The organism is Catenuloplanes japonicus (assembly GCF_000717135.1).
Taxonomy (GTDB): Bacteria; Actinomycetota; Actinomycetes; order Mycobacteriales; family Micromonosporaceae; genus Catenuloplanes; species Catenuloplanes japonicus.
This window is the reverse complement of record NZ_JNXY01000025.1, coordinates 227,929-280,138: the sequence shown is the minus strand read 5'-3', so window position 1 is coordinate 280,138 and position 52,210 is coordinate 227,929. Positions and strand designations below refer to the sequence as shown.

The following is a 52,210-nucleotide window of genomic DNA, read 5'->3' as shown; positions in this document are numbered from 1 at the left end:
CTCGACCACGGCGGTCTTGCCCACGCCGGGCTCACCGATGAGCACCGGGTTGTTCTTGGTGCGGCGGGACAGCACCTGCATGACCCGCTCGATCTCCTTGTCCCGGCCGATGACCGGGTCGAGCTTGCCCTCGCGGGCGGCCTGGGTGAGGTTCCGCCCGAACTGGTCGAGCACCAGGCTGGTGGACGGGGCAGCCTCGCCGGTGGCCGTGGTGGCCGCGGCGGCGCCCTTGTCCTGATATCCGGAGAGAAGCTGAATGACCTGCTGGCGGACCCGGTTGAGGTCGGCGCCCAGCTTGACCAGCACCTGCGCGGCCACACCCTCGCCCTCACGGATCAGGCCGAGCAGGATGTGCTCCGTGCCGATGTAGTTGTGGCCGAGCTGCAGCGCCTCGCGCAGGGACAACTCCAGGACCTTCTTGGCCCTGGGGGTGAAGGGGATGTGTCCGCTGGGGGCTTGCTGGCCCTGGCCGATGATCTCCTCAACCTGCTGGCGCACGCCTTCGAGCGAGATGCCCAGGCTTTCCAGGGCCTTGGCGGCGACGCCCTCACCCTCGTGGATGAGACCCAGCAGGATGTGCTCGGTGCCGATGTAGTTGTGGTTGAGCATCCGGGCTTCTTCCTGAGCCAGGACGACAACCCGACGCGCTCGGTCGGTGAATCGCTCGAACATATCCCTTGTGCTCCTCACGTGCCGTGCGCACTCGATCTTGTGAGTCGAGCAACGTGGCGGCGCCACGTCCGGACCAACACGAGGAGGGTCCGTGCCATCACTCTATCGCCGCCGACCGACTTCTCCGCTCCTCGAAGCAGCCCCATCGTTCCCGGAAGTACCTGAGTAACAGCGGTCGGCGACGTATTTACCAACCTGCCACGGAGAACCGCTGTTCCCCGGGTGGCGGCAGTACGCGGAGAGCGAAATCCACAGGCTCGCCGAGTTATCCACAAGCCCTGCGGTTATCAACAGGGGGCTGTGGATAACCCTGTGAGCTGGCAATACACGCACGAAGGCCCGCGACGCGGTGTGCGTCGCGGGCCTTCGACCGTAAGACAGTGAAGCGCTACGGGACGGTCAGCGCCCGGGGCCCTTCGCGTGAAACTCGTCCACGATCTCCTGCGGGATGCGCCCGCGGTCGGAGATCTCCTTGCCCGAGTTCTTGGCCCAAAGGCGAATCGCCTTGTTCTGCTCCCGGTCCGCCGCCGCGCCGCCACGGCCCCGCGCGGCGCGACCGCCGACAACGACACCGCCCCGGCCGACCTTAGTGCCGGCGCCCAGGTACGGCTCGAAAAGCGTCCGCAATTTCTCGGCGTTCTTCTTCGAGAGGTCGATCTCGTACTGCACACCGTCGAGGGCGAACTTGACCGTCTCGTCCGCGTCGCCGCCGTCGATGTCGTCGACCAGCTTGTGAATGATCTGCTTGGCCACGGGCCGTTATCCTTCCGAGCAAGTTTCTCCCGCAATACCTGAACAATAACTCAAAAGATGCGTCGCCCGTCAATAGGATGGGCAAGGGTCTTGTGGCGTGCCGTGCGGGGAACCGTCCAGCGGCTTTCCACAATGCCGAAGTCGAACGGATTACCTGGTCAAGCCGGTTCCATGGAACCGAAGCGACATTCTCGACTGCCCGCTTGGAAGGCATTCACCCTCGATACGAGGCCGGATCGTGACCGGAAATCCGCGAGGCGCTCAAGTGCTACCTGGCGACCTGCTAGGTGGATGTTGTGTCCGCAGTCACGCCCCGTCACACCAAGACCCGAAGAACGGAGCATTTCGGACTCTACTCCGAAGAGATGCGGACGACCCGGCGGGTACCGTTCCCCGCGTCGTGGCAAGGATAAAGGCCGCCACCGATTCACCCCGCTTGCGTGTCCAGCGGATTGCTGTCCGTCACGGAATGCGGCCGAATATCAACTGGGCGCGCGGCGTCTTTGGAACTCCGCGGCATTAAGCGTTCCGCTCGAAGACCATGCGAAGGCCGATCAACGTGATCATGGGTTCATGGTGAGTGATCGAGCGGCACTCCGCGATCACGAGCGACGCCAGCCCGCCGGTCGCGATCACGGCCTTGACCTCACCGATCTCCTCGACCATCCGTTCCACGATCCGGTCGACCTGACCCGCGAAACCGAAGTAGAGACCGGATTGCAGACACTCCACGGTGTTCTTTCCGATCACCGAGCGCGGTTTGGTGGCCTCCACCTTCCGCAACTGCGCCGCACGGGCCGCGAGCGCGTCGAACGAGATCTCGATGCCGGGCGCGAACGCGCCGCCCAGGAACTCGCCCCGCGCGCTGATCACGTCGAAGTTCGTGGTGGTGCCGAAGTCGACCACGATCGACGGGCCGCCGTACAGGCTGTGCGCGGCCAGCGTGTTGACCACGCGGTCCGCGCCGACCTCCTTCGGATTGTCGATCGCGAGCTGCACCCCGGTCCGCACGCCCGGCTCCACGACCACGTGCGGAACCGCGTCGTAGTACTTCGCCAGCATCGTGCGCAGGTTGCGGAGCGCGGCCGGCACGGTCGAGCAGGCCGCCACCCCGGTGATCTCCACGTTGTCGCCGGCCAGCAGGCCGCGGAACATCAGCCCCAGCTCGTCGGCGGTGGACCGCGCGTCGGTCTTCACCCGCCAGGAGTGCCGGAGCTGGTCCCCGTCGAACGTGGCCAGCACGGTGTTCGTGTTTCCGATGTCGATGCAGAGCAGCACGGTGGAAGCCTAACGATCAGGCGTTCCTCTCCGGCCGCAGGTCCATGGCGATGTCCAGGATCGGCGACGAGTGGGTCAGCCCGCCGACCGAGAGGTAGTCCACGCCGGTCGCGCCGTACTCGGCCGCCACCGCCAGCGTCAGCCCGCCGGTCGCCTCCAGCTCGGCCCGGTCGCCGACCGCGGCCACCACCTCACGCAGCAGCTCCGGCGTCATGTTGTCGCAGAGCAGGAAGTCCGCGCCGGCCTCGACCGACTCGACCGCCTCCGCGACCGTGGTCACCTCCACCTGCACCGCCACGTCCGGGAACGTCTCCCGCACCCGCCGGTACGCCGCGGTCAACCCGCCGGCCGCCAGCTTGTGGTTGTCCTTGATCATGGCGACGTCGTAGAGGCCCATCCGCTTGTTCGTGCCGCCGCCGGCCCGCACCGCGTACTTCTCCAGCACCCGCAGGCCCGGCGTGGTCTTGCGGGTGTCCAGCACGGTCGCCTTCGTCCCGGCCAGCTCGTCCGCCCAGGCGCGCGTGTGCGTCGCCACGCCGGACGCCCGGCAGAGCAGGTTGAGCGCGGTCCGCTCCGCGGTCAGCAGCGCCCGGGTCGGTCCGGTCACGGTGGCCAGCACGTCGCCCCGGCGCACCCGCGTGCCGTCCTTCGAGGTCAGGACCACATCGACGGTACGGCCGGAGGCCAGCTCGAACACCGCGGCCGCGACGGCCAGCCCGGCCACCACGCCGTCCGCGCGCGCCACCAGATCGGCCGTGTCGGTCTGATCCGCCGGGATGGTGGACTCACTGGTCACGTCCCGGTGTTCCGGCCCGAGATCCTCCTCCAGTGCGGTGCGCACGATCCGCTCGATCTCCGCGACCGGCAGGCCCGCCTCGTCCAGCGCGGCTTTCGTACCCTCGGAAACGCTCATGATCTCGGCTCCCAGCTGTTCACAGGCTTACCGTCCTCGGCGATCGCGGTGACCAGGTGGCCGCGCCACGCGTCCTCCGCCACGCCGAAATCCTCCCGCCAGTGGCAGCCGCGGGTCTCCTGCCGGGCGTAGGCCGCGCCGGTCAGCGCGGTCGCCACGGTCAGCAGGTTCGTCGCCTCCCAGCTCGCGGTGCGCGGCGTGCCCCGGCGGCCGGCCGTGGCGGTGAGCGCGGCGGCGGTGCCGACCAGCGAGCCGGCCGAGCGCAGCACGCCCGCGCCGCGGCTCATCGCGCGCTGCAGGTCGGGTCGCGCGTTCTCGTCCACCACCCAGCCCGGCGTCGCGTCCGGGATCACCGGCTCGGACTGCTCCGGGAGGTCCCGCCGGATGTCGTCCGCGATCCGGCGGGAGAAGACCAGGCCCTCCAGCAGCGAGTTGCTGGCCAGCCGGTTCGCGCCGTGCACGCCGGTGCAGGCGACCTCGCCGCACGCGTACAGGCCGGGGATGCTCGTGCGGCCGTGCAGGTCGGTCCGGACGCCGCCGGAGGCGTAGTGCGCGGCCGGCGCGACCGGGATCAGGTCCGTCACCGGGTCCACACCGGCCGCGCGGCAGGACGCCAGGATCGTCGGGAAGCGGTGCTCCAGGAACTCGCGCCCGAGGTGCCGCGCGTCCAGGTAGACGTGGTCCGAGCCCTCGGCCAGCAGCACCCGGTGGATGCCCTTCGCCACCACGTCGCGCGGGGCCAGCTCGGCCAGCTCGTGCTGGCCGACCATGAACCGCTTGCCGTCGCCGTCGACCAGGTGCGCGCCCTCGCCGCGCAGCGCCTCGCTGATCAGCGGACGCTGGACCGAGCTGACCGCGCCGCTCACGAACGACGTGGGGTGGAACTGCACGAACTCGACGTCCGTGACCGCGGCGCCGGCCCGCAGCGCGAGCGCCACGCCGTCGCCGGTGGACACGGACGGGTTCGTGGTGGACGCGAAGATCTGGCCCATGCCGCCGGTGGCCAGCACCACGGCCCGGCCCAGGATCGCGCCGACGCCGTCCTCCGCGCCCTCGCCCAGCACGTGCAGCGTGATGCCGCAGGCCCGGCCGTTCGCGTCGGTGAGCAGGTCCAGCACCAGCGCGTGCTCGACCATCCGGATCCACGGGTCACGGCCGACCGCGGCGTGCAGTGCACGCTGGACCTCCGCGCCGGTCGCGTCGCCGCCGGCGTGGATGATCCGGTTGGCGCGGTGGCCGCCCTCGCGGGTCAGCAGCAGCGCGCCCTCGTCGTCGCGGTCGAACTCGGCGCCGATCCGGATCAGCTCGCGGACCCGGGCCGGGCCCTCCTCCACCAGCACCCGGACCGCTTCCGCGTCGCAGAGGCCGACGCCGGCGACCTCGGTGTCGTACGCGTGCGCCTCCGGCGTGTCCAGCGGATCCAGCACCGCGGCGATGCCGCCCTGCGCCCACCGGGTCGACCCGTCATCTATGTTGACCTTGGTGACCACGGTGACGTGCAGCCCGCCTTCGCGAAGATGCAACGCGGCGGTAAGCCCGGCGATACCGGAACCCACCACGATGACGTCGGTGGTCTCCGTCCAGCCCGGCGCCGGGGCGGCGAGACGCGTCGGCAGAGCCGGAAGATCGAGTGGACGCATCCCACCAGTCAACTCGACGCGCCCGCGCTTGGGGAGCGCCGCCGACGAAAAGTGGGCCTAATCGCTAGCCCGCCTGCCGTCGGGGCGCCTCGATCCGCGACACACTACGCCCGAAATTTCGGCTTATACAGGCCGATAGGCGCACAGTCGTAAAAGCACCGGAATGGTCAGTCGGTCACCGGGAGCGCATTCGGGCCGGCCGCCCGCAGCGACTTGTTGATTTTGATGTCCTGCAGCCAGATGTAGCAGCGTGCGCCGCGGTCGCCGGTCTTCCAGTCGGCCTCGTTGGCCAGGACCGGGGCGACGCCGCTGCGGGCCGCGAGGTCGTCGTCCTTCGGGACCTTCACGTAGTCCGCGATGCGCTGGCGGCAGTTGTTGTAGAACGTCTGCCACGCCGCCACGTCGGTGACCTGCGGGTATTTCGTGTTGGCCGGCGCCTGCCAGACGCCGACGAACTCACCGTTGTGCTCCGTGGCGCAGTCGATCGCGGCCATCTTGGTGATCTCGAGCGTGCTCTGCACGTCCATCGTGTAGCAACCGAGGCGCAGCGGCGCGTCCTCCGCCTTCAGGCCGTCCTTGGCCGTGCCCTTGCGGACCACGGTGGTGCCGTTCTCCTCGACGTTGGACCGCTCGGTCACGTCGCAGCGGTACCACCGCGCGCCACCGGCCCAGGCCTGATCGGACGGGACCGCGAGCCCGAGCGCTAGCCGGCCCAGCCGCCAGTCCGCCCCGAGATAGGTCGCGGACTGCTTGTCGCACTCCGCGAACGCGGCCTGCGCGCCACCGGAGTCACGGGCCGGCGGCTTGTCCGCGGCCGCGGTCTCGCCGGTGAACGTGCCGACGAACGCGGTCTCCAGGCGGTGGTCCGCCGCGCAGTCCACCGGCGTGGACACCGCACGCAACGCCACCGGCGCGAAGTCCGTCGAGTAACAGACGCCGGCGACCGGCACGAAGGGCTTCGGCTCCGGAAGCCCGCCCCAGTCGTCGGTCAGGTCTCCGTCGACGCCCTCCGGCATGCCGCAACCGGCCAGCACGGCCGTCATCAGGGCGCCGAGCGCCAGCGCCGCCACCGAGCGTCGCATCCGTGGAACCTCCCCTGTCGCCGGCCCGCAAACGGACCCGGATGCCTAACGTAACGTCCGGAGCGAAACCCGGCATGCCGCGTGCCCCGATCGGGCGCGCGGCATCACCGCGTTTATACAGGTCAGAGCAGTTCTATCGGAATGTTGTCGATCAGCCGGGTGGTGCCGGTCCGCGCGGCGACCAACAGGCGCGCCGGTCCGTGCTCGGGCGCGGGGCCGAGATCCGGGGCGAGCAGGACCAGGTAGTCGAGTCGTACCCCCGGCTCATTTGTGATCTTGGCATGTGCGACCGCGAGCGCGTCGGACGCGGAGCTGCCCGCGGCGGCGGCCTCCGAGGCGGCACGCAGGCCGGCGGAGAGCGCGAGCGCGGCCACCCGCTCGTCCGCGGAGAGGTAGCGGTTGCGGCTGGACAGGGCCAGGCCGTCCGGCTCTCGGACGGTCGGGACGCCGACCACCTCGACCGGCACGTTCAGGTCGCGGACCATCCGGGTGACCAGCGTGAGCTGCTGGTAGTCCTTCTCGCCGAAGAACGTCAGGTCCGGGCGGGTCAGCTGGAGCAGCTTGAGCACCACGGTGAGCACGCCGTGGAAGAAGCCGGGCCGGCTCGCGCCCTCCAGCTCCTCGCCGAGCGGGCCCGGGTTGAGCCGGACCTGCGGCGGGCCGTCCGGGTACATCTCCCGGGCGGACGGCGCGAAGACCAGGTCGGCGCCGGCCCGCGCGCAGATCTCCAGGTCGGACTCGAGCGTGCGCGGGTAACGGTCCAGATCCTCGGCCGGGCCGAACTGCAGCGGGTTCACGAAGATCGTGGTGATCACGTGGTCCGCGCGCTCCCGGGCCGCGCGCAGCAGCGCCTCGTGGCCGTCGTGCAGCGCGCCCATGGTCATCACCACCGCGACGCGGCCGGTCAGCTTCGCCCGCGCGTCGGCGAGGTCGGCAACCGTCTTGACCAGCTCAGAGGTCGTCATGCGGGGTGCCCTCCCGGGCGTCGGCGAGGACGCCGAGCAGCGGCTCGGCGTCGACGGGTCGGAGCCGGCCGGCGGAGATCGCCCGGTCGGCGGTGCGGCGGGCCAGCGCCCGATAGACCGCGACCGAATCCGGCGCGGCCTCGGTCAGCTCCGCGAGGTGGCGGGCCACGGTGCCGGCGTCGCCGCGCGAGACCGGGCCGGTCAGCGCCGCGTCGCCGAGGAGCAGCGTGTTCTCCAGCGAGGCACGGAGCAGCGGCGCCAGCACCCGTTCCGGATGCCGCACGCCGGCGTCGCGCAGCCGGTCCAGCGCGTCGTTGACCAGCGTGACCAGGTGGTTCGCGCCGTGGGCGAGCGCGGCGTGGTAGAGCGCGCGGTCGCGGTCGCGGATCCACTCGACCGCGCCGCCGAGCTGCGCGACCAGGCACTCGGCGAACGGCCGGACGTCAGCGCGCGTGGTGACGCCGTAGGAGATGCCGCGCAGCCGGGCCAGATCCTCCGGCCGGCCGGTGAACGTCATCGCCGGGTGCAGCGCGAGCGGCCGTGCGCCGCGCGCGACCGCGGGGTCGAGCTGCGCGAGCCCGTGCGCGCCGGACGTGTGCGCGACGACCTGGCCGGGGCGCAGCGCGCCGTCGTCCGCGAGACCGCGCGTCACGGCCGCGGTCGCGTCGTCCGGCACGGCGATGATCAGCAGGTCCGTGGCCGCGCGGGCGACCTGGTTGGGTGGCAGGTGGGCGGTGTCCGGCAGCAGCCGGTCTATCCGCTCGGTGGTGGCGTCGGAGGTTCCGGAGGCGGCGATCACGCGGTGGCCGGCGGCGGCCAGCGCGGCGCCGAGCGTGGCGCCCACCCGGCCCGCGCCGATGATCCCGACGGTCAGCGTGGCGGCCTCGGTCTTCACGGGCCTGGCGATGGAAGGGCGGCGCATCGATGCGGCCATGTCAGCGATCCAGTCCTCGAAAGGTGGGTACCGGTCGGGGCCAGTATGCGCCAGTGTTTCAGAGCTGATACAAGCGTGTGTGAAAACCTTCACCACGACCGTCCGGGCGGGCCCGGACGGTCGTGGCAGCGTACTCAGCGCAGGAAGCCCGCATCGACGAACTTGAAGTTCGTGCCGCCGTCCGGCGCGTTCCGCCCGTCGTGCACCACCAGCAGGCCGCCGGGGAATCCGGGCAGCGGCGTCCCGGTCACGGCCGCGCCGTCGCACTCCTCCGAGCCGTCGGCGTACGGGCCGTCTGTCACGGCGAAGTGCCCGATCGGCCGGTTCGTGCGCCGGTCGTACGTGTAGAACGTGTTGTCGCCCTGGCTGGACACCACGAGCGTGTGCCGGGCGATGGTCAGTCCCTCCACGTCCGCCGCGATCCTGCCCCCGAAGCCCGGGTCCGCGTCGTAGTCGACCACGCACTCCTCGGTCGCCTCGTCGTAGCTCGCCGGGATGCCGAACTCGCGCACCTTCTCCACCGTGACCGGGCGGCCGGTAAAGCGGCCGTCGCGGATCGGCACCCGCCAGAGCGCCACGTCCTCCTGCGCCAGATAGGCGACGCCGTTCTCCGGGTCCGCCACCACGCCCTCGACCTGCGGGCCGTCACCCGGGTCCGCGCACGGCGCCCAGTGGCTGCCGTCCGGCAGCGTGAACGTGGACGGCAGCGTCAGCCGGTCCACCGCGCGATAGCCGATCCTGCCGTTGCGGACCTCCAGCGTGAAGGTGCCGACCTCGGGCGTGCTGCGGCGGCTGACCAGCAGATATCCGCCCGCGATCACGTCCAGGCCGTAGGCGGTGCGCTGCGCGTTCACCTCCGCCTGGGTGGCGTTGAACGCGAACGGCACGTCCGCCGCGGTCACGTCCGTGAGCAGGCCGGTGCGCACGTCGATCGCGTAGAAACGCAGCTGGTCACGGCCCCGGTCGCTGACCGCGGCCACGTCCACCAGCCTGCCGCCGAGCCGGACGCCCTCGACGATGTCCACGTTGTTGAACCGGCCGGCCTCGTCGTCCGGGCCGGGCGCGGGTGGCGTCTCGATCGATTGCAGCTCACGTCCGCGCAGGTCGTAGACGCGCAGGCCGCCGTTCTTCGCCGTGGCGATGACGCGGCTCCTGGTCCTGTCGACCGGATTGACCCAGATCGCGGGGTCGTCCGCGTCCGCGTTGCCGCCGGCCTCGTCGTCGTGCAGCGCCGGCGTCTCCACGGACGCGGCCGGTGTCGCGATGGGTCGCGGCCCGTGCGCCGCCGCCGGATTCGCGGTCGTCGTCAGGAGCATCAGGGGTACGACGAGAGCCGCGCCCGCCGCCGGAAGAGAAGAGGATCGCATGTGTCGCGACCGTAGGGTGTCCACGATGACGCCTCCTGAACTCGATATGAACAGGCTTCGATGGTCGGTTGCGATGGAGTCCGCGCTCTACGGGCCGGACGGATTCTTCACGCGGCCGGGCGCGAGCGGCCCGCGCGGGCACTTCCGGACCAGCGTGCACGCGTCACCCGCGTTCGCCGGCCTGATGCGGCGGCTGCTGGTCCGGGTGGACGAGGCGCTCGGGCACCCCGATCCCTTCCCGGTGGTCGACGTCGGCGCCGGGCGGGGTGAACTGCTGGCCGCGATCGCCCCGCATCGGGCGGACTTCGGCGGGCGGCTGCGGCTGACCGGCGTCGACCTGGCCGGGCGGCCGGACGGCCTGCCACCGGAGATCGCGTGGACGGACAGCGTGCCGGACGGGATCGTGGGCGCGCTGATCGCGACGGAGTGGCTGGACAACGTGCCGTGCGACGTGGCCGAGGCCGGGTCGTCCGGGTTCCGGTACGTGCTGACCGACGACTCGCTCGGGCCGGCGGTCTCCGCGGAGGACGCGGCATGGCTGGCGCGCTGGTACCCGCCGCTGCCGCCGGGCGCGCGGGCCGAGGCCGGGCGCGCGCGGGATCTGGCGTGGGCGTCGGCCGTGCGTGCGGTGTCCCGAGGCGTCGCGGTCGCCGTCGACTATGGACATGTGCGGGACGGGCGGCCGCGCGACGGCACGCTCACCGGGTACCGCGACGGGCGTCAGGTGCCACCGCGCGCGGACGGCAGCACGGACATCACGGCACACGTCGCCATGGACGCCGTGGCCGAGGCCGGGATCGCATCCCTCGTGAGGGAGAAGAGGGACGGGGATCCGTACCGGCTGATGGTCCAGAGAAGAGCGCTGCAAGCGCTCGGGGCCGACGGGACGCGACCACCGATCGGCCTGGCCTCGACCGACCCCGGTGGGTACGTTCGCGCGCTGGCAAACGCCTCTGAGCTGGGCGAACTGCTCGACCCGGCCGGGCTGGGCGGCCACTGGTGGCTGGTGCAGGCGATCGGCGTGGCGCACCCGTTCGGGGCCGGGGATGGCAGCATGGGCACATGACGTCGCAGCTGCGCGAGATGACCGTCGGAACGCAGGCCGGGCTCGACACCGCGGACATGGTGCTCAACATCGGGCCGCAGCATCCCTCCACGCACGGCGTGCTGCGACTCAAGCTGGTGCTGGACGGCGAGCGCGTGGTCGCCTGCGAGCCGATCGTCGGCTACATGCACCGCGGCGCGGAGAAGCTGTTCGAGGTGCGCGACTACCGGCAGATCATCGTGCTGGCGAACCGGCACGACTGGCTCTCCGCGTTCTCCAACGAGCTGGGCGTGGTGCTCGCGGTCGAGCGGCTGATGGGCCTGGAGGTGCCGGAGCGCGCGATCTGGCTGCGCACCGCGCTCGCGGAGCTGAACCGGGTGCTCAACCACCTGATGTTCCTGGGGTCGTACCCGTTGGAGATCGGCGCGATCACGCCGATGTTCTACGCGTTCCGGGAGCGGGAGGTGCTGCAGGCCGTGATGGAGGAGGTCTCCGGCGGGCGCATGCACTTCATGTTCAACCGGGTCGGCGGCCTGAAGGAGGAGGTGCCGTACGGCTGGACCGGGCGCGCGCGGGCCGCGATCGACGCGGTGCGCACACGCATGCCGGACCTGGACCACCTGATCCGGTGCAACGAGATCTTCCTGGCCAGGACCGTGGGCGTGGGCGTGCTCAGCGCGGAGGACGCGGCCGCGTTCGGCGCGTCCGGGCCGGTCGCGCGCGCCTCCGGGCTGGACCTGGACCTGCGGCGCGACGAGCCGTACCTGGCCTACGGCGAGCTCTCCGTGCCGGTGGTGACACGGGAGACCGGCGACTGCCACGCGCGCTTCGAGGTGCTGCTCGACCAGGTGTACGCGTCGCTGGACCTCGCGCAGCAGTGCCTGGACCGGGTCGACCGGATCACCGGGCCGGTCAACGTGCGACTGCCGAAGGTGGTGAAGGCGCCGGAGGGGCACACGTACGCGTGGACGGAGAATCCGCTCGGGATCAACGGGTACTACCTGGTGTCGCGCGGGGAGAAGACCCCGTGGCGGCTGAAGCTGCGGACGGCGTCCTACGCGAACGTGCAGGCGCTGTCGACGCTGCTCCCGGGCTGCCTGGTCCCGGACCTGATCGCGATTCTCGGGTCGATGTTCTTCGTGGTGGGGGACATCGACAAGTAGCCTTCTCTACCTCCGGCGGTAGTCCTCGCGGTCCCATTCGATGGCGGAGATCGCGCGCTGGTCGCCGGTGAACTGGCTGACCTCGCCGTAGAGGCTGGACGGGTCGAGGCGCTGCGGCGGGGGCTGCTGCTGGCGGCCACGGTCGTCCTGCGGCGGCTCGCGGTAGTCGCCCCGGCCGGCACGCCAGTCGTCGTCGTACCGGCCACGCGGCTCCTCGTAACGGCCCCGCGGCTCCTCGTAGCGTCCGCGGGGCTCGTCGTACCGGCCGTCGTCGTAACGGTTGTCCTGCACGGGCTCGGCCGGGCCGACGCGCCACGGCTCCTCCCGCCGGCCGCCGCGCTGCTGGGTGCGCCACGGCTGCGGGTCCTCGCCGGGGATGCGCGGGATCTGGCCGGTCCGCGGGCCCTGATCGATAACGCGCGGGATCTGCCCGGTGCGCGGGCCCTGGTCGACGACCCGGCGCATCTGACCGGTCTGACCGCGTTCGCCCCGGTCGTACGGGTTCGGGTTCGGGTTCGGCGCACGGTCGTCGCGGCGGACCGAGGCCCAGCGGTCCTCGACGCGCATCTCCGTGCCGTCCTCGTCGGAGCGCACGCTGGACCGTCGCTCGCCGATGCGCAGCTCCTGGCCGCGCTCGTCCTGCCGGACCGCGGCGTAGCGGTCGCCCTCCTGGCGCACCTGCGACCAGCTCGGCTCCGCGGATGCCTCCAGCGCGGGCCGCTCGTACGGATTGGGCTGTTCACGGCGCTCGTACGGATTCGGCTCCACGCGCTCGGGCTGCTCGCCCCAGCTGGGCTGGCCGGGCCGTGCGGCACGCCGGCCCACGTCCGCCGTGTTCTCCTCGCGGTCCTGGTCGTCGCCGTAGCCACCGCCGCGAAGCTCGCGGAACGCCGGGTCGAAGTCGCGCGCGCCCGGGTCGAAGTTGCGGGCCCGGCGGCCGCGGTCGGGCGTGGCGTCCCGGCCGTAGTCGTCGCCGTAGTCGCCGCGCGGGCCGTTGAACTCGCCGGTGCCGTAGAGCGAGCCGCTGTCGCCGCGCGGGTCCACGATCGTCGAGCGCGTGGTGACGTGCACGGTCTCGGTGTGCCGCACGATCCCGCCGGCCAGCTGGCCGCGACCGACCTGGGCACGGCCGCCGGCGGGCCGGCCGACGGCGGCGGACGCGCTGGCCCGGCCGGGCTCGTCGGCGCGGCGGTCGCGCCGGTTCTCCTCCTGGTCGTAGCCGCGGGGGCGGTCGTAGCGGTCCTCGTCCTGGCGGGCACGGCCGTAGCCGTCCTGGTCGTAGCCGGAGCGCTCGTAGCCGGACCGGTCGTCCTGCCCGTAGTCGTCGCGGCGGTCGTCCCCGGACCGGCGGCTGCGGTCACTCCGGTCGTCGCGGCTGCTCCGGTCGTCGCGGCTGCTCCGGTCGTCGCCGTAGGAGGTGCGGTAGGAGTTCGCGCCGTAGATCTCGTCCGGCTCGACCGCGGCGGAGCGGCGGCCGGTGTAGCCGCCGGCGTCGTCCGCCTGCGCCCGGCGCGGCGTGTAGGTGTCCTCGTCGTCCGCGTTGTACGTGTTCTCCTGGGCCGGCGTCGGGTAACCGCCGCGGCGGCCGTAGTCGACCGGGTTCTCGGCCGCGGGCGGTGTGACCGAGGCGCGGGCGTAACCCGCGGAGGCCGTCGCGCGGCCGACCGGCTCCGACGGAGTCGGCACCGACGCGGAGGCGCCGATCGCGGCGCGGGCGGGCTGCGCCTCGACCACGGCGTCGATCGCGTTGTTGTTCTCCACCGCGGCGGCGATCTGGGCCTGCAGCCCGTCGACGGCGGCGCCGAGCGCCTGCAGCCGCTGGTTGGAGGCGGCCTGACCGACCCGGGTCGCGTTGGCGATCTCGCTGCGGACCTCGGCGCGCAGCCGGACCATCTCCTCGACCATCGCCTCTTCGAGATCGACTCGCGACGCACCCGATCCACCACGCAGGGTGACCGAGACGCCGATCAGCACGACCGACACGAGGACGACGAGGATGGCGACCCGCATCGTGCCGGTGCCGTCGCCGAAGAGCAGGAGCAACGCCGCAAGGGGCGCGAGGCCGACACCGGCCCAGAGCAGGCCTTGCAACAGGCGTGGGTTCGCCCGCTCCTCCACCGTTTCAGGGGCTGGCATAGCGCTGAAGCCTACCGAGAGTTCCCGAATAGCGAAACGGCCTCGGATAGCGAAATCCGGCGCCATCGATGCCCTGAGCAGGATCGATGACGCCGGTTCGAAAAATTTACTGGCGGTTAACTCACAGCGAGTTCGCCGTCGGAGGAGAAGACCAGGCCGACCGAGACGGTGCCGGTCTTCAGCGCGTTCTTCGTCTGGGCGCCGCCGGCGTCCAGCGAGCTGAACTGCCCGGCCTGGAAGCTGTAGACGCTGACCAGACCGGCCTGGCACTTCGGCCGCTGCGGGCACTCCGCCGGGCCGCCGAGCACGGTCGCCGTGCCGGAGCACTTCGCGGCCAGGTCGCTGAGCGTGGTCAGCTCGTACTTGTCCGCAAACTCCTTGGTGACCGCGAACGCGTTCTGGTCCTGCGCGGCGGAGGGCTTGCCGAAGGACAGGCCGACCTTGTCGCCCAGGCCCGCGAGCGCGGTGGTGGTCGCGGTCAGGTCGGGCGAGGAGACCGCCGCCGCGTCCTTGCCGTTGACCTTGCCGTTCAGGAAGTCCGCGAGCGTGGCCGCGTACTCCGGAACGACCTGGATCTCGCCCTTCTCCAGCGCGGGCTCGTACAGCTCCCGGTTGCCGATCTGCTGGACCGTGACGGTGTAGCCCGCCGCGGTGAGCGCGATGTTGTAGAGCTCGGCGAGCGTCTGGTTCTCGCTGAAGTTGGCCGCCCCGATCTTGATGTCGCCCCCCGGGCCCTTCGCGATGCCGGTGGTGATGCCCGCGGTGGCCGCGAACTCGTCCGCCGCGACCTTGGGCGTCTTGCGGTCGACGTCGACCGCCTTGTTCAGCGCGATCAGTTTCGTGGTGTCCAGCGCCTCGGACACCTTGTCCAGCGCCGCGACCAGCTCCGGCGTGGCCGCGGCCTTGTTGATCGCGGGCAGCACGTTGTCCGTGTTCTGCAGGGCCTTGTCGTCCTTGAGCACCACCAGCGAGGTGCCCGCCACGCCCGCGCAGCCGGCGCCCGCGGCCGCGCTGGCCGGAGCCTCGGTGCCGGACGAGCCGGCCTCGCCGCAGGCGCTCAGAATCGTTGCCGCCGCGAGCGCGCCGAGCGCGCTGACGGCAAGACGCGTATATCTCATCCTTGCCCGCCTCCCGTGTCCCGGCGCGCTCCCGGACGGGAACGGCCGCGTGTCCGACGGGCGGATGACCTGGTCAACACCGCCCGCGCTGTATCACCCAACATCCTCACCGACGAGTACGACAACTTTCACCGTCAGTTGTGGCCGGATCGTCATGATCCATTTCCGTACCCGTTAATGATTGAAACTTCTTTGTTTTTATTCCGGGATCTCGCCCACATCCGCGGTGCTCAGGACGTTGCCGGACGGCGGCGGCTCCGGCGTGCGCGGCGCAGCGGGCGGGGCGTCAGCGCGCGCTCGACGAGCGCCAGCAGGCCCTCGATGCTGAGCGCCAGCAGCGCCACCAGCAGCGCGCCGGCCAGGATCTGCCCGCCGCCGACCGACATGCCCAGGCCGAAGCCGGCGCTGATGATCTGGCCGAGCCCGCCGCCGTTCACGAACGACGCCAGCGCGGCCGTGGCCACCACCTGCACGGACGCGGTACGGAACCCGGTCGCCAGGAACGGCACGGCCAGCGGCAGCTCCACCCTGGTCAGCAGCTGGAAGCCGGACAGCCCCATGCCCCGTGCGGCGTCCCGCGCCTCCGGGTCGATCTCCCGGACACCGGTGTACGCGTTGGCCAGCAGCGGCGGCACCGCGAACACGGCCAGCGCCAGGATGACCGGCGGCCGGCCGAAGCCGAGCGCGGTCAGCGGCAGGATGGTCAGCAGCGCCACGGTCGGGATGGCGAGCGTCACGTTGGAGATCAGCACCACCACGCCGCCGCCCCGGCCGGCGTGCCCCAGCCAGAGGCCGATCGGCCAGGCCACCACGCACCCGATCAGCACGGCGGCGAACGAGATCCAGAGATGCTCGCCCAGCCGGTCCAGGATGCCGCCCGGGTTCGTCCAGTTCAGCGGGTCGTTGAGCCAGGTGATCGCCTGCTCGATCGCGTTCATCGGCGGGCTCCTCTCGTCCACGGCATGAGCAGGCGGCCGACGCCGGCCAGCAGCAGGTCCAGCAGCAGGCCGAGCGCCACGCAGAGCACGGTGCCGGTGAGGATCTCCGCCTTGTAGAAGTTGTTCCGGAAGCCGCCGAGGATGAGGTCGCCGAGGCCGCCGTACCCGATCAGCGAACCGACCGTGACCAGCGCCACCGTGGAGACGGTCGCCAGCCGCAGGCCGGTCAGGATCGCCGGGACCGCGAGCGGCAGATCCACCCGGAACAGCCGGGCGAACCGGCCGTAGCCCATCCCCTGGGCCGCGTCCAGCACCTCGGTGGGCAGCTGATTCAGCCCGGCCAGCGCGTTGCGCACGATGAGCAGCAGCGCATAGAGGACCAGCGCGATCAGCACGGACGCGGGACGGGTCGTGCCGACCAGCGGCGCCACGAAGGCGAGCAGGGCCAGCGACGGGATCGTGTAGAGCACGCCGGAGAGTGCAAGAATCGGGCCGGTGAGCGGCCGGAACCAGTAGGCGAGTACCGCCAGCGGGAGTCCGACCGCCGCCGCGAGCACTACCGCCTGGGCGGTCAGCGACACGTGCTCGACGAGCGCGGACACCACCGTGTCGGAGTTGTCCCGCAGATATTGCCAGGAGAACCACGGGTTGCCGGGTGCATCGGCGTACTGCACGCTCGATAACATCCATTGCCGAGAGGACATACGTGGAACCTACCGTGACCGGCGGGAAAACCGCTGGACAGAAGGCCGCCACCATCACGCTCGAACAGGTCAGCAAGACCTTCGACGACGGTACGCAGGCGGTGCGCTCGCTGAGCCTGGAGATCCGGGCCGGCGAGCTGGCGGTGCTGATCGGTCCCTCGGGATGCGGCAAGTCGACCGTACTACGCATGATCAACCGACTGATCGAGCCGACCGGCGGACGGCTGCTGATCGACGGCGAGGACGTGCTGAAACTCGACCCGGTCCCGCTGCGGCGCCGCATCGGATACGTGATCCAGAACGTCGGCCTCTTCCCGCACCAGACCATCCGGACCAACGTCGGCACCGTACCCACGCTGCTCGGATGGTCCAGGTCACGCGTGCGGGCGCGCGCGGACGAGCTGCTGGAGCTGGTCGGCCTGGACCCGTCGGTCTACGGCGGCCGGTACCCGAAGGAGCTCTCCGGCGGCCAGCGGCAGCGCGTCGGCGTGGCCCGCGCGCTCGCGGCGGACCCGGTGGTGCTGCTGATGGACGAGCCGTTCTCCGCCGTGGACCCGATCGTCCGCGCCCGGTTGCAGGAGGAGTTCCTCCGGCTGCAGGCCGAGGTGCGCAAGACGATCGTGCTGGTCACGCACGACCTGGACGAGGCGGTCCGGCTCGGTGACCGGATCGCCGTGCTCTCCGAGGGCGGTCACCTGGAGCAGTTCGCCACCCCGGCCGAGCTGCTCGGCACGCCGGCGTCGGACTTCGTGCAGGAATTCGTGGGTACGGACCGGGCGATCCGCCGGCTGTCCGTCACCCGGGTCAGCGAGGACATGCTGGAGCCGGCCGGTCCGGCGAACGGCCTGCCCGACGCGGATCTCGGCGCCACGCTCTACGACGTGCTGGCCCGGATGCTCGGCGCCGGCACGGACCGGGTGCGGATCGTCTCGGACGGGCGCGAGGTCGGCGTGCTGACCAGGGACCGGCTGCTCACGGACGCGCGGTAGAACGTGACCGGCCGGGCTCTCGCCGAGCCCGGCCGGAACGTCAGTCGCTCTTGAGCAGGTAGTCGATGAAGGCGGCGCGCAGGATCGGCTCGTTCTCGCCGTACGAGCTGTGGCCGGTGAACTCCCGCCACAGCGCGACCGCGTGATCCACCGTCGGCCCGATCGAGCTGAGGCCGTCGTCGCGCTCCGCGGCGTCGTCCGCGTGCGGCAGGTGCTCGACGATCGACCAGAAGAACTTCAGGTCGTGCTGCTTGCCGGCGAGCGCGAAGGCCCGCTGGCGCAGTTCCTCGGTCGGCAGTGCGTCGAGTGCGGCGAACCTGGGGTGGTCCGCGCCGACGCCGGCCCCGGTCTCGGCAGATGCTCCGGTCATGCCGCCGAGCCTATCCGGATCGTGAGCGCGCGGCTCAGGATCCCCAGCGGCTGCTGTCCCAGGGGTCGGTGCGCGGGGCGGGGCCCGGCTCCGGCTCCGGCGCCTGCCAGGTGGTCGCGGACGCGGGCTCGGTCCACTGCGTGTCCGGCGCGGGTGCGGGGCGGCCGAACGTCTCCACCAGGCGCGTGACCACCAGACCGCCGCCGACCGCGACCGCGGCCGTCGCGTACGTCGAGATGTCCCAGCTCTCCAGCTCCTGGTAGCGGAGGAAGAGGACCAGGACGACGACCGCGAGCACGGTGCCGAAGACACCACCGCGCCGGCCGTACGCGGACGTGCCGCCGACCAGCGCCGCGCCGAGCGCCAGGCCGGTCCACTCCAGGCCCACGGACGGCTGCACCGCCGCGTCGTTCCCGGCCGCGAGCAGCACACCGGCCACCACCGCGGCCACGGTGGAGAACATGATCGCGAGCCCGGTCACCACGCCGCCGCCCACGCCGCGCCGGGCCGCCGGGTCACCGACCGGGCGGAACCGGCCCACGGTCCGCCGGACGTTCTTGATCAGGCCGAGCAGCCCGCCGATGATCGCCAGCCCGGCGAAGCCGCCGAACAGGTAGATCGCGTGCCGGGTCGGCTCGTAGTCCCCCTGCAGATTCACCGGGCCGGAGCGCATCTGGATGTAGACGATCACGGCCAGCGCCGCGGCCAGGCTCGCGGCCCAGCCGGGCACGTGGAAGCCGACCACCACGAACGCCAGGATCAGGCCGCCGAGCACGCCGATCACCACGGCCACGCCGGCCGCCTCGAACACGCCGAGGTCACCGTTCTCCGCGAAGTGCAGCGCGGACGCGACCGCGACCGGGCCGATCGCCAGGTTCGGCGCGGCGGTGCGCAGCGTGGCGCCGGCACCGAGCGCGAGCAGGCCGAGCGCGGCGCCCTGCACCAGCAGCCGGTCCAGCGCGGCGCCGGTCACCTCGTCGGACTGATTGGTGTAGAGAAGGTAGGCCAGGCCGCCGGCGGCCAGCAGCAGCACGAACTCCCAGAGGAAGTGGACGGCCATCCGGTCGCGGCCCACCTCGCCGTGGTACGGATCGTCGAACGCGTCGTCCAGCGCCACCTGCGACACCCGCGGTGCCTCGGCGGTGGCGTACTCCTCCGCCGGCAGATCCTCCCGCCGGTGGCTGCCCTCCGGCCGGTACACCTGCTCGGGCTGGCTGTATCCGCCGCCGCGCTGCCGGTAGGCCGGCTCGTCGTACGCCATCTCGCGCGCCTCCTGTGGTGACGCAGCACCGCGCCCGTGCCTGCGTTGTCACGTAGGCCCGCGCCGTGGCGGGGCCGTTCGGACGCACCGTACCCGCGTGGTGGCGCAGCCGTCACCCCCGCCGCGGGCTTCAGGGGGTCAGGACAAGGGTTTTCACGGTCGCTTCTCGTCGTCCGGCTGCTCCGGCACCCGGCAGGCCCGCTCCAGCCAGAGCGCGGCCGCCATCAGCGCCACCGAGGCGATCAGGCCGCCCGCCGCGGACGGCCGATCCTCCGCCGCCGACTTGGTCGTCTCGATCGCCAGCCAGACCAGCATCGCGCCGCTGAACCCGGCGAAGATCGCCGCCGCCAGCGAGGACGCCTTGGCCAGCACCACGAACCTGACCACCATCAGCGGCTCGACCGGGTCGTGACCGGGCCGCCGCTCGATCCGGGACCGGGTGTTCCACGCCAGGTAGGCCTCGAGGACCGCCAGCGCGGCGATGATGGCGGTCGGCAGCCACGGGATGGAGAGCCCGTTGTCGCCGTAGTAGAGCCCACTGATCAACAACCACCCGACCGCGGCCGCGGCCAGCGCGGCGACCAGCAGGGTGGAGGCCCGAGTCGGGCCCATCGTCGGCGGTGTGGGCGCCGGATTGGGGGCCTGCTCGCTGCGCTCGCTCACCTTTACGACTCTAGCGTCAGGTCGGGCCTCGGCTCGATTCCTGCGACGTCCGCCGCGGCCGGACCTTCCCGGAGCAGCAGATCAAGAGCGCCGTGACCGGGTACGACACCGAACGGGTCGATGTCGATCCAGGGCCGCAGCACGAACGCGCGCAGGTGGGCGCGCGGATGCGGCAGCGTCAGCTCCTGGTCGTCGGCCACGATCGGCGCGCCCGCGTCGTCCCACACCGCGATGACGTCCACGTCCAGCGTGCGCGGCCCGAACCGGCGCTCCGGGTCGCGGGTCCTGCCCGACGCGGCCTCCAGCCGCCACGCGGTCTCCAGCCAGTCGCGCGGCCCGTTGCCCGGTGACGCGGCCATCACGGCCGCGTTCAGGTAGGACGGCTGGTCCGCGTCCCCCCACGGCGGCGTCTCGTACACGCCGGAGACCACCAGCACGGTGTCGCCGAGCCCGGCCACGGCCGCGCGCAGATGCGCCAGCCGGTCGCCGAGGTTGCCGCCGATCGAAAGCAGCGCGCGCGTCACGGCCGGCTCCGGCGCAGCGTGACCGCGACGTCCGCGAACTCGTGCGGGATCGGGGCCTGCGGCTTGTGCACGGTGACGGTCGCGGCCGCCACACGCGCGTCGGCCAACGCCGCGGTGACCAGGCGGCCGGCGAGCGTCTCGATCAGGTTCACCGGCTCCCCTGCCGTGATCGCGACCAGCCTCTCCGCCAGCTCGCCGTAGTGGACGGTGTCCGTGACGTCGTCGGACGCGGCCGCGCGGGACAGGTCCAGCTCCAGCACCACGTCGATCAGGAAGTCCTGTCCCTCCGCGCGCTCGAAGTCGTAGACGCCGTGGTGGCCGCGCACCCGCAGGCCGCGCAGCGTGATCAGGTCGCTCATGAGGACAGTCTCGGCGCGCCGCTCGCGGTCCACACCGCCAGGGCGTCCGCGGTGTCCCGGACCTGGTGGACACGGACTCCCCAGGCGCCGGCCGCGACCGCGAGCACGCTGGTCGCCACCGTGGCCGCGTCGCGCCGCTCACCGGCGGGGCGTGGCGTGCCGTCCGGGCCCCTGAGCAGGGCGCCCAGGTAGGACTTGCGACTGGTCGCGAAGAGCAGCGGGAAGCCGAGCGAGATCAGGTCGCCGAGGTGGCGGGTCAGCGCCCAGTTGTGCTCCGCGCTCTTCGCGAAGCCGAGGCCGGGGTCGATGATGATCTTCTCGGCGGCGACGCCCGCGGCCAGCGCCGCGTCGACGCGCTGGGACAGCTCCCCGCGCACCTCCGCGACCACGTCCTGATAGACCGCGAGCTGCTGCATCCCGCGCGAGTGCCCACGCCAGTGCATCAGGATCCACGGTACGCCGGACGACGCGACCACCGCGGCCATATCCGGATCCGCGAGCCCGCCGGACACGTCGTTGACCGCCACGGCCCCGGCCTCGATCGCGGCGGCCGCCACGGACGCGCGCGTGGTGTCGATGCTGACCCGCACGCCGGCCGCGGCCAGGTCGCGGATCACCGGCAGCACGCGGCGCGACTCCTCGGCCGCGTCGACACGCCCGGCGCCCGGACGGGTGGACTCACCACCGACGTCGATCACGTGCGCGCCGTCCGTGCGCATCTCGATGCCGTGCGCCACCGCGGCGGACCGGTCGGCGTAGCGCCCGCCGTCGGAGAACGAGTCCGGGGTGACGTTCAAGATCCCCATGATGACCGGGCCGGGAAGGGTGTGCAGATCAGTCACGGGTAGACGGTAGCGAGCGGGTGACGGACGCCCTGGCGGGCCCGGTTCCGTCATACCATCGGGTTGCGTGGTCACGGGCGGAAAGGTGGATCTTGTCCGCATTTTATTCGGACAGGTGTACGATCCCGGTGACTCACGTTCAGTCACGTGCGCACCGCGGGTAACGGACCAGGACGCTTGTTCGCGACCGTGACGAGCCGTACGCTTTGCAATTGCGCAGCATTCAGACGTCGAATCTTGAGGAGACGGGGCAAGATACTTAAAACGCCCAAGTCACCCACACGGGAGACACCGAAACGTTGAGCGGACGCCATCCGCGGCCCGCCCGGCGCTTCCACAAGGATTGACAAACTGCTGTGCCGCGGCACCACGCCGGCCGCGGACTGGGGAGGTTCTCCAATGATCGCCATAGAGCTCGTCACGCAGGCCACCGACGCGCTCAGCAGCGCCTGGTCCATCGTCGCCGCCGAGCCGGAGCCCATCAAGACCGACAATATCGTCAAGTTCTTCGCCAGCAAGATCGCTCCGATCCTGCTCGCCGTGCTCGGCGTGATCTTCATCGGCCGGGCCAGCAAGGGCGAGGTCTCGAAGGTGCTGACCAGCTCCGCCATCGCCATCATCGGCCTGGGCTTCATCGCGGGCGCGGGCGTGCTGTTCGTGCTGGGCGACGCACTGGTCAAGCTGATGTTCACCGGCGAGTAGGCCCCGGGGCAAGCATGAGACTGCGGACCGACGACGACATCTACCGGGCGAGGCTCGTCTACCTCGGCCCGCCGGGGTACACGCTCCCCATCCACCTGTCCTACGCGCAGTACGGCGTGTTCGTCCTGCTGGTGCCGCTGTTCATGTTCCTGCACTGGCTGGTGACGTTCCAGGTCGAGGTGTTCCCCGCGTGGGAGATCGCGCTCGCCATGGTCACCACCTCTCTCATCTTCCGCTACGTCGACCCGGACCGGCCGGCCCGTGTCGTCATCCGTACCGCGCTGACCGACTGGCGCCGTACCCGCGAGCCGGCCGTCGAGCAGCGGGATCCCCGCCTCGTCGCCGCACGCATCCGCGTTCGGGAGGAGCTGGTATGACGAATCGACACCGTCCGATCCCCGGCCCACGACGCACGCCCTCGGGCGGGGCGAGCGCATGACGCGGTCGTCCCAGCCGGGCTCGTCGCGCCCGGCCTCAGATCAGAACGGCAACCCTGGTAACGGTAAGCAGGCGCGCGGCTACGATGAGCCCGATCTTGCCGCCGAGTCCGGCTTCGTCACCAATCCCGGGCACGGGTCCGTCGCGCGCTTCCAGGCGCCCCAACCCGTGAGAGGCCGGCCCGCCATGAACCGCGGCGGCGACAACGCCGACATCGACTCGCCCTTCCTCGACCTCTTCGGAGGCGCACCCGGCGAGGCCGCCACGCACGTGCCCGCCGCACAGCCGGGCCCGGCACCCTCCGCGCCGCCCGCGTCTCCCGTGCCACCTGCGCCCTCCGTGCCATCCGCGTCTTCCGCACCGGACGCGGCCGTCGCACCGCCCGCGCAGATCGCCAAGCCGCCGGTGAAGATGACGCCGCCGGCGCAGGCCACGCCGCCGACCGCGCAGCCGGAGCCGGCCGGGGTCGGTTCGCCGAGCGCGTCCGCACGGCCCGAGGGCGGGAAGCCCGGCGCGCCGCAGCACGCGGCCGGACGCTGGCAGACCCGCGACCGCCGTGCGTCCGCGGCCCAGCCCGCACCCGGCCGGGAACGACAGACCGGAGGTGGCGGCGGAGGCGGCCGTCCACCGGTCGGGCGCGGTGGCTCCCACGGGCGTCCGACGCGGCCCGCGCCGCCGCCGATTCCGGGCCCGCACGCCGGACCACCACACCCTCAGGCACAGAGCGACGTGGGTACGCGCGTCGCCGTACCCCCTGATCGTGATTTTGATCCTGCGCTGCCGGCCGGGCTGACACCTGCCGGGGCGCTCGGCGCCGCACCCGCGGAGGCGCCGAATCTGCCGGCCGTGCGGCAGGGCGACCGCCGGCCCGCCCGCAAACCGGCCAAGGAGAAGAAGCAGCTCGTCATCCCGGCCCGCGCGCCGAAGAAGTTCAACGACCGGGACCCCTCGGTCGAGCTCGCGATCACCGAGATCGCCGGGCACCTGACGTTCACGCCGAACACCGTGACCGCGTGGTACTGGCTGCCCGAGGTGCGCTGGGCGTTCCGGCCGGACGCGGAGCGGGAGGCGCTGCTCAGCGCGATCTCCGAGCAGTACGCGGGCCTCGCCGGCTTCCGGCTGCACCTGCGGCGCACGAACCGGCCGTTCCCGGCCGACGAGTGGGCGCGCAACGTGGACACCAACACGCTCCGCCCGCTGCCCGACGTGCCCGGCGGCACCTCCTGGTCCGACCACCTCGTCTCCGCGCAGCGGCACCTGATGGCGGTCAACCACTCCGAGGGCCAGACCTACCTGGGCGTCACGTTCGCCCGGCGCTCGCTCGGCGACTCGCTCAGCGAGCGCATCCTGCGGATGTTCGGCCGCGGCGTCGCCGAAGGTGAGCGGAAAAAACTCGGGCGCACGGTCGAGCAGTTCGACGAGGTGCTCAACGCGTTCGGCATGCGCGGGCGGCAGGTCACGCCCGGCGAGCTGGAGTGGCTGCTCTACCGGTCGATCGCGCTCGGCATGGCCCCGCCCGGACCGATCTCCCCCGTGACCAACGGGCAGTGGGAACGCGGCGACATGCTCGCGCTCACCGAGCAGATCGAGCGGTACCGGACGCCGTACGGCTCCACCGTCAAACTCGTCAACCGGATGACCGGCGAGGAACGGCACGTCGCCGTGCTCTCCGTCGGCCGGATGGAACCGCTGGAGATCCCGGAGCGCCACGAGCCGTGGATGCACTTCCACGAGCGGCTGCCCTGGCCGATGGAGCTCTCCTCGCGCATCGACATCCTCGGGCCGAACGACTCGTTCCGGAACCTCGAGCACCGGCTGCGCATGATCCGCTCCCAGCAGCTCGACTACGCGGAGCACGGCATCGACGCGCCGCCGGAGCTGGAGCGCCTCGCCAAGCGCGCGCTGCACATCGGCGACGAGATGACCACCGGGCTGCCGGTCGAGTCCGCCCGCGCGCACGGCTGGCACCGCATCGCGGTCAGCGGCCGCACCCGCGAGGAGTGCCTGGAGCGGGCCCGGCGCCTGATCCAGATGTACTCACGCGAGCTGCGGATCTCGCTGCAACACCCGAAGAACCAGGACTGGCTGGCCCGGGAGTTCATCCCCGGCGAGCCGATCGCGAACACCGGATACGTACGGCGCATGCCGGTCCGGCTGCTGGCCGCCGCGCTGCCCCAGGCCGCATCCACGGTCGGCGACCGACGCGGCGACCTGATCGGGCGCACCGCCGGCACCTGCCGCCGCCCGGTCTTCCTCGACCTGCACTTCCCGATGGAGATCCGGGAACGCTCCGGCCTCGCCGTCTTCGTCGCCGAGCCCGGCGGTGGAAAGTCGACGCTGATGGGCGCGCTCGGCTACCTCGCCGCGCGACGCGGTGTGCAGGTCACGCTGCTCGACCCGTCCGGCCCGCTCGCCCGGCTGTGCGCGATGCCGGAGCTGCGGCCGTACTCGCGGGTGCTGAACCTGACCGGTTCGGAGCAGGGGACGCTGGCGCCGTACGCGTTGATCCCGACGCCTCGTCGCGCAGAATTCGCACCCGGTGCCGCCGGCGATCGGGAATTCGAGATCGCGGTCTCCAACGCCCGCGCCGAGCGTCGCATGCTGGTCCAGGACATCTGCTCCATGCTGGTCCCGCCGCAGGTCGCCCGCCAGGCCTCCACCGCCACGCTGCTGCGGCACGCGGTCCGGCAGGTCCCCGCGGAGGAGACGTCCACGCTCGACCACGTCGTCCAGACACTCTCCCAACTCGACAACGACGACGGCAAAGAACTGGCCAACCTGCTCCTCGACACCGCCGAGATGCCGCTCGCGCTGCTCTTCTTCGGCTCGCCCCCGCCGGACGCGCTCGGCGCCGACGCCGCACTCACCGTGATCACCATGGCCGGGCTGCGACTGCCGGACCTCAAGATCGAGCGGGAGTACTGGTCGGCGGAGGAGTCGCTGGCACTGCCGATGCTGCACACCGCGCACCGGCTGGCGGTCCGGCGCAGCTACGGCGGGTCCATGTCGACACGCAAGCTGGTCGGGCTGGACGAGGCCCACTTCATGGAGGGGTGGCGTTCCGGCCGCTCGTTCCTGGTCCGGCTCGCGCGCGACTCGCGTAAGTGGAACCTGTCCGCGCTGGTCGCGTCGCAGAACCCACGGGACATTCTCGGGCTCGACGTGCAGAACCTGGTCTCCACCGTCTTCGTCGGGCGGATCGCGGAGGACCAGGAGATCGCATCCGAGGCGTTGCGGCTGCTCCGGGTGCCGGTGAACGACGGGTACGAGGCGACGTTGGCGTCCCTGTCCAACGTCGATACGTCGTCGGCTACACGGCTGGGGTTCCGCGAATTCGTCATGCGTGATGTGGACGGGCGGGTGCAGAAGGTGCGGGTCGACGTGAGTTATGTCGAAGGACTGCTGGACTACCTCGACACGACTCCTGCGGCGGCGGCACCGGCGGTCAGTGGCGCATTGGACCTCGCCGGCGATGTGGAGGCTTGAGATGGGGCGTCGGGGCGGGCGGGTTGGCGCGGTGGTGCTGGCACTGATGGTGCTGGCACTGGGGACGGTGAGCTGGCCGTTCACGTCACCTGCTCAAGCTGCGCCGATATCGTCAGTGGCCGCGCCCGGCGACCTCTGTAGTACCGAGGAATGGCAGACGGACTTCCGTGCTTGCGTAGACAAATTGGCGGACGTAAGCCAGCAGCGGGCACAGTGCTTAAAAGCTCCTAAGCCTGGTTCCCCCGATGCCGGTCTAGCAGGCTGGTTTGCTGGTCGCCCGACTTCAGCGACCGAACCAGGACCACAGGGCATTTATAGTGAGTACGGCTACGCCGGCTACAGCTATACGACTTACGATATCGACGGCGGCTGCATGTCGACGTTAATTGCGCCAGAGTTCAGATTCGAAACGACCGTCGCTAACGGCGAATTCATGGTCGCCACCGCAATCATCGGCGCATCGAATGCCCTCCGCGAACGCGCATGGGACCCCGGCACGATGTGGGGATGGGCGGACCCGCTCGTCCAAGACGCCACTCGAGCCGTATACGAAAAGGTCTTCACCGTTTTCGGAATCGTTACTCTTGCGGTCATTGGCTTGTACTTGCTCTGGCGGTCTAGGCAGGCCGACATGAGCAACCTCACGACCACTGTCGGATGGGCAGTGCTAGTCATGGTAGTTATCACCGCACTAGCCGCATGGCCAGTCAAGTCCGCAAACATCGCGGACTCGACCTTGATCGCCACTCTGGGGGTCGTGCATGACGCAGTCGGCCCTCGCGCTGAAGACCGCGCGCCAGAAGATTGCCGTCTTGGCACACCTGAAGCCTGCAAGGATCATCGCCCACCTGCGGTACGGGCGAGCGACACCGTCACCGAGTCCATGCTTTACAAAAACTGGATTCGAGGCGTTCTCGGCTCCTCCGAGACCGATACTGCCAAAAAATACGGCATGGCCCTTTACGATGCCAGATCCCTCTCCTGGGAAGAGATCGAGAGGCACCGCAGCAATCCAAACGACAGAGATGCCACTATCGCTGCCAAAAACCGCCAGTGGATGAAAGTTGCAGAACAAATCAAGGGCGAGGACGCCGAGGCTTACGAATATCTCCAGGGAACCAAGGGTATGGAGCGAATCGGAGCTGGCTTCATCGCAATGCTTGCCGCCGTCCTGTTCGCACTTTTTGACATCACTGCTGCCGTCCTGGTCTTGCTCGGATTTTTGATCTTCCGGTGGGCGGTTATCGCCGCTCCGATTCTCGGCACGGTGGGGCTGCTACGGCCTGCCGGCGAGGGATTGCGACGGCTTGCGAACGCGGTTGTCGCGGCCGTTTTCAACATCGCCATCTTCGGGACCGGGGCAGCGATCTACCTGTTCGCGGTTGACCTGATCATGAGTACGGCGACGCTGCCCGGATGGCTTCAGGTGGTGCTGGTGTTCCTCTGTGGAGTGGTCGGCTGGATGTTGCTGCGTCCGTACCGGCGGATCACGCAGATGGGTGGCAGGAGCAACTCGGAAGCCGATTCGTGGTCAAGGCGGGTCTTCCGGGATCTGCGTGAGGCCTCGCGGATCGGGACGGACGAGGACGACCGGGGCAGTCGCCGGATCAAGCAGCGTGATGTCACGGTGGAACAGATCAACGTGCGGCCGGAGGCCCGGCTCGAGGATCCGGTGCACGCCAGCCCGCGCGTGGAGACCACGAGCGCGCCGCAGGTGCGGACCCGCTCGGACGGGACTGAGCACGTGCCCGAGGCCGAGCCGGTCGTCGCCGGTGACGGCGGTGGAGGCTCCGCCCCACGCCGGACCCGCCGGCCCGCACAATGGACCGAACCGGACGTGGCCGACGCACCCGCGTCGTACGCGATCTATCGACCGGAGACCGGAAAGACCACCACCGCGCCGCAGACGCCGCGAGTGCGTGCCGAGGCGAGGTGAGGTGAGAACGGGTGGGCCGGTTCCTCGACCTGATCGCGAAGCGCCTGCTGCGGTCCCGGGCCGGGGTGGCGATCGTGCTGTTCGCGATCGTGCTGCTCATAGTGGGAGTCGCACGCGGCTTCTCCGGGAACGCAACGGATCGCGGGCCGACCGTGACCTCCGGCGACCAGTCCACGGTCACCGGGCCCTCGGTCGATCCGAGCTACAACTACGACGGGCCGGTCTCGTCGCTGACACCGCCGACGCCGTCGACCAGCCCGGGCGGCGCGCTGCCGGACGCGGTCGGCTACGCGTTCGCGGCCGCGTGGGTGGATCACCAGAACGTCTCGGCCGCGACCTGGTACGGGCGGCTGCTGCCGCACGCCACGAAATCACTGGCGGAGAAGCTGCGCGGTGTCGATCCGGTGAGCGTCCCGGCCGACCGGCTGACCGGTGAGCCGGTTGTCGTGCCCTACGCGGACAGCGTGGCGGACGTGACCGTCACGGTGGACTCCGGCACGCTCCGGCTCACGCTGGTGGCACCGGACGGCCGCTGGCTGGTGGACAGCGTCGACTGGGAGCGAGCATGAGCGGCTACGACGACGCGCCCCGCCCCAAGCTGCGAATACGGCGCGTCGCGCTGGCGGTCGCACTCACCGCCACGCTGACGCTGCTCTGCTGCGGCGGCACGGTCAGCGCGTTCTTCCTCGGCGGCCTCGGCGGCATCGAGGACGACACGATGAAGTTGAGCGCGTTCGGCTGTGGCGAGGGCGGCCCGGTCAGCGCGACCGGAAACCTTCCGACCATCGGCTCGTACGGCAAGGTCCAGGTGCAGAACGCGGCGGTCATCATCAACGTGGGCTCGAAGCTGAACGTCCCACCGCGCGGCTGGGTCGTCGCGGTCGCCACCGCGATGCAGGAGTCGAGACTCTCCAACCTCGGCAACCTGGGCGACCGGAACGACCACGACTCGCTCGGTATCTTCCAGCAGCGCGCCAGCATGGGCTGGGGCACGCCGGACCAGCTCCAGAACGTGGAGTACGCGGCCACGAAGTTCTACGAGAAGCTGTTGAAGGTGCCGGGGTGGGAGGGCATGTCGCTCACCCAGGCGGCGCAGGCGGTGCAGATCAGTGCCTATCCCGACGCGTACGCGAAGCACGAGCCGGTCGCCACTCAGCTGGTCAACATGCTGGCCAACGGCGCCGCGCGTGCGAGCGGTACCGGCACCGGGAAAGACCTGCGCTGTGCGGCCGCGGGTGAGATCGCGGCCTCCGGCTGGACCATCCCGGTGAAGGCGCTGGTCGGATCCGGGTTCCGCACGCCGGAACGCCCGGACCACGACGGCGTCGACCTGATCGTCGCCAGGGGCGCGCCGATCTGGGCCGCGTCCAGCGGGATCGTCACGGTAGCGGCCTGCGACAACGATCCCTCCGGCGCCAGCTGTAACGTGGACGGATACCCCGGCAAGCTCGGTTGCGGCTGGTTCGTCGAGGTCCAGCACGCCGGCAACGTCATGACCCGGTACTGCCACATGGTGGAACGACCGTCGGCGAGAGTCGGCGACATGGTGAAGGCCGGGCAGGTCATCGGTCGCGTCGGCACCAGCGGCAACTCGTCCGGCCCGCACCTGCACTTCGAGGTACACATGAACAACGACCGGTCGACGACCGGCGCGATCAATCCGGTGCCGTTCATGAAGGATCAGGGCGCATCGCTGGACGGCGGACAGTGAGCCACGAGCCGTTGCCCGAAGACCCGTTCGCCGGTCAGTCCGACTGGGCGCCACGGCCGCCGCGCGCGATCGTGCCGATGCCGGCCACCGGCGGCGGCGATCTGCGCGGGCGACGGGTGATCACCGGCCTGCCCGGACTCGGCTGGCGAGCCGACCTGCGCGCGGACGAGCGTGTCGTGCAGGGCAGCCGGACCTACGTGCCGATCATGCAGGAGCAGGAGTGGTACCGGGCGGAGGCGGAGCAGATCGAGGTCTTCGCGCCGCTCGTACCGCAGGAGCGGGTCTGGATCGAGACGCTCGGATCGGCGCCGTCGTCGGACGGGCCACGCGATTTGTTGTCGCGACTCGTGTCGCTGGACGCGCCGGGGCCTCGGGATCCGGTGGCGGTGATCGACTCGCCGAGCGTGATGGGGCGGCGGGTGGTGCAGATGGTCGACGGTGTGGAGCGGCGCGACCTGCGTTCGGTCACCGATCTCTACAACAACGCGGAAGGCGACATCTGTCTGCGGGTGGCAGCGGAACTGGATTGGTACCGCTGGGCCTGGACCGGAAAGCTTCCCAAAACCATGGAGGTGCCAGTTCATTTGGCTTGGCTTGAATAATTAGCTCAACCGCCGGGCAGAGCAAACCCGCCAACCACCTTCATCGACAACAGCAAAACTCCAGACACTTTTATCGCTTTCACTTCCATCGCTTATAGAACGGCGGATCGTAGTCTGAACCTGTCTGCCGTCCTGAGCGTCCGCAACTTCGAGTCCGGACCATGAGACTCGGATTGCGATGGAGTACTTCATCTCGCGGTTTTCAATATCGTCCCTAAAATCGGACATTGAATTCAGATCAGGGCTTCCACAAACATATAGGCTTGCCTGATTGTCGTCGCGCTCGCTTAGAAAAGCTCGCAGATAGTTTGACACCGCTACATCTGGCGCACTGCGATCAGGTTTGGTTTCCTCGTTGTAGCGCCACAACCCATACCCCACCGTCCCCGAGCAGAGGACGCCCATCACCGACGCCACCACCAGGAGCACCGTCTTCCAGGAGCGTCGCCCCTTCGCCGGACCGGCCGCCGACCCACCCGGCCCCACCCCCGGCGGCCCCACCCCCGGCGGCCCCACCCCCGGTGGCCCCGCCACCGGCGGCACGACCGGCTGCGGCACGACCGGCTCTGCCGGGACCTGTTCCGGCTTGTCCGGCTCAGCCGGCTGGCTCTGCTCCACACCCCGGAGCCTATCCACCCCCGCAACATCGCCTCACCCTCCATCCAGGACCCTGGGAAGCGCGCCGATCGAGTGGAAGGGGGCGGGTTCGTCACGTGGCTGACCGCTACATGCCGGATTTCCCCCTCTTCTGGGATACGGTCTGTGTCCGTAGGGAGGTGAGCGCATGGCCGACGACGAGACGGACGTCAGCCGGGCCGCCGCCCTGCACAGGCAGGCCGCGGCGGTGCTGGCGGCGGCGGATGCGGGGTTGCACGCTCTGACGCCGGCTCCGGCGGATCTGCAGGCGCAGCGGAGTCTGGCGGAGCGTCTGTCACGGGCCGCCACTGTGCTGGCCCCGGGCTGGCTCGGGGCGAATCTCGCGACCGGCCAGGTCCCGCCTGACTCGCCGCCCGGGGTGCCGTCCTTCGTCCGGGTGGGCACGGCGCGGCCGCTGCCGGAGGCGGGTTTCCCGACGGTGGTGCCGCTGGCCGGCGCCGGCCATCTGACCGTGGATGCGGATGCCCGCGACCCGCGCACGGCGGCGCTGCTGCGTGCGGTCCTGTTGCGTCTGCTGGCGACGACCGCGCCCGGTTCGCTGCTGGTGCGCACGGTGGACGGTGCGAACGACGCCGTCTTCGCCCCGTTCTCCCTGCTCGCGGATGCCGGTCTGATGCCACCGCCGGCCACGGATCCGGAGGGTCTCCGCACTGTCCTGGCCGAGGCCGAGCAGTGGATCCGCCTCCGCACGGGAACACTCGACCGCAAACGCGACCAGGCCCCGGACTCCCGCAACCGCGCGCAGGCGGCGCAAGGCAAGCGCGACCAGAAGAAGGACGAGAACCGCCTTTTTCTCCTGGTCGTCGCCTCGTTCCCGGCCGCGGCGGAGCCGGTCGACCTGCTGCGTTTCCGTGATCTGGCCGAGCACGGCCCGGCGGCGGGCCTGCATCTGCTGGTCGCGGGCTGGCCGCCGCCGGCGCTGGCCACCGGCATTCCGGCGCAGCCGCTGCCGCGCAGCACGCCGATCACGCTCCGCGAGGCCTACGCCATAGTCGGCGACCCGCCCGGCGCCTCGTTCGCCGCGCAGCCGAACGATGTCGGGCTGAACTCGCCGGTCCTGCTGGACGGTGATCCGCCGGCGGAGATGCTGGCGGCGGTCTGCCGCCGTCTGACGACCGGTCTGCTGTCCTTCGAGCGCCCGTCGTTGCGCGATCTGCTCCCGGCCGAGCTGTGGACGGAGGACGCCGCCGACGGCCTGGCCACCGTGGTCGGCCGGGACGGGGAGCGCACGGTCACGGTGCAGCTGAACGATCTGGCGCCGCACTGGCTGATCGGCGGGCGTCAGGGGGCGGGCAAGTCGGCGTTCCTGGTCGCCGCGCTGGCCGGCCTGACCGCGCGCTACTCGCCGGACGATCTGGCCCTGTTCATCCCGCACACGCAGAAGCACGATCAGGATCAAAGACCGTCACGGGGTACGACGTCCGCCCCGCACCTGCACAGCACGGAGAAGAGCGCCGCGCAGGTGCTGCGCCATCTCGCCGGCGAGGTGGACCGGCGCACCGCGCTCGCGGCCCGCCACGGCACCACCCGCTTCTCCGCGCTCCGCGCCGCGCTGAGCGAGACCGGCGGCGGGACCGCGGGCGGGCCCCGCGGCGGAACCGGTGGTGGGACCGATGGCGGGGCCGTCTCGCCACCGCTGCCCCGCATCGTCTGCGTGATCGACGAGTTCATGCCGATGCTGCGCGACGATCCGGACCTGCTGACGCCGCTCACCGCGATCTCCCGCGGCGCGCGTTCGTGCGGCGTCCACCTGGTGCTGACCACCCGGTCCCCGCGCGCGATCCCGGCGTTGCACGAGCGCGACGGTCTCTTCGCACAGTGGACGGTCCGGATCGCGCTGCCGGGCGGCGGCGACGTGCTGGAGCCGACGAACGAGTCCGCGCAGAGCCTGCCGATCGGCACGGCCGTGGTGAACACGGCAGGGGGTCTCGGAGGGCCCCGAAATGCCACCAGAGGCCACGAGAGACTCGTCCGCTTCCCCGACCCCGGCGCGGATCGTCGGACGCTCAGCGACCTCCACAGCCGTCTCAGCGCCGCCCCGCCGCGCTCGAGGAGGACCGAGGAGGTGGAGACGCCGCCGGTGGTGCTGCTCGGCCGTCCGGTGTCCGTGCGGAAGACGCCCGATTCGCCGCAGCCTCCGGTCGCGTTCCCGTTGGACGCCGCGGCCGGCCGGCATCTGGCGATCATCGGGGCCGCCCCGGAGGCGCCGGACCTGCTGCACGCGGCCACCCGCAGCATCTCCGCGCACCACGCACCCGGCACGGCCCGGTTCCTGGTCTGCACGCTGATCCCGGACGCGGAGCGGCACGCGGACGCGCTGACGACCGCGCTGGCCCGCCGGCACGAGGTGGAGCATCTGGACGCGGCGGGCCTGACCAAGGCGCTGGAGCTGGACGACCCGGCCTACCTGGTGGTGTTCGGCCTGGACGCGGGCGACCGGGTGACGCTGCCGCCGGACCGGCTGACCCGGCTGCTGCGCACCGGCCCGGCCCGCGGCGTGCACCTGCTCTCCTGGTGGCGTGGCACGCACCGGCTGACCGGCGACCTGAGCAGGGCCGCGTCGGAGATCGCCGGCCTGGCGCTGCTGGACCTGCCGGACGACGACGTCGAGACGCTGCTCGGCAGCACCCCTCAGCACTCCGGCGCGCTCTTCCACGACCACCGCACCGCCACCACCACCCCGTTCATCCCGTTCCGCACGGAATCAGCCCGCACAGAACCGCCCCGCCCGGACCCGGCCCGCGCAGAACAGGCCCGTGCAGAACCGGCCCGCCCGGATCTGCCCCGTGCAGAACCGGCCCGTCTGGAGCCGCCCCGCACGGAGCCGTCCCTCCCGGGACCGGCCCGCACTGAGCAGGCCCGTCCGGAGCCCGCCCGCGCCGAAGCAGCCCGCAGAGAGCCGGAACCGGCGCAGGCGGAGACCACGAGAACCGAGCAGAAGCGCGCGGAGCACATCCTCCCCGCGCCCAGGACGGCCCGGCCCGCGGAGGCGAGGGAGACGTGACCACGGACGACGCCTGGGCCGCTTACCTGGAGGCCGCCCGCGAGCTCGACGTGGCCCGCCGGGACGCCACCGTCGCCGCCGGCCTGGACCGCCCGGTCCGCGCCGCCCATGACGAGCTGGCCGTGGTCCGCGCCCGCCTGGTCACCCAGCGCACCCGGCTGCGTGAGCTGGGTGCGGAGGAGTCCGCGCTGATCCCGACGCTGGACGAGGTGACCTCGGTGTCGGTGAGCCTGGGCGAGGGCCCGGCCGCGATACGGTCCGCGCTGCACCGGGCGCGTGCCACGGTGGAGGCGGCGGAGGCGAAGCTGCCGGCGCCGGCCCGCCGGGACACGCCGCAGACGCCGGTGTGGGTGCGCAACCTGGTTGTCTACGGCGCGCTGGCCGCGGCCGTGCTGGTGATCCAGCTGGCGCTCTACACGACCGCGAGCCCGGAGGCGCTGCCCACGTTCGCGCTGTTGTTCGGCGTGACGCTGCCGGCGCTGGCGTTCGCGCTGGGCTGGGTCGCGATCGGCCAGGCGTTCCCGCGCGGCGATGACGGGCGCGCCGACCGTACCCCCGTGCTGGGTCTGTTGATCTGTGCGGCGCCGAGCGTGCTGACCTGTGCCGCCGTCGGCGCGATCACGCTGGTGGGCTAGCGGGCGGCCAGGATCAGGCTCATCGCCTCGGCGCGGGACTTCGCGTCCGTCTGCAGGCCGCCGCGTACCGCCGAGGTGATGGTCTTGGATCCGGACTTCTGGATGCCGCGCATGGCCATGCACATGTGCTCGCACTCCAGGACCGCGATGACGCCGCGCGGCGCCAGTTTGTCCATCAGCAGGTCGGCGATCTGCGAGGTGAGCCGCTCCTGCACCTGGGGACGCCGGGCGAACACCTCGACGAGCCGGGCGAGCTTGGAGAGGCCGGTGATCCGGCCGTGCGGGCCTGGGATGTAGCCGATGTGGGCCACGCCGCGGAACGGCAGCAGGTGGTGCTCGCACAGCGACATCACGTCGATGTCGCGGACCAGCACCAGTTCCTCGTGGTTGGCCTCGAACGTGGTGGTGAGCACCTGTGCGGGGTCGACGCGGAGGCCGGCGAAGAGCTCTGCGTAGGCGCGGGCGACGCGCGCGGGTGTCTTCTTCAGCCCGTCCCGCTCCGGGTCCTCGCCGAGCGCGATCAGTATCTCCCGGACCGCGCGCTCGATCCGGGGCAGGTCGACCGCGTCCTCGACCGGTGTGCCGGTGAGTTTGCCGTCGACGAGGCGTGCCGCCAGATAGTCCAACCCCGCCGACGAGTCGTCCTCGTCGACGGGGTCGGGCCGTAAACCGTTCGTGCTCAGTGCGTGCCGTCCGAGTTGTTCGTGGGCTCGGATGCGACCGGGCCGATGCCGACGGTGGCCGCGGCGCCGTCCGAAGCGGCCTGGGCCTTGAGCTTCTCCTTCTCGGCGGGCGTGAGCACCGGCGGGTCGGTGGACGGGCGGCGCTTGCCGAAGCCGTTGTAGGGGGCCATCGGCGGGCGCTTCTGCACCCGGACGCAGATCCGGGCCATGTCCGCCTGGGAGATGGTCTCCTTCTCCATCAGCTCCAGCACCATGGCGTCGAGGACGTCGCGGTACTCGACCAGGATCTCCCACGCCTCGTCGTGTGCGAGCTCGATGAGCGCGCGCACCTCGCCGTCGATCTCGGCGGCGACGGAGTCGGAGTAGTCCTTCTCGTGGCCCATGGTGCGGCCCAGGAACGGCTCGTCGCCGCTGGTGCCGTACTTGACGGCGCCGAGCTTGGAGCTCATGCCGTACTGCGTGATCATCGCGCGGGCCAGACCGCTGGCCTTCTCGATGTCGTTGCCGGCGCCGGTGGTGGGCTCGTGGAAGACGAGCTCCTCCGCGGCACGGCCACCCAGCGCGTACGCCAAGGTGTCGATCATCTCGGCGCGGGTCTGCGTGTACTTGTCCTCGGTGGGGAGCACGAGCGTGTGACCGAGCGAGCGGCCACGCGGCAGGATCGTCACCTTGTGGACCGGCGCGGAGTGCGGCAGCGCCCAGGCGACCAGCGCGTGTCCACCCTCGTGGTACGCCGTGATCTTCTTCTCGCCGTCGCTCATCGCGCGCGTCTTGCGCTCCGGTCCCGCGATCACCCGATCGATGGACTCTTCCAGGTACTCGTTCGAGATCGCGCGCTTCTCGTGCCGGGCCGTCAGCAGCGCGGCCTCGTTGATCACGTTGGCCAGGTCCGCGCCGGAGAAGCCGGGCGTGCGCCGCGCGACCGCGTCGAGGTCGACGTCGGGCGTGAAGGGCTTGCCCTTGCCGTGCACCCGGAGGATGGCCTTGCGGCCCTCCATGTCGGGGGCGTCGACCGCGATCTGCCGGTCGAATCGGCCCGGCCGCAGCAGCGCCGGGTCGAGGATGTCCGGCCGGTTCGTGGCCGCGATCAGGATGACGCCGCCCTTGGTGTCGAAGCCGTCCATCTCGACGAGCAGCTGGTTGAGCGTCTGCTCGCGCTCGTCGTGCCCGCCGCCCATGCCGGCGCCGCGGTGGCGGCCGACCGCGTCGATCTCGTCGACGAAGACGATGGCCGGCGCGTTCGTCTTGGCCTGCTCGAACAGGTCGCGGACGCGGGAGGCGCCGACGCCGACGAACATCTCGACGAAGTCCGAACCGGAGATCGAGTAGAACGGGACACCGGCCTCGCCGGCGACCGCGCGGGCCAGCAGCGTCTTACCGGTTCCGGGCGGGCCGAAGAGCAGCACGCCCTTCGGGATCTTGGCGCCGAGGGCCTGGTACTTCGAGGGGTTCTGCAGGAAGTCCTTGATCTCGTGCAGCTCTTCGACGGCCTCGTCCGCGCCGGCGACGTCCGCGAACGTCGTCTTCGGCGTGTCCTTGGTGAGCATCTTGGCCTTGGACTTGCCAAAGTTGAGCACCCGCGAGCCGCCGCCCTGCATCTGCGACATGAAGAACAGCAGCAGCACGACGAGCAGCAGGATCGGCAGCAGGTTGAGCAGCAGGGACAGCAGGATGTTGTCCCGCGTGACCTGCGCGTCGATCGTGCCGGAGATCTTGCCGGCGGCCTTGGCCTGCACCACGGCGGCCCAGATGTCGTCACTGACCTCGTACGGGAACTGGGTCTCGATGCGGTCGGTGGTGGTCTTGTCGAAGGTGGCCTTCTCGGACAGCTCGAGCTGGAGCGTCTGCTCCTTGTCCTCGTAGACGGCATTCTTGATGCCGCCGGAGGCGAGCTTGTCGAGGATGACCGAGGTCTCGACCCGGTGGTAACTGGGGCCGCCCGTGAAGAAGGAGCTGGCGGCGATCGCAGCGGCGATCACCAGAATGATCCAGATCACCGGGCGGCGGAAGAAACGCGTGCGTTCCATACTGTTGTCGAGCGCTAGGCGCCCGCACCCTCCTGATCGTCCGGCTCGTAACTCACCAATGCTGCCCCCGCCACCTCCCTACCCAGGGAGACGCTGCGACAACCGCGGACGCCGGCGGGCGGCGCCATCGGTCATTCGACGGTACACCGTAGGTGCGACGGGTGAGGTTGCGAGCCCCGTGAATGCCCGAGCGTTGCCGACCACCCCAGCGTGCCGAACAGCACGGTAATCCGGTTTTCTGAGAGTGCGCTGAAGCTTCACCGAGAGTTGTTTGTCAGCTCAGGGCGTAACGGCGCCGCTCAGCTGCGGGCGTACACCTCGGGCTTGAGCACGCCGACGTAGGGCAGCTCGCGGTAGCGCTCGGCGAAGTCCAGGCCGTAGCCGACCACGAACTCGCTGGGGATGTCGAAGCCGACGTAGCGCACGTTCACCGGGACCTTCACCGCTTCCGGCTTGCGGAACAGCGCGACCACGTCGATCGAGGCGGCGCCGCGCGACTCCAGGTACTTCAGCAGCCAGGAGAGCGTCAGGCCGGAGTCGACGATGTCCTCGACCACGATCACGTGGCGGCCGGCGATGTCGCGGTCCAGGTCCTTGAGGATGCGGACCACGCCGGACGAGGTGGTGCCCTGCCCGTAGGAGGACACGGCCATGAACTCCATCTCGCTGGACGGGCCGTGCCGGCCCAGCTCCCGTGCGAAGTCCGCCATGAACATCACGGCGCCCTTCAGCACGCAGACCAGCAGCACGCCGTCCGCCGCGTCGGCGTGGTCGGCGGAGACCTGCTTGGCCAGTTCCTCGACCTTGTCGCGGATCTGCTGCTCAGAGATGATCACGCGCTCGATGTCGGCGTCGTACCAGGACCCGTCAGCCATGGCCCTAGCCTGCCCCATGGAGGTTACGAGCCGCCGCCCGCCCCGGGCGTTTCCGGGCGCAAACAGACCCCGAACGGTCACGCTCTCCGCATGACATAACGACAAAAAGCGCTTAAAAACTACAAACCAGGCGTGGGTACGACGTCCGCCCGTCCAAGATCACCCGATTTGATCGACTTCTGTGTCGGTGGTCACGACCGCCAGCGCGTCACCGGAACGGCGTACCGCGATGCCCCCGGGGAGGTAGGCCGACCCCTGTCCGTGCCAGTCGACCACCAGCGCGTCCAGCGCCGACACGTGCCGCTGGGACAGCGCGGTGCCGGGCGCGCCCAGCTCCCGCGCCCACAGGTGCAGCACCCGGCTGCGTATCGCGGGGTCCAGCCCGGACAGGCTGCGCACCCGCAGCGCGCCACCGTCCGCGCCGCCCGCCTCGGTCAGTGCGGTCCTGGCCAGCCCGTCCAGCGCGGCCGCGTCCGCCGCCAGCAGCCCGGCCGTGCGCGCCAGGTTGCCGACCACCCGCTGCCCCAGCGCCGCGACCAGCGCGGGGAGCGCGTCGGCCCGGACGCGGCTGCGCGCGTACGCCGGATCCGCGTTGTGCGGGTCGGACCACGCCTGCAGGCCCAGCGCCACGCAGGCCTTGTGCGTCTGCTCCCGGCCGATCTCCAGCAACGGCCGCATGAGCAGCACGTCCTCCGACCCGGGCAGCGGCCGGCGCTCCCGCATGCCGGCCAGGCCCTTTATCCCGGCGCCGCGCGCGAGCGCGAGCAGCACGGTCTCGGCCTGGTCGTCGCGGGTATGGCCGACCAGGACCGCCGCGGCGTCGTGCCGGCGGGCGACCTCGGCCAGCGCGGTGTACCGCGCCTCGCGGGCGGCCGCCTCCGGACCGCCGGGACGGCCCGCGACCGTGACGGCCTCGACCTCGACCGGGGCCAGCCCGGCGTCACGCGCCCAGCCGGCCACGGCGGCGGCCCGGTCGCCGGAGCCGTCCTGCAGCCGGTGGTCGACCGTGACCAGCCCGGCGCGCAGGCCGAGCCGGGGCGCGACGAACGCGACGGTGGCGGCCAGCGCGAGCGAGTCCGCGCCGCCGGAGCAGGCCACGAGGACCAGCGCGTCGGTGGGTAAGCCGGTCAGGGCGCGACGCACCGCCACCCGCATCTCCGCGACCGGCGGCGCGATCCGAGCCATGGAAAAACGCTAACCGGTCAGTCGCCGTCCGGCGGGGAGGCCGGGCCGGACTCGCGGGAGGCGGGGCGCACACGGTCGGCCCAGGCGTCCGGATCGCCCAGCTCGGACACGAGCGGCAGCGTCTCCGGCGACCGGAAGATCTCGTTGAAGCCGGCCATGCCGACGCGCTCCACCACGCCGTGCACGAACTTGCGGCCCTCCGCGTACTGCCGCATCTTCACGTCCACGCCGAGCAGCCGCCGGACCGCCTTCTCCAGCGGGTTGCCCGCCTCGCGGCGGCGGTTGAACCGGGCCCGGATCGTCTCCACGCTCGGGATGACCTCGGGGCCGACGCCGTCCATCACGAACTCGGCGTGGCCCTCCAGCAGCGTCATCAGCGCGGTCAGCCGGTCCAGCACCTCCTTCTGCGCCGGCGTCTGCACCAGGTCCAGCACGGAGGAGCGGCTGTCCGAGTCGCGGACCGCGTCGGAGAGCGTGCCGACCGCGCGGCGCAGCCGGTCCACCAGCGGGTCCTCGCCGGACTGCGACGCGTCCACGAACGCCTGCACCTGGCCGAGGAAGTAGTCGCGCATCCACGGCACGGACGTGAACTGGGTGCGGTGCGTGACCTCGTGCAGCGCCACCCAGAGCCGGAAGTCGCGCGGGTCCGCGCCGAGCTTCCGCTCGATCTCGACGATGTTCGGCGCGACCAGCAGCAGTTGGCCGTGCTCGCCGGAGAAGACCTCGTACTGCCCGAGCACCCGGCCCGACAGGTACGCCAGCACGCCGCCGGCCTGCACCGCGGTGACCCGGGACCCGATCGCGTCCGCGATCGCGCTCGGCGCCTTGTCCCCGGACAGCTTCGTGATCAGCGGCGTCACCACGGACCGCAGCCCGTCGATGTTGACCTGGGCCCAGTCCCGGCGGTCCACGATCCGCACCGGCGGGTGGTCCACCCGGGACGTCAGCCCGGTGTACGCCGCCACGTGCCCGGCGGCCTCCTCGGTGAGCCGTCGCAGGTCCGCGACGACCTCGGCAGCCTCGTCATAGGTCACCCGTGGCCCGGACTTGCCCAGGGCACCCGCGGTGGTGGCGGCCAGATCCCAGTCCACGAACTGCGTCATGCGATCCAACGTACCCGCGGAGAACGGGCACGGCCCGTCCCGGCGAAGAGATCCGGGATTACCCCTGACATCCGCAGGAGGCCAGCACGGACGCGATCCGGTCCAGTTTCCACTCCGCCTGCCACTTGCTCAGCGTCTTGAACGGCACCTCGTCCGCCAGCAGCGCGAACGCCAGCAGCCGCCCGTCCGCCGTGGTGACCACGCCGGCCAGCGCGTTGACGCCGTCCAGCGAGCCGGTCTTCGCGCGCACCGTGCCGGCGCCGGCCCGCGACTCCGGCGGCGCCGGGTCCCGGAACCGGTCGTCCAGCGTGCCGGACCAGCCGCCCACCGGCAGGCCGGAGAACATCGCGCCGAGCTCCGGGTGTGACCCGTCCGCGGCCAGCCGGACCAGCGCGGTCAGCAGCGCCGGGCTGATCAGGTTGTCCCGGGACAGCCCGCTGCCGTCGGTCAGCCCGAACCCGTCCACCGGCAGCCCGAACCCGGTGATCAGCGCACGGGTCGCGGCCGCACCGCCCTCGAACGAGGCCGGCTGCCCGCCCGCGATCGCGACCTGCCGGGCCAGCGCCTCCGCCACCACGTTGTCGCTGTTCGTCAGCATCACCTCGACCAGCCGCAGCATGGTCGGCGACTCCACCCGGCCCAGCTCGATGCCGGGTGCGATCCCGGTCGTCCCGGCCGACGCGCTCACCTGCGGTGTGGCCTGCGCGGCCGACGAGGTCGCGGTGCCCCGGCCGACCGTCACGCCGTCGCCGAGCAGCGCCGCGAACGCCTTGCCCGCGGACAGGTCCGGGTCCGTCTGGCGTTGCGCGCCGGAGGCCGCCTTCGGGTTCACCCGGGCGCCGTTGGTCATCAGCGCGGTGATCGGCGCGCCGTACCCCGCGGACACCACGTCCGAGTCCCAGCTCGGGCTGACCGCCGGGCCGGTGTAGAGCGTCGAGTCGACCAGCACGCGCGACACCGGCGCGCCGCCCAGCGCGGTCCTGACCTGCTCGGCCAGCTCGTCGAGCCGTGCGGCGCCGCGGTAGGTGGCGGTGCCGTCGATCGCCAGCGTCGGGTCGCCGCCGCCGATCAGCACCACCTCGCCGGGCGCGGAGCCGGCCACCACGCGCGTCGGGATCCGGTACCCGGTCCCGCGCGCGGTCAGCGCCGCCGCGGCCGTGACCAGCTTCGTCGTGGACGCGGGCGTGGCCGGATCGCTCTGCTGATATCCGTACAGCTCGGTCCCGGTCGCCACGTCCACCACGGCCGCGTGCACGCCCGGCCCCAGTTCACCGTTGGTCACCAGCGCGCCGATCGCGGCCTGTACCGCCTGCGGCGACGGCATCGGCGCGCCGTTCGTGTTCGCCACCAGCACCGGCTGCGGCGCCGGCTCCGCGGGCTGCTCCGCCACGGTCGGCTCCGCGACCGGCTCCTCGACCGCGTCCGGCCGCCCGGCCAGCACGATCACGGCCACCAGCACCAGCGCCAGCACCGCCGCCCCCGCACCGGCCAGCACCTTCTTCGACCGCCACAAAGACCCAAGATCAAATTCACGCGAGGGTACGCCCGAAGCCTCCCCCGCCCCGGCCGTGCCCACGGCTTCCACGGTCACGCGCCCGGTCGGCGGCACCACGGGCGGCGCCGCCACGCTCCCTCGCGCCCCGGACTCCGCTCCACCGACCGGCGCCGATCCACCGACCGGCGCCGTGCCCGCCGCCGTGGGTCGCGCCGGCGAGGCAGGGACGACGACCGGCACCGATGCCGTGCCCGCGGCACGTGGCGCACCCGTCATCGGGGCGGGCGGCGTCTTCGGCAGCACCACCGTCTGATCGCTCTGCGGCGGGCGGCTCCGCACCCCCGCGCTCCCCGATACGACGGGCGCGGCACCCGGCTCCGTCGGTGCGGCCGCGGTCCCCACGCTCAGACCCTTCGGCACGGCCGTAGGCCCACCGCTCGGACCCTTCGATGCGACCGCGGGCCCACCGCCGGGACCGTTCGGTGCGGCCGCAGGCCCACCGCTCGGTACAGCCGTGGGTCCGCCGCCCGGACCGTTCGGTACGGCCGTGGAGCCACCGCTCGGGCTCTTCGGTGCGGCGACGGGCCCGCTACCGGGCACCTTCAGCATGACCACGGTCGACTGGTCGTCCGCCGGGGGCTGCTTCACCACCGGGGGAATCTTCGGGATGATCGCGGTGGCCTGGTCGTCCTCCGAGTCCCGGGCCACCGACGCCTTGGCGGCGCCCGCGGGACGGTTCGCGTCCCCGGGCCTCCCCGCGCCCGCGGCTCCCCCGCCCGGCACCTTCGGGATGATCACCGTCTGCTGCGCGTCGGCAGAGGGGACCGCGGCATCCGACGGCTGCGGGATCGGGACCGTCCGGCCGGTCTCGGGCCGGGGCGGCTGCGCCGCGCTCGGGCGGCCCGGGTGGGAGAGCGTCGGGCGCACGCCGGTCGGCGGCTTCAGCACCGGCCGGGGCCGCGGCGAGGGCTTCGCGGGGGCCACGGGTCCGGCGGGAGCAGCAGGCGGGGACGCGGGCGTCGTGGGAGCGGCCGGGGACGGGCTCGGGATGCGGGCCGTCGGCGCTTCGTCCACGGGGGACGCGGGAGAGACCGGGATCGGTGCGGTCGGGGTGTCGTCGGCCGTGGGGTGGGAGCGCGGGGCGTACCCAGGTGGGGCTGGTGGGGTTTGGGTTTTGCTGGGCGGGACGGATGGTCCGGATGATGAGATGGAGGGATCGGCGGAGGCGGAATCGGCGGGCGAATCCGGGCCGGAGGGGGCGGACGACGACGTACCGGCGGGTTTGGGCTGTTCCGAGGCGTTCAGGGTGGCCACCTGGGGTTTCTCGGGAGAAGCGGTCACGGGGGTTATGTCGTTTCTGTCCGTTGAAGCGGAGGAAATCGAGGCCTGTCCGTCACGGCGCTGATCACCGGTTTCGTTGCCGTTGTGTGAATCTTGCCTCCCCACCCCAGCCCCTCCTCGTCCTAGCCCGCCGCTTTAGAGGAGACTAACGGGGTCCGACACTGCATAGGCCGTGCCCGGGGTGTGGCGTGAGCTGTGCGAGTTCCGTTAGCCAGCGTGGGCGAACGAGGGAGCGTGAATATGGATTTCGACGTTACGGTTGAGATCCCGAAGGGTCACCGCAACAAGTACGAGGTGGACCACAAAACCGGTCGCATCAGGTTGGACCGCACGCTCTTCACCGCCACCCAGTACCCGGCGGACTACGGCTTCATCGAGGGCACCCTGGGCGAGGACGGCGACCCGCTGGACGCGCTCGTGCTGGTGCAGGAGCCGACGTTCCCGGGGTGTCTCATCCGCTGCCGCGCCATCGGCATGTACCGGATGAAGGACGAGATGGGCGGCGACGACAAGGTCCTCTGCGTCCCGTTCGAGGATCCTCGTCAGGAGCACCTGCGGGACATTCACCACCTGGGCGAGTTCGACCGGATGGAGATCCAGCACTTCTTCACCGTGTATAAGGACCTTGAGCCCGGCAAGTCCGTCGAGGGCGCGACCTGGACCGGGCGGGTGGAGGCCGAGCAGGAGGTCCGCAACTCGATCGCGCGTCACCAGCGCGCACTCGAGCAGGGCGACTACGACCACTGACCTCCTGTGAGAAGCGCGCCGGGACGCCCGGCGCGCTTTTTCGTACCCCCATCAGCCGTTGAGGTTTCTGAGGTTGGTGTAGAGGTCCAGGACCGCGCAGGTCAGCGGGATGAGCGACACCAGCGTCAGCGTCTCCAGGATCTCGCCGGACCGGGCCAGGTAGAGCGACGGCGGGCGGCGTGACCAGGTGGCGCCGCCCGCCAGCACACCCAGCGCCACCGCGGCCACGACCGGCGGGGGCACGGTGATCGCGAGCGCGGCGAGCACGGCGACGGCCGCGCACACCGGCGGCACCCGGTGGTGGGCCGCGGCGAACGTGCGGGCGCGCAGCAGCAGGCCGAGCGCGGCGGCGCCGGCCAGCAGTCGCGCGGCGAGGCCGCCGTGCAGCGTCAGGAACAGCGCGGACCCGGCCACGACCAGCGCGTGCCCGGCCAGCAGCCCGGTCAGGAACTCGTCGGTACGTGTCAGCGCGGCCAGCACCTCGTCGCGCGGCGGACGCTGCCTGGCCTGCTGGAACGGGTCGTCGTCACCGGGTAGCGCGATCGGCGGGATCGGCAGCCGTCCCAGCCGGATCGCGAGCAGCGGCAGCAGCCCGAGCGCGCAGGCCGTGGCCGTGAGCAGCACCGCGGCCGCGTGCACCGGCGAGAAGGCCAGCGCCGCCGCGGCCGTGGCGGCGACCGGCAGCGCCGCGGTCATCGCCGCGACCGGGATCCGCAGGTGGACGGCGGTGCCCACGGCCACCAGCAGCGCGGTCGCCAGCACCGACACGGCCGCGACCAGCGCCTCCGGCGCGCCCCAGCGTGCGGCGGGCTCCATCGTGGTGAGCTGCGCGCCGGCGAGCGCGGCGAACGGCAGCGACAGCGCGCCGAGCGTGGCGGCGGTCCCGGCGTCGCCGTAGGCGCGGGACGCGGTGACCGCGGCGAGCAGCAGCGCGAGCGCCAGCGCGGCCGGGACCGGCGACGGCGTCGTGAGCAGCAACGACGGGAGCGTGGCCAGCAGCAGCACCGTGGCGGCCGCACGGGTGGCGACGCGGGTCGCGGCCGGTGACCACCGGCCGGTGCGACCGGGCGCGCCCGCGATCACGTCCACCACGTCGTCGTACTCGGGCTCGGGCCAGTGCGCGCGGGCCGGCGTCAGGTGCAGGATCTCCCCGTCCCGGATGCCCTGCGCGCGCAGCGGACGGCCGCCGAGCAGCGGCGCGCCGTCGGGCCGGCGCAGCAGCCAGCCGCCGTGCCGCTCGCCCTCGTCGGCCAGCGACTCACCGGCGTGCCGGAGCAGGTCGGGCAGCAGCTCGGCGAGCGGGATCTGGTCCGGCAGGGCCAGGTCGACGCGGCGGTGCGGGGCCGCGATCGTGACCCGGGCGAGTCCTGCACCCATCGACGTCCACCTTCCTCGGGCGGCTGCGGAAACCAGGGCACCTTACCTAGGATGAGCGGTCCACACCATTGAGGAGTTTCGTTGGCCACCGTGATCGTGCGACGTCCGCCGCGACGCGCGGCACCGGAGATCCCCGGCGGTGAGCTGGCCGTGGACGCGCCGCCGGAGCTGCCGGAGCCGACCGGCGGACGGTGGCAGCAGCTGATGACCGCGCTGCCGATGCTGGGCGGATCGGTCGCGATGGCGATGATGTTCGGCCGGGGCGGCGGGACGTATTCGTACGTGGTCGGCGCGATCTTCGGCGTCTCGTCGCTGGCGATGCTGGTGACCAGCTGGGGCAATTCCGGCGGGCCGAAACGGGCGGAGGTCGCGACGGCCCGGCGGGAATACCTGCGGCGGCTGGCCGCGCTGCGCCGCCGCGCCCGGCAGACCGCGCTGGCCCAGCGGGACGGCCTGCGTTACCGCCACCCGGACCCGGACCGGCTGTGGTCCACCGTGGACAGCCATCGGCTGTGGGAGCGGCGAGCGACCGACCCGGACTTCGGCATCGTCCGGGTGGCGCTGGGCCCGCAGACGCTGGCCACGCCGTTGGCGCCGCCGGTCACCCGGCCACTGGCGGAGCTGGAGCCGATGTGCGCGGGCGCGCTGCGCCGGTTCCTGGACGCGTACTCGGTGGTGCCCGATCTTCCGGTCGCGGTGTCGCTGCGGGCGTTCTCCCGCATCCACGTGCGGAACGCGCGCGGCACCGTGCGGGCGATGCTGGCCCAGCTGGCGGTCTTCCACTCGCCGGACGACCTGGTGATCGCGGTCTGCGCGGGTCCGGAGCGCCGGGCGGACTGGGAGTGGGTGAAGTGGCTGCCGCATGCGCTGCACCGGACGCGCACCGATGCGGCGGGTCCGGTGCGTCTGGTCGCGCGGACCGGCGCGGAGCTGAGCGCGCTACTCACCGACCAGGCCGGACATGTCGTAGTCGTGCTGGACGGCGGCACCTGTGAACCCGGGCCGCACACCACCGTGCTGGACCTCGACTCCCCGCCACCGCGCAGCCCCGGGCGGTCCACGCTGGTCCTCACCGGTGGCCGGCGACTGACCAGCCGCACCACCGAGTCGGAGACCGAGGTCGGCGTGCCGGACGCGCTGACCGTCACCGAGGCCGAGGCGATCGCCCGCCGCCTGGCCCCGCTCCGGCCGGCCCGGACCGACACGCCGCACGCCGGGCAGGCCACCGGCGCGGAGCTGCCCGACCTGCTCGGCCTGCCCGACCCGGCCGATCTGCTCCCGGCCGAGCGCTGGTCCCGGCCCCGCCCGCCGCGGGACCGGCTGCGCGTGCCGATCGGCGTCGGCCTCGACGGCAGCGCCGTGGAGCTGGACCTGAAGGAGTCCGCACAGGACGGCATGGGCCCGCACGGCCTGCTGATCGGCGCGACCGGGTCCGGCAAGTCGGAGCTGCTGCGCACGCTGGTGCTGGGCCTGGCCGCGGAGCACTCGTCGGAGACGCTCAACTTCGTGCTGGTCGACTTCAAGGGCGGCGCCACGTTCGCCTCGCTGGACCGGCTGCCGCACACCGCCGCCGTGATCACCAACCTCGCGGACGAGCTGCCGCTGGTGGACCGCATGGTCGACGCGATCAACGGCGAGCTGCTGCGGCGTCAGGAGCTGCTGCGCCGCAGCGGGAACATCGCGAGCCTGCGCGAGTACGACCGGGCCCGCGCCGCCGGCACCGCGCTCGCCCCGCTGCCGTCGCTGCTGATCGTGTGCGACGAGTTCTCCGAGCTGCTCTCCGCGAAGCCGGACTTCATCGACCTGTTCGTCCAGATCGGGCGCGTCGGCCGGTCGCTCGGCGTGCACCTGCTGCTGGCCAGCCAGCGGCTGGAGGAGGGGCGGCTACGCGGGCTGGACACGCACCTGTCGTACCGGATCGGGCTGCGCACGTTCTCCTCGCTGGAGTCGCGGGCGGTGCTGGGCGTGCCGGACGCGTTCGAGCTGCCGCGCGAGCCGGGCCACGGCTACCTGCGGTTCGGCACCGAGCCGCTGGTGCGCTTCAAGGCCGCGTACGCGTCCGGCCCGTACCGCGTCACGGCCGACGGCGACCCCGGCCCGGCGGCCCCGGCGCGCGTGGTGCCGTACTCGACCGCCCCGCTCCCCCGCGCGCCACGGCCACGCGCACAGATCACCCGGACCAGCGCGAAGAGCCTGCTGGACCTGATGGTCGACGCGCTGGAGAACGCCGGCCCGGCCGCGCACCGGGTCTGGCTGCCGCCGCTCGGCGACGCGCCCGCGCTCCACGAGTTGCTCGGCGCGCTCCGCCACGTGCCGGGCCGCGGCCTGACCACGGCCGACCCGGCGCTGCACGGCGCGCTGCGGGTGCCGGTCGCGATCGTGGACCGGCCGCTGGACCAGCGACGGGAGACGCTGTGGCTGGACCTGGCCGGCGCGTCCGGGCACGTGGCGGTGGCCGGCGGACCGCGCAGCGGCCGATCCACCGCGCTGCGCACGCTGGTCACCGCGCTGGCGCTGACCCACACGCCGGCCGAGGTGCAGGTCTACTGCCTGGACTTCGGCGGCGGCGCGCTGGCCTCGCTGCAACGGCTGCCGCACGTGGGCGGCGTGGCCGGGCGGCTCGATCCGGTGGGGGTGCGGCGCACGGTCGGCGAGGTCCGGGCGCTGCTCACCGCGCGGGAGGCCCGGTTCGCGGCGCTGCACGTGGACGGGATGGCCGACTACCGTGCGCGGCGAGGGGACGATCCGTACGGCGACGTGTTCCTGGTGATCGACGGCTGGGTGACGCTGCGCAACGACTTCGACGACCTGGAACCGCTGGTCACCGAGGTGGCGATGCGCGGGCTGTCGTACGGCGTGCACGTGGTCGTCACGACCGGCCGCTGGATGGACCTGCGCCCGGCGATCCGCGACCTGCTCGGCGCCCGCCTGGAACTACGCCTCGGCGACCCGGCCGACTCCACGGTCTCCCGCCGCTCCGCCGCGAACGTGCCGGCCGGCGCGCCCGGCCGCGGCATCACCGCGGAGTCGATGCACCTGCTCACCGCGCTGCCCGGGATCGCGCCGGAGGAGATCGCGGCCGCGTGGACCGGGCCGCCCGCGCCGCCGGTACGACGCCTGCCCGCGGAGTTGCCCTACACCGCGGTGCGGGACGCCCGGGAGACCGGCCTGCGCATCCCGATCGGCATCGTGGAGACCGACCTCTCCCCGGCCGTGCTGGACTTCGCGGCCGACCCGCACTTCCTGCTCTTCGGCGACGGCGAGTGCGGCAAGACGTCGTTCCTGCGCGCGCTGGCCACCACGATCACCGGGCGGTTCACGCCGGAGCAGGCCCGGCTGGTGGTGGTCGACTTCCGGCGTACGCTGCTCGGCGCCGTCGACGACGCCCACGTGCTCGGCTACGGCTCCGCCGCCAAGCCCGCCCGCACGCTGATCGAGACGGCCGCCGAGGCGCTGCACCGGAGGCTGCCCGGCGCCGGGGTGACGCCCCGCCAGCTGCGCGACCGTTCCTGGTGGACGGGCCCGGAGCTGTTCGTGCTGGTCGACGACTACGAGCTCGCCGGCGGGCCGTCCGGACCGCTGCAGCCGCTGGCCGAACTGCTCCCGCAGGCCCGGGACATCGGCCTGCACCTGGTGCTGGCCCGGCGCTCCGGCGGCGCCGCCCGCGCCTACGACCCGGTACTGACCCAGCTGCGCGAGCTGTCCGTGCCCGGCCTGGTCATGTCCGGCAGCCGGGAGGACGGTCCGCTGCTGGGCGACGTACGTCCGTTCACGTTGCCGCCCGGTCGCGGACAGTTGAAGACCCGCCGCGACGGGGTACGACTGGTACAGCTCGCCTATCTCTCACCCGCTGATTCCTGACAATCTCCCGGACCCGTTGTCCGCCCCGCCGTCGCCCTGGCGGGGAGTAACCTTCACCCAGCCGAGACGCGCAACACGAGGTGACCATGTGAGCAGGCGTTGGAGACCGTCGGCCGGCCTGGCCCGCGCGGCCGCCGCCGTGCTCGTGGGCACCGCGACCGTGCTGCCCACCGGAACACCGGCGCAGGCCGCGGTCCTGCCGTCCGCGGTGCCGCTGGCGGTAACCGGTGACGAGATACGGGACGAGCAGTGGTCGCTGACCGAGCTCGGCATGACCGAGGCCTGGAAGCGCTCGACCGGCGCCGGCGTCACGGTCGCGGTGATCGACTCCGGTGTGGACGACACCCATGTGGACCTGGCCGGCCGCGTGCTCCCCGGCTTCGACCTGGTCAGCAGCACCGGCGACGGCACGGACGACCCGGTCGGGCACGGCACCACGATCGCCGCGCTGATCGCGGGCGTGCCGGACGACACCGGCATCGTGGGCATGGCGCCGGACGCGCGGATCCTGCCGATCCGCGTGCTCGACAAGCAGAACCGTTACGACGACGCCCAGGTCGTGGCGAAGGCGGTCCGCCTCGCCGTGGACAACGGCGCCAAGGTGATCAACCTGTCGCTCGGCGGCCTGGGCAGCAGCCCCGCGCTCGCCACCGCGATCGACTACGCGTTCGTCAAGGACGTGGTGGTCATCGCCTGCACCGGCAACGCCAGCGCGTCCGCGCCGTCCGAGGTGTGGTACCCGGCCCGCGAACCCGGCGTGGTCGCCGTGACCGGCCTCGAACAGAACGGCACCAGCCTCTGGTCCGGCGCGATCACCGGCGCCGAGACCGTGCTCTCCGCCCCCGCCACCGACCTGATCGGCGCGCGCCCCGGCGGCTACTGGCGCGTCCAGGGCACCAGCTTCGCCGCCCCGATGGTCGCCGCGACCGCCGCGCTGATCCGCTCCCGCTGGCCTGCCATGTCCGCCGCGACCGTGGTCAACCGCCTGGTCACCACCGCCACCGACCTCGGCATCCCCGGCCGCGACGACCAGTACGGCTACGGCATCGTCAACCCGGTCGCCGCGCTCGCCGACGGCCTCCCCGAGTCCCGCGCCAACATCCTCGACGACGAGCCCCCGCCCGGCGACTCCGGCTTCGGCGCCGCCCCGCGCGCCGGCGACGACACCAGCGTGGCCGCCGGCGGTCCCGCGGGCGCCCCCGGTCAGGGCCTCGACCCCGCCCCCGGCGGCGCCGCCCAGCCCGACGGCACCGTGGCCCTCCCCTCCCCCCACCAGCGCGGCCGCGGCCTCCTCGGCGCCGCCCTGGGCGCCGGCATCTCCCTCATCGCCATCGCCGGCCTCTACCTGATCACCCTCCACCGCCTCCCTCGCAGACGCCGGCAGGGCCGCCTCTAGCAGCACTTTCACCCCGCAAACCACAAGATCAAAATCTTGCTTTCCCACTTTGCGGGTGGTTGCGGTCCGCATGCTCCCGCGGGCACCGGTCGTCGCTGGCGCTCCTCCCTGCCGGTTCCGCGCGGCACCGGAACACACCCCGCCCGGCCGTCGCCGAGCCCGCCAGCCCTCTTCCGGGCGACGCCCAGCGGGCTACCCACCGCCGTTCCGCGCCCACCGCCAAGGCCCAGCCAGACTTCCGCACCCGCCACGAAGGCCCAGCCGGCCGTTCCGTGTCCGAAATTCCGCGACAAAGAGGCCATCGTCGACCGTTGCGGTCAACGCGGGCGGGCACCTCCCCCGACAGCCAACACCTGCACCGACATATCACGATATGGCGATCGCCTCGCCGGGTTCACGGTCGGCCTGAGGCCAGGACGGAGGAAAGGATCATCGAGTGCTGCAGAGAAGGGGGTCGAATGGCGATTTTGACCCCCTTCTCCGCAGCACTCGACGATCCTTTAGCCCCGGAGATGGCGCACCGGCGGCCGCCGCCGACCGGCCCCTGCTGAGCCACGACGTCGAGGCAGGCCGCAGCCGGCTGTAGGACACTATTTACCGAAATTTCGGGCGCGTAGCGCCCGGAAGCGGCCATCGGTAGCAGCCGCACGGGTGTGCCGGACCACGACGGGACCGGCTCCTCGCGTCGTGCGGAGCGCCGGCGGAGCCCGACGCGAGGTTTGCCCGCGGGAGCAACGCTGCCGGACCACGCCGGAAGCGGGAAAGGAACTAGATCGTGAATTTGACCTGTTCTGTCAGGGGATCCGGCCTGCCAACAGGCTGTCCCTGAGTGACCGCCGGCATCAGCCGGCGGTGCACTCTCCGGTGTCGTTGGCACGGGTGCGCTTGAGGCCCTCCGCGGCGACCGGAGCAGCCTCGGCGGCGGAGACGGCGTAGCCGAGATTGGGGTCGTCGGAGGCGGCGGCGAAGATGACGCCGAGGACGTCGCCGTTGGAGTCGACCAGGGGGCCGCCGGAGTTGCCGTTCCGGACCAGGGCCTTGATCGTGTAGATGTCGCGGGTGACCTCGCGGGAGCTGTAGATGTCCGGGCCCTTGATCTTGCCGATGTCGCGCAGGCGGGCGGCCTGGGCATTGTAGGGGCCGTCCAGCGGGTAACCGAGCACGATCGCGTCGTCGGAGCGGGCGCCCACGTTCGGCGCCCAGTCCATCACGGGGGCGTCGAGGCCGGGCACG

42 protein-coding genes and 1 pseudogene (1 of these 43 cut by a window edge) are annotated in these 52,210 nt (G+C 71.8%); 15 read left to right on the top strand and 28 right to left on the bottom strand.

The annotated features are described in order from the left end of the window. The 9 genes from OP04_RS50340 to OP04_RS31795 form a co-directional block, all read right to left on the bottom strand. On the bottom strand, window positions 1-672 hold a 672-nt coding region (locus OP04_RS50340), incomplete at its 3' end, for a Clp protease N-terminal domain-containing protein (RefSeq protein ID WP_332309690.1). A 399-nt stretch (window positions 673-1,071) separates the two neighbouring features. After that, a complete protein-coding gene (locus OP04_RS31830; RefSeq protein ID WP_033343563.1) occupies window positions 1,072-1,425 on the bottom strand; it encodes a histone-like nucleoid-structuring protein Lsr2 in 354 nt (117 codons plus the stop codon). 519 nt (window positions 1,426-1,944) lie between these two features. Beyond that, the gene (locus tag OP04_RS31825) at window positions 1,945-2,703 is read right to left on the bottom strand and encodes a type III pantothenate kinase (protein WP_033343562.1); all 759 of its coding nucleotides are present in this window, start codon (window positions 2,701-2,703) and stop codon (window positions 1,945-1,947) included. A 16-nt stretch (window positions 2,704-2,719) separates the two neighbouring features. Then, window positions 2,720-3,616: a carboxylating nicotinate-nucleotide diphosphorylase gene (nadC, locus tag OP04_RS31820; protein WP_033343561.1), complete on the bottom strand. Its 897-nt coding sequence runs from the start codon at window positions 3,614-3,616 to the stop codon at window positions 2,720-2,722. Next, complete coding sequence (locus OP04_RS31815) at window positions 3,613-5,256, bottom strand: L-aspartate oxidase (protein WP_033343560.1); 1,644 nt, start codon at window positions 5,254-5,256, stop codon at window positions 3,613-3,615. The genes nadC and OP04_RS31815 overlap by 4 nt, the downstream gene beginning before the upstream one ends. Before the next feature lie 167 nt (window positions 5,257-5,423). Beyond that, a complete protein-coding gene (locus OP04_RS31810) occupies window positions 5,424-6,338 on the bottom strand; it encodes a septum formation family protein (protein WP_033343559.1) in 915 nt (304 codons plus the stop codon). Window positions 6,339-6,460: 122 nt separating this feature from the next. Beyond that, window positions 6,461-7,303: a pantoate--beta-alanine ligase gene (panC, locus tag OP04_RS31805; RefSeq protein WP_033343558.1), complete on the bottom strand. Its 843-nt coding sequence runs from the start codon at window positions 7,301-7,303 to the stop codon at window positions 6,461-6,463. Then, the gene (locus OP04_RS31800; protein WP_033343557.1) at window positions 7,290-8,237 is read right to left on the bottom strand and encodes a Rossmann-like and DUF2520 domain-containing protein; all 948 of its coding nucleotides are present in this window, start codon (window positions 8,235-8,237) and stop codon (window positions 7,290-7,292) included. The genes panC and OP04_RS31800 overlap by 14 nt, the downstream gene beginning before the upstream one ends. 134 nt (window positions 8,238-8,371) lie before the next feature. Beyond that, complete coding sequence (locus OP04_RS31795) at window positions 8,372-9,604, bottom strand: phytase (RefSeq protein ID WP_033343556.1); 1,233 nt, start codon at window positions 9,602-9,604, stop codon at window positions 8,372-8,374. Window positions 9,605-9,629: 25 nt separating this feature from the next. Between OP04_RS31795 and OP04_RS31790 the strand changes: the two genes are divergently transcribed. Both OP04_RS31790 and OP04_RS31785 read left to right on the top strand, forming a co-directional pair. Further along, the gene (locus OP04_RS31790) at window positions 9,630-10,670 is read left to right on the top strand and encodes an SAM-dependent methyltransferase (RefSeq protein ID WP_051799402.1); all 1,041 of its coding nucleotides are present in this window, start codon (window positions 9,630-9,632) and stop codon (window positions 10,668-10,670) included. Then, on the top strand, window positions 10,667-11,812 hold the full coding sequence (locus OP04_RS31785; RefSeq protein WP_033343555.1) for an NADH-quinone oxidoreductase subunit D: 1,146 nt from the start codon (window positions 10,667-10,669) through the stop codon (window positions 11,810-11,812). The genes OP04_RS31790 and OP04_RS31785 overlap by 4 nt, the downstream gene beginning before the upstream one ends. Before the next feature lie 6 nt (window positions 11,813-11,818). Here OP04_RS31785 and OP04_RS31780 read toward each other — a convergent pair whose 3' ends face one another. The 4 genes and pseudogenes from OP04_RS31780 to OP04_RS31765 all read right to left on the bottom strand — a co-directional run bounded on the left by OP04_RS31780 (window position 11,819) and on the right by OP04_RS31765 (window position 16,678). Then, window positions 11,819-13,948 carry a hypothetical protein gene (locus tag OP04_RS31780; RefSeq protein WP_157240643.1) on the bottom strand — a complete coding sequence of 710 codons (2,130 nt, stop codon included), beginning with the start codon at window positions 13,946-13,948 and terminating at the stop codon, window positions 11,819-11,821. A gap of 116 nt (window positions 13,949-14,064) precedes the next feature. Next, window positions 14,065-15,160 (bottom strand): annotated as a pseudogene (locus tag OP04_RS31775) (glycine betaine ABC transporter substrate-binding protein). A gap of 136 nt (window positions 15,161-15,296) precedes the next feature. Further along, window positions 15,297-16,004, bottom strand: coding sequence for an ABC transporter permease (locus tag OP04_RS31770; protein ID WP_033343552.1), 708 nt, complete (start codon window positions 16,002-16,004; stop codon window positions 15,297-15,299). Further along, window positions 16,001-16,678 carry an ABC transporter permease gene (locus OP04_RS31765; RefSeq protein ID WP_232323809.1) on the bottom strand — a complete coding sequence of 226 codons (678 nt, stop codon included), beginning with the start codon at window positions 16,676-16,678 and terminating at the stop codon, window positions 16,001-16,003. The genes OP04_RS31770 and OP04_RS31765 overlap by 4 nt, the downstream gene beginning before the upstream one ends. 32 nt (window positions 16,679-16,710) lie before the next feature. Between OP04_RS31765 and OP04_RS31760 the strand changes: the two genes are divergently transcribed. Next, window positions 16,711-17,697, top strand: a complete 987-nt coding sequence (locus tag OP04_RS31760) for an ABC transporter ATP-binding protein (protein WP_051799401.1) — start codon at window positions 16,711-16,713, stop codon at window positions 17,695-17,697. A gap of 40 nt (window positions 17,698-17,737) precedes the next feature. Here the strand turns inward: OP04_RS31760 and OP04_RS31755 are convergent, their stop codons facing one another. From OP04_RS31755 to folP, 6 genes are all read right to left on the bottom strand, one after another. Next, window positions 17,738-18,067 carry a hypothetical protein gene (locus OP04_RS31755; protein ID WP_033343549.1) on the bottom strand — a complete coding sequence of 110 codons (330 nt, stop codon included), beginning with the start codon at window positions 18,065-18,067 and terminating at the stop codon, window positions 17,738-17,740. Window positions 18,068-18,101: 34 nt separating this feature from the next. Continuing rightward, window positions 18,102-19,328 carry an ABC transporter permease gene (locus tag OP04_RS31750; protein ID WP_051799400.1) on the bottom strand — a complete coding sequence of 409 codons (1,227 nt, stop codon included), beginning with the start codon at window positions 19,326-19,328 and terminating at the stop codon, window positions 18,102-18,104. Between the two features lie 153 nt (window positions 19,329-19,481). Further along, the gene (locus OP04_RS31745; RefSeq protein WP_051799416.1) at window positions 19,482-19,940 is read right to left on the bottom strand and encodes a DUF3180 domain-containing protein; all 459 of its coding nucleotides are present in this window, start codon (window positions 19,938-19,940) and stop codon (window positions 19,482-19,484) included. A gap of 53 nt (window positions 19,941-19,993) precedes the next feature. Further along, entirely contained in the window at window positions 19,994-20,515 is a 522-nt protein-coding gene (gene folK / locus OP04_RS31740; protein WP_033343547.1) for a 2-amino-4-hydroxy-6-hydroxymethyldihydropteridine diphosphokinase, read from the bottom strand. Further along, complete coding sequence (gene folB / locus OP04_RS31735; RefSeq protein WP_033343618.1) at window positions 20,512-20,874, bottom strand: dihydroneopterin aldolase; 363 nt, start codon at window positions 20,872-20,874, stop codon at window positions 20,512-20,514. Before folB ends, folK begins: the two co-directional genes overlap by 4 nt. Next, window positions 20,871-21,680: a dihydropteroate synthase gene (gene folP, locus OP04_RS31730; RefSeq protein WP_232323814.1), complete on the bottom strand. Its 810-nt coding sequence runs from the start codon at window positions 21,678-21,680 to the stop codon at window positions 20,871-20,873. Before folP ends, folB begins: the two co-directional genes overlap by 4 nt. A 435-nt stretch (window positions 21,681-22,115) precedes the next feature. Here folP and OP04_RS31725 point away from each other — a divergent pair, with 435 nt between their 5' ends. Genes OP04_RS31725 through OP04_RS31695 form a run of 7 tightly spaced genes read left to right on the top strand, consistent with a single transcriptional unit; the run spans window position 22,116 to window position 30,591 of the window. Further along, window positions 22,116-22,418 (top strand): hypothetical protein, encoded by a 303-nt coding sequence (locus tag OP04_RS31725; RefSeq protein ID WP_033343545.1) that lies wholly within the window; start codon window positions 22,116-22,118, stop codon window positions 22,416-22,418. Between the two features lie 14 nt (window positions 22,419-22,432). Then, window positions 22,433-22,795 (top strand): hypothetical protein, encoded by a 363-nt coding sequence (locus OP04_RS31720; protein WP_033343544.1) that lies wholly within the window; start codon window positions 22,433-22,435, stop codon window positions 22,793-22,795. A 58-nt stretch (window positions 22,796-22,853) separates the two neighbouring features. Beyond that, on the top strand, window positions 22,854-26,342 hold the full coding sequence (locus tag OP04_RS31715) for an ATP-binding protein (RefSeq protein ID WP_033343543.1): 3,489 nt from the start codon (window positions 22,854-22,856) through the stop codon (window positions 26,340-26,342). 1 nt (window position 26,343) lies between these two features. Continuing rightward, entirely contained in the window at window positions 26,344-28,278 is a 1,935-nt protein-coding gene (locus tag OP04_RS31710; protein ID WP_033343542.1) for an MFS transporter, read from the top strand. A gap of 11 nt (window positions 28,279-28,289) precedes the next feature. Further along, complete coding sequence (locus OP04_RS31705; protein ID WP_033343541.1) at window positions 28,290-28,847, top strand: hypothetical protein; 558 nt, start codon at window positions 28,290-28,292, stop codon at window positions 28,845-28,847. Next, complete coding sequence (locus OP04_RS31700) at window positions 28,844-29,989, top strand: M23 family metallopeptidase (protein WP_033343540.1); 1,146 nt, start codon at window positions 28,844-28,846, stop codon at window positions 29,987-29,989. Before OP04_RS31705 ends, OP04_RS31700 begins: the two co-directional genes overlap by 4 nt. Further along, window positions 29,986-30,591, top strand: coding sequence for a hypothetical protein (locus OP04_RS31695; protein WP_033343539.1), 606 nt, complete (start codon window positions 29,986-29,988; stop codon window positions 30,589-30,591). Before OP04_RS31700 ends, OP04_RS31695 begins: the two co-directional genes overlap by 4 nt. Here OP04_RS31695 and OP04_RS52190 read toward each other — a convergent pair whose 3' ends face one another. Further along, window positions 30,592-31,209 (bottom strand): hypothetical protein, encoded by a 618-nt coding sequence (locus OP04_RS52190; RefSeq protein ID WP_232323808.1) that lies wholly within the window; start codon window positions 31,207-31,209, stop codon window positions 30,592-30,594. Window positions 31,210-31,375: 166 nt separating this feature from the next. On the opposite strand from OP04_RS52190, the gene OP04_RS31690 reads away from it, so the two are divergent. Together OP04_RS31690 and OP04_RS31685 are read left to right on the top strand one after the other, a co-directional pair. Continuing rightward, window positions 31,376-34,252 (top strand): FtsK/SpoIIIE domain-containing protein, encoded by a 2,877-nt coding sequence (locus tag OP04_RS31690; RefSeq protein ID WP_051799399.1) that lies wholly within the window; start codon window positions 31,376-31,378, stop codon window positions 34,250-34,252. Further along, on the top strand, window positions 34,249-34,887 hold the full coding sequence (locus OP04_RS31685; RefSeq protein WP_033343538.1) for a hypothetical protein: 639 nt from the start codon (window positions 34,249-34,251) through the stop codon (window positions 34,885-34,887). Before OP04_RS31690 ends, OP04_RS31685 begins: the two co-directional genes overlap by 4 nt. On the opposite strand, the gene folE is transcribed toward OP04_RS31685, so the two are convergent. The 6 genes from folE to dacB form a co-directional block, all read right to left on the bottom strand. Further along, the gene (gene folE, locus OP04_RS31680; RefSeq protein ID WP_033343537.1) at window positions 34,884-35,513 is read right to left on the bottom strand and encodes a GTP cyclohydrolase I FolE; all 630 of its coding nucleotides are present in this window, start codon (window positions 35,511-35,513) and stop codon (window positions 34,884-34,886) included. The two genes, OP04_RS31685 and folE, sit on opposite strands and share 4 nt — an antisense overlap. Before the next feature lie 53 nt (window positions 35,514-35,566). Further along, entirely contained in the window at window positions 35,567-37,597 is a 2,031-nt protein-coding gene (ftsH, locus tag OP04_RS31675; protein ID WP_033343536.1) for an ATP-dependent zinc metalloprotease FtsH, read from the bottom strand. A gap of 299 nt (window positions 37,598-37,896) precedes the next feature. Then, entirely contained in the window at window positions 37,897-38,472 is a 576-nt protein-coding gene (gene hpt / locus OP04_RS31670; protein WP_033343535.1) for a hypoxanthine phosphoribosyltransferase, read from the bottom strand. A 159-nt stretch (window positions 38,473-38,631) separates the two neighbouring features. Continuing rightward, window positions 38,632-39,657, bottom strand: coding sequence for a tRNA lysidine(34) synthetase TilS (tilS, locus tag OP04_RS31665; protein ID WP_033343534.1), 1,026 nt, complete (start codon window positions 39,655-39,657; stop codon window positions 38,632-38,634). A 17-nt stretch (window positions 39,658-39,674) separates the two neighbouring features. Further along, window positions 39,675-40,760 (bottom strand): zinc-dependent metalloprotease, encoded by a 1,086-nt coding sequence (locus tag OP04_RS31660; protein ID WP_033343533.1) that lies wholly within the window; start codon window positions 40,758-40,760, stop codon window positions 39,675-39,677. Window positions 40,761-40,818: 58 nt separating this feature from the next. Next, on the bottom strand, window positions 40,819-42,531 hold the full coding sequence (gene dacB / locus OP04_RS31655; protein WP_085066912.1) for a D-alanyl-D-alanine carboxypeptidase/D-alanyl-D-alanine endopeptidase: 1,713 nt from the start codon (window positions 42,529-42,531) through the stop codon (window positions 40,819-40,821). A gap of 1,305 nt (window positions 42,532-43,836) precedes the next feature. Here dacB and OP04_RS31640 point away from each other — a divergent pair. Further along, the gene (locus OP04_RS31640) at window positions 43,837-44,343 is read left to right on the top strand and encodes an inorganic diphosphatase (RefSeq protein WP_033343530.1); all 507 of its coding nucleotides are present in this window, start codon (window positions 43,837-43,839) and stop codon (window positions 44,341-44,343) included. 51 nt (window positions 44,344-44,394) lie between these two features. Here the strand turns inward: OP04_RS31640 and eccD are convergent, their stop codons facing one another. Then, window positions 44,395-45,720, bottom strand: a complete 1,326-nt coding sequence (gene eccD, locus OP04_RS31635; protein ID WP_033343529.1) for a type VII secretion integral membrane protein EccD — start codon at window positions 45,718-45,720, stop codon at window positions 44,395-44,397. A gap of 81 nt (window positions 45,721-45,801) precedes the next feature. Between eccD and OP04_RS31630 the strand changes: the two genes are divergently transcribed. Together OP04_RS31630 and mycP are read left to right on the top strand one after the other, a co-directional pair. Continuing rightward, window positions 45,802-49,581, top strand: coding sequence for a type VII secretion protein EccC (locus tag OP04_RS31630; RefSeq protein ID WP_033343528.1), 3,780 nt, complete (start codon window positions 45,802-45,804; stop codon window positions 49,579-49,581). Window positions 49,582-49,669: 88 nt separating this feature from the next. After that, window positions 49,670-50,977: a type VII secretion-associated serine protease mycosin gene (gene mycP, locus OP04_RS31625; protein WP_033343527.1), complete on the top strand. Its 1,308-nt coding sequence runs from the start codon at window positions 49,670-49,672 to the stop codon at window positions 50,975-50,977. Between the two features lie 842 nt (window positions 50,978-51,819). On the opposite strand, the gene OP04_RS31620 is transcribed toward mycP, so the two are convergent. Beyond that, window positions 51,820-52,210 carry the 3' end of a MarP family serine protease gene (locus OP04_RS31620; protein WP_033343526.1) on the bottom strand. It continues 794 nt past the right edge of the window, so 391 of the gene's 1,185 nt are visible here — the last part of the coding sequence; the start codon falls outside the window, past its right edge; its stop codon occupies window positions 51,820-51,822.

Excerpts from the sequence above, each read along its gene's own strand:
- nadC (WP_033343561.1), bottom strand. The coding sequence starts at position 3,616 with ATGAGCGTTTCCGAGGGTACGAAAGCCGCGCTGGACGAGGCGGGCCTG.
- OP04_RS31815 (WP_033343560.1), bottom strand. The coding sequence starts at position 5,256 with ATGCGTCCACTCGATCTTCCGGCTCTGCCGACGCGTCTCGCCGCCCCG.
- OP04_RS31810 (WP_033343559.1), bottom strand. The coding sequence starts at position 6,338 with ATGCGACGCTCGGTGGCGGCGCTGGCGCTCGGCGCCCTGATGACGGCC.
- panC (WP_033343558.1), bottom strand. The coding sequence starts at position 7,303 with ATGACGACCTCTGAGCTGGTCAAGACGGTTGCCGACCTCGCCGACGCG.
- OP04_RS31800 (WP_033343557.1), bottom strand. The coding sequence starts at position 8,237 with ATGGCCGCATCGATGCGCCGCCCTTCCATCGCCAGGCCCGTGAAGACC.
- OP04_RS31795 (WP_033343556.1), bottom strand. The coding sequence starts at position 9,604 with ATGCGATCCTCTTCTCTTCCGGCGGCGGGCGCGGCTCTCGTCGTACCC.
- OP04_RS31790 (WP_051799402.1), top strand. The coding sequence starts at position 9,630 with ATGACGCCTCCTGAACTCGATATGAACAGGCTTCGATGGTCGGTTGCG.
- OP04_RS31785 (WP_033343555.1), top strand. The coding sequence starts at position 10,667 with ATGACGTCGCAGCTGCGCGAGATGACCGTCGGAACGCAGGCCGGGCTC.
- OP04_RS31780 (WP_157240643.1), bottom strand. The coding sequence starts at position 13,948 with ATGCCAGCCCCTGAAACGGTGGAGGAGCGGGCGAACCCACGCCTGTTG.
- OP04_RS31770 (WP_033343552.1), bottom strand. The coding sequence starts at position 16,004 with ATGAACGCGATCGAGCAGGCGATCACCTGGCTCAACGACCCGCTGAAC.
- OP04_RS31755 (WP_033343549.1), bottom strand. The coding sequence starts at position 18,067 with ATGACCGGAGCATCTGCCGAGACCGGGGCCGGCGTCGGCGCGGACCAC.
- OP04_RS31750 (WP_051799400.1), bottom strand. The coding sequence starts at position 19,328 with ATGGCGTACGACGAGCCGGCCTACCGGCAGCGCGGCGGCGGATACAGC.
- OP04_RS31745 (WP_051799416.1), bottom strand. The coding sequence starts at position 19,940 with ATGGGCCCGACTCGGGCCTCCACCCTGCTGGTCGCCGCGCTGGCCGCG.
- folB (WP_033343618.1), bottom strand. The coding sequence starts at position 20,874 with ATGAGCGACCTGATCACGCTGCGCGGCCTGCGGGTGCGCGGCCACCAC.
- folP (WP_232323814.1), bottom strand. The coding sequence starts at position 21,680 with ATGGGGATCTTGAACGTCACCCCGGACTCGTTCTCCGACGGCGGGCGC.
- OP04_RS31725 (WP_033343545.1), top strand. The coding sequence starts at position 22,116 with ATGATCGCCATAGAGCTCGTCACGCAGGCCACCGACGCGCTCAGCAGC.
- OP04_RS31720 (WP_033343544.1), top strand. The coding sequence starts at position 22,433 with ATGAGACTGCGGACCGACGACGACATCTACCGGGCGAGGCTCGTCTAC.
- OP04_RS31715 (WP_033343543.1), top strand. The coding sequence starts at position 22,854 with ATGACGCGGTCGTCCCAGCCGGGCTCGTCGCGCCCGGCCTCAGATCAG.
- OP04_RS31710 (WP_033343542.1), top strand. The coding sequence starts at position 26,344 with ATGGGGCGTCGGGGCGGGCGGGTTGGCGCGGTGGTGCTGGCACTGATG.
- OP04_RS31700 (WP_033343540.1), top strand. The coding sequence starts at position 28,844 with ATGAGCGGCTACGACGACGCGCCCCGCCCCAAGCTGCGAATACGGCGC.
- OP04_RS31690 (WP_051799399.1), top strand. The coding sequence starts at position 31,376 with ATGGCCGACGACGAGACGGACGTCAGCCGGGCCGCCGCCCTGCACAGG.
- ftsH (WP_033343536.1), bottom strand. The coding sequence starts at position 37,597 with ATGGAACGCACGCGTTTCTTCCGCCGCCCGGTGATCTGGATCATTCTG.
- hpt (WP_033343535.1), bottom strand. The coding sequence starts at position 38,472 with ATGGCTGACGGGTCCTGGTACGACGCCGACATCGAGCGCGTGATCATC.
- tilS (WP_033343534.1), bottom strand. The coding sequence starts at position 39,657 with ATGGCTCGGATCGCGCCGCCGGTCGCGGAGATGCGGGTGGCGGTGCGT.
- OP04_RS31660 (WP_033343533.1), bottom strand. The coding sequence starts at position 40,760 with ATGACGCAGTTCGTGGACTGGGATCTGGCCGCCACCACCGCGGGTGCC.
- dacB (WP_085066912.1), bottom strand. The coding sequence starts at position 42,531 with ATGACGGGTGCGCCACGTGCCGCGGGCACGGCATCGGTGCCGGTCGTC.
- OP04_RS31640 (WP_033343530.1), top strand. The coding sequence starts at position 43,837 with ATGGATTTCGACGTTACGGTTGAGATCCCGAAGGGTCACCGCAACAAG.
- eccD (WP_033343529.1), bottom strand. The coding sequence starts at position 45,720 with ATGGGTGCAGGACTCGCCCGGGTCACGATCGCGGCCCCGCACCGCCGC.